Source organism: Pedobacter sp. (assembly GCF_041645105.1).
Lineage (GTDB): Bacteria > Bacteroidota > Bacteroidia > Sphingobacteriales > Sphingobacteriaceae > Pedobacter.
In genome coordinates this window covers 230,687-288,357 of sequence record NZ_JBAZQQ010000006.1, presented here as the reverse complement: position 1 = coordinate 288,357, position 57,671 = coordinate 230,687, and the positions used below count along the sequence as shown (strand labels likewise).

The 57,671-nt window shown below is 37.7% G+C and carries 39 protein-coding genes (2 of these 39 running past the window's edge); 14 read left to right on the top strand and 25 right to left on the bottom strand.

Annotated elements, in window-relative coordinates:
- From WC623_RS19595 to WC623_RS19575, 5 genes are all read left to right on the top strand, one after another.
- On the top strand, positions 1-300 hold the 3' end of the coding sequence (locus WC623_RS19595; protein ID WP_372854257.1) for a TetR/AcrR family transcriptional regulator. Its footprint begins 309 nt before the window's first position; only the last 300 of its 609 coding nucleotides appear in the window; its start codon lies off the left edge, out of view; it ends in the stop codon at positions 298-300.
- Between the two features lie 116 nt (positions 301-416).
- A complete protein-coding gene (locus WC623_RS19590; protein WP_372854255.1) occupies positions 417-1,022 on the top strand; it encodes a TetR/AcrR family transcriptional regulator in 606 nt (201 codons plus the stop codon).
- Between the two features lie 42 nt (positions 1,023-1,064).
- Positions 1,065-2,381, top strand: coding sequence for a TolC family protein (locus WC623_RS19585; RefSeq protein WP_372854253.1), 1,317 nt, complete (start codon positions 1,065-1,067; stop codon positions 2,379-2,381).
- Positions 2,381-3,448, top strand: a complete 1,068-nt coding sequence (locus tag WC623_RS19580; RefSeq protein ID WP_372854251.1) for an efflux RND transporter periplasmic adaptor subunit — start codon at positions 2,381-2,383, stop codon at positions 3,446-3,448. The genes WC623_RS19585 and WC623_RS19580 overlap by 1 nt, the downstream gene beginning before the upstream one ends.
- Positions 3,449-3,480: 32 nt before the next feature.
- Positions 3,481-6,672: an efflux RND transporter permease subunit gene (locus WC623_RS19575; protein WP_372854249.1), complete on the top strand. Its 3,192-nt coding sequence runs from the start codon at positions 3,481-3,483 to the stop codon at positions 6,670-6,672.
- A gap of 123 nt (positions 6,673-6,795) precedes the next feature.
- Here WC623_RS19575 and lpdA read toward each other — a convergent pair whose 3' ends face one another.
- Complete coding sequence (lpdA, locus tag WC623_RS19570; RefSeq protein WP_372854247.1) at positions 6,796-8,199, bottom strand: dihydrolipoyl dehydrogenase; 1,404 nt, start codon at positions 8,197-8,199, stop codon at positions 6,796-6,798.
- Positions 8,200-8,297: 98 nt separating this feature from the next.
- Here lpdA and WC623_RS19565 point away from each other — a divergent pair, with 98 nt between their 5' ends.
- Together WC623_RS19565 and WC623_RS19560 are read left to right on the top strand one after the other, a co-directional pair.
- Complete coding sequence (locus WC623_RS19565) at positions 8,298-10,175, top strand: CocE/NonD family hydrolase (RefSeq protein ID WP_372854245.1); 1,878 nt, start codon at positions 8,298-8,300, stop codon at positions 10,173-10,175.
- The gene (locus WC623_RS19560) at positions 10,175-11,848 is read left to right on the top strand and encodes a M1 family metallopeptidase (protein WP_372854243.1); all 1,674 of its coding nucleotides are present in this window, start codon (positions 10,175-10,177) and stop codon (positions 11,846-11,848) included. Before WC623_RS19565 ends, WC623_RS19560 begins: the two co-directional genes overlap by 1 nt.
- Here WC623_RS19560 and WC623_RS19555 read toward each other — a convergent pair.
- The 5 genes from WC623_RS19555 to WC623_RS19535 form a co-directional block, all read right to left on the bottom strand.
- On the bottom strand, positions 11,845-12,543 hold the full coding sequence (locus WC623_RS19555; protein WP_372854241.1) for a DUF2490 domain-containing protein: 699 nt from the start codon (positions 12,541-12,543) through the stop codon (positions 11,845-11,847). The genes WC623_RS19560 and WC623_RS19555 overlap by 4 nt on opposite strands.
- A gap of 100 nt (positions 12,544-12,643) precedes the next feature.
- Complete coding sequence (gene odhB, locus WC623_RS19550; protein ID WP_372854239.1) at positions 12,644-13,873, bottom strand: 2-oxoglutarate dehydrogenase complex dihydrolipoyllysine-residue succinyltransferase; 1,230 nt, start codon at positions 13,871-13,873, stop codon at positions 12,644-12,646.
- Between the two features lie 20 nt (positions 13,874-13,893).
- Positions 13,894-16,689, bottom strand: a complete 2,796-nt coding sequence (locus WC623_RS19545; protein WP_372854237.1) for a 2-oxoglutarate dehydrogenase E1 component — start codon at positions 16,687-16,689, stop codon at positions 13,894-13,896.
- A gap of 66 nt (positions 16,690-16,755) precedes the next feature.
- Positions 16,756-17,634, bottom strand: coding sequence for a MerR family transcriptional regulator (locus WC623_RS19540; protein ID WP_372854235.1), 879 nt, complete (start codon positions 17,632-17,634; stop codon positions 16,756-16,758).
- 90 nt (positions 17,635-17,724) lie between these two features.
- Positions 17,725-19,011: a DASH family cryptochrome gene (locus tag WC623_RS19535; RefSeq protein ID WP_372854233.1), complete on the bottom strand. Its 1,287-nt coding sequence runs from the start codon at positions 19,009-19,011 to the stop codon at positions 17,725-17,727.
- A 167-nt stretch (positions 19,012-19,178) separates the two neighbouring features.
- Here WC623_RS19535 and WC623_RS19530 point away from each other — a divergent pair, with 167 nt between their 5' ends.
- Positions 19,179-20,084, top strand: a complete 906-nt coding sequence (locus WC623_RS19530; RefSeq protein ID WP_372854231.1) for a TIGR01777 family oxidoreductase — start codon at positions 19,179-19,181, stop codon at positions 20,082-20,084.
- A 6-nt stretch (positions 20,085-20,090) separates the two neighbouring features.
- Here WC623_RS19530 and WC623_RS19525 read toward each other — a convergent pair whose 3' ends face one another.
- The 14 genes from WC623_RS19525 to WC623_RS19460 form a co-directional block, all read right to left on the bottom strand.
- Positions 20,091-20,990, bottom strand: a complete 900-nt coding sequence (locus tag WC623_RS19525; RefSeq protein ID WP_372854229.1) for an FKBP-type peptidyl-prolyl cis-trans isomerase — start codon at positions 20,988-20,990, stop codon at positions 20,091-20,093.
- Complete coding sequence (locus WC623_RS19520) at positions 20,987-21,478, bottom strand: FKBP-type peptidyl-prolyl cis-trans isomerase (protein ID WP_372854227.1); 492 nt, start codon at positions 21,476-21,478, stop codon at positions 20,987-20,989. The genes WC623_RS19525 and WC623_RS19520 overlap by 4 nt, the downstream gene beginning before the upstream one ends.
- A 237-nt stretch (positions 21,479-21,715) precedes the next feature.
- The gene (locus WC623_RS19515) at positions 21,716-23,506 is read right to left on the bottom strand and encodes an acyl-CoA dehydrogenase family protein (protein WP_372854225.1); all 1,791 of its coding nucleotides are present in this window, start codon (positions 23,504-23,506) and stop codon (positions 21,716-21,718) included.
- Between the two features lie 27 nt (positions 23,507-23,533).
- Positions 23,534-24,712 carry an acetyl-CoA C-acyltransferase gene (locus WC623_RS19510; RefSeq protein WP_372854223.1) on the bottom strand — a complete coding sequence of 393 codons (1,179 nt, stop codon included), beginning with the start codon at positions 24,710-24,712 and terminating at the stop codon, positions 23,534-23,536.
- A 23-nt stretch (positions 24,713-24,735) separates the two neighbouring features.
- Positions 24,736-27,096: a 3-hydroxyacyl-CoA dehydrogenase NAD-binding domain-containing protein gene (locus tag WC623_RS19505; protein WP_372854321.1), complete on the bottom strand. Its 2,361-nt coding sequence runs from the start codon at positions 27,094-27,096 to the stop codon at positions 24,736-24,738.
- The gene (locus WC623_RS19500; protein ID WP_372854221.1) at positions 27,077-27,535 is read right to left on the bottom strand and encodes a MarR family winged helix-turn-helix transcriptional regulator; all 459 of its coding nucleotides are present in this window, start codon (positions 27,533-27,535) and stop codon (positions 27,077-27,079) included. Before WC623_RS19500 ends, WC623_RS19505 begins: the two co-directional genes overlap by 20 nt.
- 131 nt (positions 27,536-27,666) lie before the next feature.
- On the bottom strand, positions 27,667-28,986 hold the full coding sequence (locus tag WC623_RS19495) for an OmpA family protein (protein ID WP_372854219.1): 1,320 nt from the start codon (positions 28,984-28,986) through the stop codon (positions 27,667-27,669).
- Positions 28,987-29,120: 134 nt separating this feature from the next.
- On the bottom strand, positions 29,121-30,833 hold the full coding sequence (gene ggt, locus WC623_RS19490) for a gamma-glutamyltransferase (protein ID WP_372854217.1): 1,713 nt from the start codon (positions 30,831-30,833) through the stop codon (positions 29,121-29,123).
- Positions 30,811-32,583, bottom strand: a complete 1,773-nt coding sequence (locus WC623_RS19485) for a long-chain fatty acid--CoA ligase (RefSeq protein WP_372854216.1) — start codon at positions 32,581-32,583, stop codon at positions 30,811-30,813. The genes ggt and WC623_RS19485 overlap by 23 nt, the downstream gene beginning before the upstream one ends.
- 280 nt (positions 32,584-32,863) lie before the next feature.
- On the bottom strand, positions 32,864-34,027 hold the full coding sequence (locus tag WC623_RS19480) for a thioredoxin-like domain-containing protein (protein ID WP_372854214.1): 1,164 nt from the start codon (positions 34,025-34,027) through the stop codon (positions 32,864-32,866).
- Between the two features lie 18 nt (positions 34,028-34,045).
- Positions 34,046-35,473 carry a RagB/SusD family nutrient uptake outer membrane protein gene (locus WC623_RS19475; RefSeq protein WP_372854212.1) on the bottom strand — a complete coding sequence of 476 codons (1,428 nt, stop codon included), beginning with the start codon at positions 35,471-35,473 and terminating at the stop codon, positions 34,046-34,048.
- Positions 35,474-35,495: 22 nt separating this feature from the next.
- The gene (locus tag WC623_RS19470) at positions 35,496-38,993 is read right to left on the bottom strand and encodes a SusC/RagA family TonB-linked outer membrane protein (protein WP_372854210.1); all 3,498 of its coding nucleotides are present in this window, start codon (positions 38,991-38,993) and stop codon (positions 35,496-35,498) included.
- A gap of 212 nt (positions 38,994-39,205) precedes the next feature.
- Positions 39,206-40,357, bottom strand: coding sequence for a FecR family protein (locus tag WC623_RS19465; protein WP_372854208.1), 1,152 nt, complete (start codon positions 40,355-40,357; stop codon positions 39,206-39,208).
- A gap of 92 nt (positions 40,358-40,449) precedes the next feature.
- Complete coding sequence (locus WC623_RS19460; protein ID WP_372854207.1) at positions 40,450-41,106, bottom strand: RNA polymerase sigma factor; 657 nt, start codon at positions 41,104-41,106, stop codon at positions 40,450-40,452.
- Between the two features lie 83 nt (positions 41,107-41,189).
- Here WC623_RS19460 and WC623_RS19455 point away from each other — a divergent pair, with 83 nt between their 5' ends.
- The gene (locus tag WC623_RS19455; protein ID WP_372854205.1) at positions 41,190-41,666 is read left to right on the top strand and encodes a hypothetical protein; all 477 of its coding nucleotides are present in this window, start codon (positions 41,190-41,192) and stop codon (positions 41,664-41,666) included.
- Positions 41,667-41,829: 163 nt separating this feature from the next.
- Here the strand turns inward: WC623_RS19455 and WC623_RS19450 are convergent, their stop codons facing one another.
- Positions 41,830-43,611, bottom strand: coding sequence for a M61 family metallopeptidase (locus tag WC623_RS19450; protein ID WP_372854203.1), 1,782 nt, complete (start codon positions 43,609-43,611; stop codon positions 41,830-41,832).
- Positions 43,612-43,878: 267 nt separating this feature from the next.
- Here WC623_RS19450 and WC623_RS19445 point away from each other — a divergent pair, with 267 nt between their 5' ends.
- The 4 genes from WC623_RS19445 (at position 43,879) to WC623_RS19430 (ending at position 50,353) form a co-directional block, all read left to right on the top strand.
- Positions 43,879-44,970 (top strand): efflux RND transporter periplasmic adaptor subunit, encoded by a 1,092-nt coding sequence (locus WC623_RS19445; protein ID WP_372854201.1) that lies wholly within the window; start codon positions 43,879-43,881, stop codon positions 44,968-44,970.
- On the top strand, positions 44,967-48,077 hold the full coding sequence (locus WC623_RS19440) for an efflux RND transporter permease subunit (RefSeq protein WP_372854199.1): 3,111 nt from the start codon (positions 44,967-44,969) through the stop codon (positions 48,075-48,077). Before WC623_RS19445 ends, WC623_RS19440 begins: the two co-directional genes overlap by 4 nt.
- Positions 48,078-48,142: 65 nt before the next feature.
- Positions 48,143-49,480, top strand: coding sequence for a TolC family protein (locus tag WC623_RS19435; protein WP_372854197.1), 1,338 nt, complete (start codon positions 48,143-48,145; stop codon positions 49,478-49,480).
- An 18-nt stretch (positions 49,481-49,498) separates the two neighbouring features.
- Positions 49,499-50,353, top strand: a complete 855-nt coding sequence (locus WC623_RS19430; RefSeq protein WP_372854195.1) for an N-acetylglucosamine kinase — start codon at positions 49,499-49,501, stop codon at positions 50,351-50,353.
- Between the two features lie 26 nt (positions 50,354-50,379).
- Here WC623_RS19430 and WC623_RS19425 read toward each other — a convergent pair whose 3' ends face one another.
- Positions 50,380-50,883: a GAF domain-containing protein gene (locus tag WC623_RS19425; protein ID WP_372854193.1), complete on the bottom strand. Its 504-nt coding sequence runs from the start codon at positions 50,881-50,883 to the stop codon at positions 50,380-50,382.
- A gap of 235 nt (positions 50,884-51,118) precedes the next feature.
- Entirely contained in the window at positions 51,119-51,295 is a 177-nt protein-coding gene (locus tag WC623_RS19420; protein ID WP_372854191.1) for a hypothetical protein, read from the bottom strand.
- Positions 51,296-51,398: 103 nt separating this feature from the next.
- Between WC623_RS19420 and WC623_RS19415 the strand changes: the two genes are divergently transcribed.
- The gene (locus WC623_RS19415) at positions 51,399-52,409 is read left to right on the top strand and encodes a type IX secretion system membrane protein PorP/SprF (RefSeq protein WP_372854189.1); all 1,011 of its coding nucleotides are present in this window, start codon (positions 51,399-51,401) and stop codon (positions 52,407-52,409) included.
- Between the two features lie 31 nt (positions 52,410-52,440).
- On the opposite strand, the gene WC623_RS19410 is transcribed toward WC623_RS19415, so the two are convergent.
- Both WC623_RS19410 and WC623_RS19405 read right to left on the bottom strand, forming a co-directional pair.
- Entirely contained in the window at positions 52,441-56,031 is a 3,591-nt protein-coding gene (locus WC623_RS19410; RefSeq protein ID WP_372854187.1) for a gliding motility-associated C-terminal domain-containing protein, read from the bottom strand.
- A gap of 148 nt (positions 56,032-56,179) precedes the next feature.
- A protein-coding gene (locus WC623_RS19405) for an OmpA family protein (RefSeq protein WP_372854185.1) crosses the window boundary here: on the bottom strand, positions 56,180-57,671 show its 3' portion. The gene runs 518 nt beyond the window's last position; the window shows 1,492 of its 2,010 coding nt (coding positions 519-2,010); its start codon lies beyond the right edge, outside the window — the gene reads right to left on this strand; it ends in the stop codon at positions 56,180-56,182.

Here is a 57,671-nt window from a genome sequence, read left to right as displayed (position 1 = left end):
ACTCAGGTTATCGGAACTGAATTACCGGATGATTTACATGAAAAGTTCAGCAAAGCCAGAGCTTTTGAAACTATTATCATCAGTTCTTTATTTAACCGCGGCATTGCAAGTGGTGAGCTGGAGATAGAAGATGTAAAACTAGCTACTGAGATTTTTATTGACGCCCTGTCAGGAATACATTTCAATATTACCGCCAAAGACAAGAACATTTTTCCTGAAAAAGAACAGTTTAAGCAAATATTCTTAAAGGAAAAAGTATTCGCTGACATCTTCCTCAAAGGCCTTAAGCCAAAATCCTGACGGAAAAGTCATGAAAATGTAAGTTTCTACTTGTTTTCGAACTAAAATTCGGTATATAAAATTATGGCCTTATTTTTGACCCTTCAAAAGAAAAAGTCAGAAAGTAAAAAAGTAGAATGGTAGAAACAGATAAAAAAAGAGATACAATCATTGAGGGCGCAATCAAACGTTTTATTCACTTTGGGATCAACAAAACCACTATGAATGAGATTGCTGAGGATCTTTCAGTATCCAAACCTTCCTTGTATTATTATTTCCCTGATAAAAATAGTTTAGTACTGGGAGTTATTGAGAAAATATTTGATGATTATTTTAAACTGGTAGAACAAGTACAACATGCAGATCCTCCTCTTGAAGAGTGCATGATAGGTTTTATAGAAATAAGACACCGCTTTTTCCAAAAATACTATATGATGCATTTATCAGGCAACACACCTGACCCATCACTCAATTCCGATATACTGAAAGAACGCTTCATGAAAATGAAATCAAGAAATGTACAATTACACGCAGACATCTTCCAGAAATCAATGGACAAAGGAGAAATCGCATCCGCAGATGCAAATAAAACTGCAGAATTATATATTGACAGTTTGACAGGAATCACGTCATTATGTATTATGCATGGTAATAAAGAGCTTTTCCCAAGCAAAAAAGAAATGAAAGACATCCTGGATAAGCAACTTAGCTTGTCAGCAATTTTTATTAAAGGTTTAAAATAACAACAAACTACATATATGAATTCAATAATTAAACAGATAAAAATGATACCAGTATTGTTACTGGGGTTATTTTTATCAAATACAGTGAGTGCTCAACAAAGGCTAACACTAAAAGAAGCGCTGAACTACGCTGTACAAAACAGTGTAAAGGTTCGTAAAGCAAAACTTGACATTGACGGAGGGAAATACAAAACAGAGGAAATAAGAGCTCAAGCTTTACCTCAAATTACAGGTAATGCAGGGTTAACCTATAACCCTATTATTGGGAAGCTTGTAGCAGATTTAGGAGATGGTACTGCAAAGTCTATTAAGTTAGGTCAAAACTGGAACTCATCTGCCGGAATCCAACTTTCTCAACAACTATTCAATCAAACAGTTTTTACAGGATTACAAGCTGCAAGATCAAGTGAAGAGTATTACAGGCTAACTTCTCAGTTAACAGAGGAACAAATTATTGAATTGGTGGCCAATAACTATTATCAGGTACTGGTAAACAGACAGCAATTGAATGTATTAGACACGAATATCAAAAATGTTAAAACTGTCGAAAAAATAATTGTTACTCAATATCAGAATGGATTAGCGAAAAAAATTGATGTAGACCGTATTAAAGTAAACCTGGCCAATTTACAGACTCAGCGAGATCAGACTTTAAATGCAATTACACAATTAGAAAATCAATTAAAATTCTCTATGGGCATGCCGGTAAGCACAGATATCAACTTACCTAAAACAGAGCTTACTGAAGTTACAAAATTACCTCAGTTCACAGACTCTATTTCATTAGATAATAGAACTGAAGTGAAAATTCTAGACACACAAGACAAATTGTATTGGCTACAACGTAAGGCTTACGTGTCTGAATATTATCCTTCTTTAGCCTTAACAGGAAACTATACCTATTCAAGTCAGAGTGGTGGATTTGACTTTTTAAAGTCTAACCCCAGCGCTATTGCTTTTGGTGCATCCTCAGTTGGCCTGACACTAAAAGTGCCTATTTTCAATGGTTTCTTAACTCGCTCTAAAATCAGACAGGCTGATGTTGACATCCAAAAAGCAAAAGAAGACAGAAGGGAATCAACAAATGCTTTGAATATGGCTTATGAAAATGCTAAAATTCAATTAAGAAACAGCTTAGCTACAATTAATGCACAAAAGCAAAATGCTGAGCTTGCTGATGAGATCTACAGAAGTACACAAAACAATTACAACAACGGTTTGGCAAACTTAACCGACCTGCTAGATACAGAAAATGCTTTAACTCAAGCCCAAAATAGTTACAACCAGGCATTATTAAACTATAAAATTGCCGAAATACAATTAATCAAATCAAACGGAAATATAAAATCACTACTATAATGAAAAGAGTAATAATTACAATTTTAGTAATCATCATAGCCTTTGCGGGAATTGCTTTTGTACTAAATAATAATAAAAAGAAAAACCAAGAAAAAACAGACTTTGTAGCGAAAGGAAATGGCGCAATTGCTGTTAACGTCGCAACAGTCTCTAAAACAGTACCAGAGTTAGATTTCAATGCAAATGGAACTTTTGCGCCAATTCAAGAGTTAAATTTCTTATCAGAAAATGCTGGTCGCGTAAAAGCAATTTACGTTAAAGAGGGCTCTAGAGTAACTAAGGGCCAAGTATTAGCCAAAATTGATGCTGAGATTATCAACACGGACAGAGAAACAGCTGAAGCTACTTATCAAAACGCGTTAAAAGACGAAGCCAGATATCAAAGTTCTTATGCTACTGGCGGTGTAACTCAACAACAATTAGATCAGGCTAAATTGGCTACTCAAAATGCTAAATTACACTTGCAGGCATCTAAAAGAAGATTAAGTGATGCAAACATTAAATCTCCAATTAATGGTATAGTAAACAAAAAGTATATTGAAGTTGGTGCATTTGTTACAGCACAAGGAACCCAATTATTCGAATTGGTTGATGTATCTAAATTGAAATTAAAAGTTAATGTAAACGAAAGCCAGGTTGCTAATTTAAAAGTTGGTGATAAAGTATCTATTCAGTCAACTGTTTTTGCAGATGATAAATTTACTGGTAAAGTTACTTTCATAGCTGCTAAAGCAGATGGCGCGTTAAACTTTCCTATAGAAATTGAAGTTGAAAACAACATTAAAAACTCTTTAAAAGCAGGAATGTACGGTACAGCTTTATTTGATTTCCCAAAACAAGCTGCCAGCATTTTAATTCCACGCACATCTTTTGTAGGTAGTGTCAGCAGCAATCAAGTTTTCGTATTAGACAAGGCCAGCAATACTGCAAAAATCAGGAAAGTAGTAAGTGGTAGAATTTTAGGTGAAACGGTAGAAATTTTAAGCGGGTTAACCGAAGGAGAAACAGTAATTACAAGTGGTCAAATCAACTTAGTAGACAACACTCCAGTAAGTATTGTGAAATAAAACATTCTTATAAAGAAGCAAAATACAATTAAATGAAAATAGCAGAAATATCCATTAAACGACCTTCATTGGTAATTGTAGTTTTTACTGCATTAACCCTATTAGGCTTATTAAGTTATTTCTCACTAGGCTACGAATTATTACCTAAGTTCTCTCCAAATGTGGTATCGGTATCTACCATTTACCCTGGAGCATCGCCAAGTGAGGTCGAAAATACGGTTACTAAAAAAGTTGAAGACGCTGTGTCTTCGATGGAAAATGTAAAGAAAATCAACTCTACCTCATTAGAGGGTGTATCTATTGTTACTATAACGCTAACCGCAAGTGCAAACGTAGATTTATCTTTAAATGATGCACAACGTAAAGTAAATGCCATCTTATCTGATTTGCCTGAAGACGTAAAAACACCTTCATTGAGTAAATTCTCATTAGATGACATGCCAATTATCACGATTGCAGCAACTGCAAAAATCTCTGATATTGACCTTTACGACATTATAGATCAGAAAATTGCCCCAGAACTTTCTCGTGTTCCAGGAGTAGCCCAGGTATCTATAATTGGTGGTTCAGAAAGAGAAGTTAAAGTAGGAATTGATGCTGCTAAATTAAAGGGCTACGGTTTAACAATTGTACAGGTTCAACAATTGGTTCAAGGTTCCAACTTAGATTTCCCTACAGGTAGTGTAAAAGCAAATGGACAGGATATTTTAGTTCGTTTGTCCGGTAAATTCAATAGTGTAGATGAATTAAGAAATTTAGTAGTAACAACTACTGACAACGGTACTCAAGTTAGAATTTCAGACTTTGCCGATGTTCAGGAAAGTTCTAAAGAAGCTGAAAAAATTGCTCGTATCGATAGATCTAACTCATTAACCTTAAGTATTGTTAAACAAAGTGACGCCAATGCAGTAAGTGTAAGTGAAGGCATTAAGGCTACCATTGCAAAAACAAACGCCGATTATGCGAAAGTTAATGCCTTAAATTTAAAGATTGTTAACGATAGTTCTGTTTACACTTTAGAGTCGGCAGATGCGGTAATCCACGATTTAATGATTGCCGTTGTGTTGGTAGCATTTGTAATGCTTTTCTTCTTACACAGCTTAAGAAATGCGGTGTTTGTCATGATTTCTATTCCGGTATCATTGATTGCTACTTTTATTGCTATTAGTCAATTTGGGTTTACGTTAAACTTAATGTCATTACTAGGCTTATCTTTAGTAGTAGGTATCTTGGTGGATGATGCAATCGTTGTATTAGAAAACATTCAACGTCACATGGAAATGGGTAAAAACAAATTTAGAGCATCTTTTGATGCCACTAAAGAAATTGGATTTACTGTAATTTCCATCACCTTTGTAATCGTAGTAGTATTCTTACCTATTTCTATGAGTACTGGTTTGGTATCAAATATTCTTCGCCAGTTTTGTATTGTAGTAATTATAGCCACATTAATGTCGTTAATTACCTCATTTACAATTGTACCATTGTTATTCTCTCGTTTTGGTAAATTAGAGCGTATAGAAGGTAAAAATGCATTTGGCAAATTCATATTATGGTTTGAAAAACAATTAGCCAAATTCACAGTTTGGATCACAAGCATTCTTAACTGGAGTTTAAACCACAAAGCAATTACCCTAATTGGTGTATTTATGCTCCTTTTAAGTTCATGTGGTTTATTTACAGGTAAATATATTGGGTTTGAATTTTTCCCTAAATCAGATAAAGGTGAGTTCTTGGTACAGATTGAATTACCTAAAGACGCCTCTTTAGAATTAACCAATCAATATGCACTACGTGCTGAAAACTACTTAAGTAAAAAAGCAGATATAGAGCAATTAATTACAACAGTTGGTCAATCAAGTGGAGATATGGGAAGCTCACAAGCAACTGCTTACAAAGCAGAAATCAATGTAAAATTGGTAGCACGTGAACTTCGACCTGGAACCAGTAGTGATATATTAGCGAAGACTTATTCCAGAGAGTTAACCAATGAATTGATTGGTGCAAATGTAAAAACGGTGAACATCTCCATTATGGGTACTGCAGAGAATGCAAACATCCAGCTGGTAGTAACGGGTCCAGAGTTAGATAGCGCCATGCATTATGCAGAACAAGCAAAAGCTATTTTAGCTGGAATACCGGGAGCAGCAGAGACTAAACTTTCTGTAGAAAAAGGCACACCCGAAATTAATGTAAAAGTTGATCGCGATAAAATGGCTTCATTGGGTTTAACCTTACAAACTGTGGGTTTAACTATGCAATATGCTTTTAGCGGTAACACAGATGCTAAATATCGCAAAGGTCAATACGAATACGACATTAATGTTCAATACCAAGATTTTGACAAGAAAAACATTGATGATGTTCGTAACTTAACATTCATCAATAATAAAGGTCAGCAGATAAAATTGATGCAATTTGCAGATATCAAGGAAGATTCTGGACCATCACAGTTAGAGCGTCTAAACAAAACTACTTCGGTAACTTTAAAAGCACAATCAATTGGCCGTCCGACAGGTAGTATAGTCGAAGATTTCCAGGCAGCGCTTGATAAACAAGAAAAAGACGGAAAACTACATCGTCCGCTTGGAGTAAGTTATACCTGGGCTGGTGATCAAGAAAACCAAAGTGAAGGATTCGGTACTTTAGGTATAGCTTTATTAGCGTCAATTATATTGGTATACTTCATTATGGTTGGTTTGTACGATAGTTTTGTTTACCCATTAGTGGTAATGTTCTCTATCCCATTGGCAGTAATTGGTGCATTTTTAGCGCTTGCTTTGACCAATAATAACTTAGGTATTTTTACCATTTTAGGTTTAATTATGTTAATCGGTTTGGTAGCCAAAAATGCAATTATACTTGTCGATTTTACCAATCAAATGAAAGCAGAAGGTAAATCAACTCGTGAAGCCTTAATTTTAGCTAACCACGCTCGTTTACGTCCTATCTTAATGACAACCATTGCCATGGTAATTGGTATGCTACCTATCGCACTGGCTGCAGGAGCTGGAGCCGAGTGGAAAAATGGCTTGGCCTGGGTTATTATTGGTGGTTTGATCAGTTCATTGTTCTTAACATTAATAATCGTGCCTGTAATGTATCAATGGTTTGATAACATCCTGCATTTCTTTAAAATGGATAAAAAGGGCAGACCAATTGATGAATTAATTGCTGAAAATTACGATCATAAAGACGTACATGAATATGATATGAAGCATTAATCATATTTACACGATAAAAAAAACGGTCATCAGAATAAACTGATGACCGTTTTTTTTTGTCTGAATCAGACACTAAATTCTTATATTCCTCAGGAATACAAACTTCTTTAGAAAGCTTAAAATTTAAATATGTATCGCTCTGTTTTCAGTAGCAGCCATTGCCGCTTCTTTTAGAGCTTCAGTATAAGTTGGGTGAGCATGACAAATTCTAGCGATATCTTCTGCAGAAGCACGGAATTCCATAGCAACCACTGCCTCAGCAATCATATCTGCTGCACGTGGACCAATCATGTGTACACCTAAAATCTCATCAGTCTTAGCATCAGCCAATACCTTTACAAACCCATCAGTATCCATACTTGCTTTAGCACGTCCACTTGCTTTGAATGGGAAAGAACCAGCTTTATATTGAACACCTTGTTCTTTCAACTGCTCTTCAGTATAACCTACCGAAGCAACTTCAGGCCAGGTATAAACTACACCTGGAATGAGGTTATAATTGATATGTGGTTTTTGTCCAGCAATCCTCTCAGCAACGTATACACCCTCATCTTCCGCTTTATGCGCAAGCATCGCTCCTTTTATCACATCACCAATGGCATAAACGCCTGGTACAGTAGTCTCAAGGTGATCATTTACAGGGATTTTATTTCCTCTTTCTTCAGTCTTGATGCCAATATTCTCTAAGCCCAATCCTTCAGTATAAGCAGTACGTCCAACTGCAACGATACAATAATCAGCATCAAAGCTTACTTCTTCGCCTTTTGCATTCGTAGCTGTAACAGTTACTTTTTTACCTTTAGTTGTAGCACCTGTTACTTTATGCCCCATAAAGAATTCCATACCCAACGACTTTTTCAATACTCGCTGTAATTCCTTACCTAGACCAGCATCCATAGTACCGATGATAGAAGGCATAAATTCGATTACAGAAACTTTAGTTCCTAAACGAGCGTAAACAGAACCCAATTCAAGACCAATTACACCACCACCAATTACAATCATTTGTTTTGGCACTTCAGTAATATTCAAAGCCTCAGTAGAAGTAATGATACGTTTTTTATCTACAGGTAAGAAAGGCAAAGCAGTCGGTTTTGAACCGGAAGCAATAATTACATTCTTTGCAGTTATCGTTTCCGATTTACCATCTTTGGTAATCTTAATCGTGTTTTTATCAACAAAAGAACCTACTCCTTCAAAAGAGTCGATCTTATTTTTTTTAAATAAATACTGAATTCCAGCTGTATTTTGAGCTACCACATCATTTTTACGCGCGATCATTTGTGGCATATCAACTTTCAAATCTTTTAAGTTGATACCATGTGTTTGAAAAGTATGTGCGGCATTATGAAAATGCTCCGAAGAATCCAACAAAGCCTTAGATGGAATACAACCTACATTTAAGCAGGTACCACCAAAAGTTTTATATTTTTCTATAACTGCCGTTTTTAAGCCTAATTGGGCGCATCTTATCGCTCCAACATAACCGCCCGGGCCCGAGCCAATTACAACTACATCGTATTGCATATTAAGGATTTTTTTTTTCGTAAAGTTAAGAAACCTAAAGCGAATATTAGTCTTTACCTTATCCAAATACTATATTTATACACTAAAAAAACTATTATATGTCTTATGTTAAATCCATATGGCTGGCAATTGTATTTCTTTTTACGGCTCCTAACCTATTTGCGCAACAAACAGACTCTGCATATGTCCGACAGAACTATACAAAAATAGAAAGACGCATTACTATGCGGGATGGTGTCAAGCTTTTTACTTCCATTTATACCCCGAAAGACAACAGTAAAAAGTACCCTTTTCTGGTTAATAGAACACCATATACTGTATCTCCATATGGAGAAGAAAATTATAAAACCAGTTTGGGTAATTTTCCGGCGGAAATGAGAGAGGGATTTATTTTTGTATATCAGGATGTAAGGGGAAAATGGATGAGTGAGGGTAATTTTGATGATATCAGACCACAGATAGCTAATAAAAGAAGTAAGAAGGACATTGATGAAAGTTCTGACACCTATGATACCATTGACTGGTTGATCAAAAACATAAAAAATAACAATGGGAAAGTTGGCATTTATGGAATCTCCTACCCAGGATTTTACAGTACCACCGCTTTACCTGGAGCTCATCTTGCATTAAAAGCAGTATCACCTCAAGCACCAGTTACAGATTGGTTTATTGGTGATGATTTTCATCACAACGGCGCTTTGTTTCTTACTGATGCTTTTAGCTTTATGAGTACCTTTGGAGTACCCAGGCCAAAACCTATTACACCAGATAAAGGTCCAAAAGGTTTTACATACCCTATTAAAGATCTTTACAGATTTCATCTGGAAACAGGTTCGGTTAAAAATCTCAAAGAAAAATATTTTGCAGACAGTATCCGCTTCTGGAACAATCTATTTGCTCATCCTAATCTTGATACATTCTGGAGGGCAAGAAGTATCGTACAACACCTGACCAATATAAAGCCTGCTGTGATGGTGGTAGGTGGTTTTTTTGACGCAGAAGATGCTTATGGAACTTTTGCTACTTACAAATCAATTGAGAAGCAAAATCCTGGAGCGAATAATATAATTGTAGCAGGTCCCTGGTATCATGGCGGATGGATCCGCAGCAAAGGCGACAGCTTCGGAGATATTAATTTTGGCCAATCTACCAGTACTTATTACCAGGAAAATCTGGAACTTCCTTTCTTTAAATATCATCTTAAAGGTGAAGGTACTTTTAATCCTGCTGAAGCTACCATATTTATAACCGGCAGTAATGAGTGGAAAAAATTCAATGCCTGGCCGCCCAAAGAAGCAGAATCTAAAACATTGTATTTACAACCCAATGGAAAACTCGGTTTTGATAAAATTCAACGAACAGATAGCTGGGACGAATATGTAAGTGACCCTAATAGTCCAGTTCCTTATCAGGATGGAATACAAACAAAAAGAACTCGTGAATATATGATCGATGATCAGCGTTTTACTGCCAGCAGACCTGATGTAAAAGTGTATCAGACAGATGTGCTAACTGAAGACATAACACTGGCAGGCCCGGTTATGGCAAATCTGATAGTTTCTACCACTGGTACAGATGCTGATTATGTAGTGAAATTGATTGACGTATATCCGGAAGATAGTCCATCCCCTTCTCCTAACACCCAAAATATCATTATGGCTGGCTACCAGATGCTGGTACGTGGAGAGATTATGAGGGGGAAATACCGAAATGGCTTTGAAAACCCTGAACCTTTCATTCCAGGAATGGTTACCAAAGTAAATTATGCCTTACCTGATGTAGCCCATACCTTTAAAAAAGGTCACAGGATTATGGTACAGGTGCAAAATTCATGGTTTCCACTGGCCGACAGAAATCCTCAGAAATTCATGAATATTTACGAAGCAGATCCATCTGATTTTCAAAAAGCCACACACCGTATATTTCATGATGTAAACAATGCTTCTGCATTAACCCTTACCGTATTAAAACCATAATGAGAAGCTTAGTTCATAGTCTGTTTCTGATCTTGATAACCAGTTCGGTATTTTCAAGCATAAATGGAAATGCCCAGTTATTAAAGGAAAAGAAATACTTTACGAGAGCAGACAGTCTCCGTGGCAATTTAACGCCCTTACGAACCTGTTATGATATCAATTATTACCATCTTAATGTTAAAGTAGATATAGATAGCAAGTCCATCATTGGCAGCAATGAATTCCAGTTTACTGCAACAGAGAACTTGAACAAGCTTCAATTCGATCTGTTTAATAATTTAATTGTGGAAAAAATAACATATAAAGGAGCCGAACTTCCATTTAAACGAGAGTTTAATGCTGTATTTATAACCTTTCCCCATGAAATCACAAAAGGTTCAATAGAGAGTTTTACAGTATTCTATTCCGGAAAACCTGTTATTGCGAAAAACCCACCCTGGGATGGTGGCTTTATCTTTTCAAAAGACAAATCTGGTAATCCCTGGGTATCGGTAGCCTGTCAGGGCTTAGGTGCAAGCAGCTGGTGGCCAAATAAAGACCACCAAAGTGATGAGGTTGATAGTATGATGATCAGCATCAGTGTACCTAAAGATCTTCAGGAGATTTCAAATGGAAAGCTGCGAAGTATAAAAAAAATAGACGAAAACTACACTCAATACAACTGGTTTGTAAACAACCCCATTAACAATTATAATGTCAGCCTATACATTGGTAAATATGCGCATTGGACAGATGAATATATTGGTGAAAAAGGAAAGTTAAATATAGATTACTGGTCCTTAAAAGAAGACAGTACCTTAGCCAGACCGCATTGGAATGCAGATGTTAAGCCTATGTTAAAGTCATTTGAGCATTGGTTTGGTCCTTATCCTTTTTATGAAGATGGATATAAACTTGTCCAGGCACCACATCTTGGCATGGAACACCAAAGCGCTATCGCTTATGGTAATAATTTTAAAATGGGATACAATGGAAGCGACCTTTCTGGCTCTGGCTGGGGACTAAAGTTTGATTTTATTACCATCCATGAAAGTGGCCACGAATGGTTCGGGAACAATATCACCAGTAAAGATGTAGCTGATATGTGGGTACATGAAGCATTCACCTGCTATTCTGAGACTTTATTTACAGAATCAATATCAGGAAAAGAGGCCGCCTCTTCTTATGTTATAGGGATAAGAAAAAACATCAACAATGACCGGCCTATTGTAGGAATCTACAACGTTAACCACGAAGGCTCAGGAGACATGTATTATAAAGGTGCAAATCTTATTCATATCATCAGACAACTTATCAATAATGATGAAAAATTCCGGAGCATACTACGTGGTCTGAACAAGACTTTTTACCATAGTACAGCTACAGGTCAGGAAGTTGAAGATTATATCAGCAAACATAGCGGATTAACTCTAAACAAAGTTTTTAATCAGTATCTACGTAAGACAAAAATCCCAACACTGGAATATCAAATCAAAAATGGCCTTCTTAAATACCGATGGATTGCTGATGTAAAAGACTTTGATATGCCAGTAAAAGTAACACTCAAGCCAGGTAGCTTTAGCTTTATTACACCATCTACCAATTGGAAAAGCATTATCATCGATAAATCAATTAGCAATAGATCATTTAAAACAGATCCGAACTTTTACATTAACATTAAACAAGCCATTTAAAACCTGGTATAGAATGCTAATTGGACTGCATGATTAATAGTGTTGTTCGAACGTCCTTTAAGATATTGATTTAGGTATCCTACTTCTATATCAAAACTTTTGTTAAATCGATATCCACCAGCACCATATGCACGATTTTGATCAAACAACTTCCCATTTAACTGGTCCTTGTTTTGAACGTTAAAAAACAATTCATTCTGCAAAGCTACAAAAGGGCCTTCTGTAAATGATTCTTGTTGATCAAGAACAGGGAGAATCACTCTAAAAAAATACCTGAACCTTTGAGAAAAAACATCTCCACCCACTGTCTCTATAAAACGTTGCTCCAATCGGAAACGATGTTGCGCATACACAGGATTAATTCTATGCGTATAAATATATTGTTCCCAGATGCGGTGTTCTATCAAGGTATTACTTACATCATTCTGTTTTAGATAAGTATTTGTCAGCAAATATCCTGTAGTAGCATTACTGTTCTTATTTATATAATAGGTTACTCCTGGCCTGAACAAAACATTCCTAATACCATCCCAATCATTTGCTGTCCTTAGCTGTACATCAAGATGTAATCCCCATTTATCATTAAATTTTGTTCCATTTAACAACATAAGCCATCCGGAGTTTTGATTTACATGCTGGGAAAAGCTATTCAGCATAAAAAGCGAAAAGAAAAATGTAAAGATTAAATGTTTCATATGTTTAGGATCGGGTCAAATGCCTAAAATAAAAAACTAATGTCAAAAAAAAGGCTCCAGATATACTCCGGAGCCTTTATATATTGAATATTTTACAATATTACACGCCTAAAAGCAATCTAGCCGGATCTTCCAATAATTGTTTAACCCTAACCAGGAAGCCTACAGACTCTCTTCCGTCAATGATTCTATGATCATAAGACAAGGCAACATACATCATCGGACGAATCACAACTTCACCTTTCTCAGCAATTGGACGCTCGATGATATTGTGCATACCTAAAATCGCCGATTGAGGAGCATTGATAATTGGAGTAGACATCATTGAACCAAAAACACCACCATTGGTGATTGTAAAGGTTCCCCCTGTCATTTCCTCGATTGTCAATTTGCTATCACGAGCTTTAGTTGCCAATTCAATTACAGTCTTTTCAATCTGAGCAAGGCTCATACTTTCCGCATTTCTGATAATTGGAACAACCAATCCTTTAGGTGCAGAAACAGCAATTGAAATATCAGCAAAATCATTGTAAACAACTGACTCACCATCAATACGTGCATTTACAGCAGGGAAATCCTTAAGGGCCTCGCACACAGCTTTAGTAAAGAAACTCATGAAGCCTAAGCCTACACCGAATTTCTCCTTAAACTGATCTTTATATTTACCACGTAAATCCATTATGGGCTTCATGTTTACTTCGTTAAAAGTAGTTAACATGGCCGTTTCATTTTTAACAGTAACCAAACGTTTAGCTACTGTCTTACGTAATGGAGACATTTTTTCTCTACGCTCGTTTCTTGAACCTGCAACAGGAGCGGCAACTGTTGATTTAGGAGCTTCAGCTTTAGCAGCCGGAGCAGCTGTTTTCTGAGCATTCACGGCATCTTCTTTTGTAATTCTGCCATCAACACCAGTTCCTTTGACACCAGTAGGGTCAACACCTTTTTCAGCAAGAATTTTACCTGCAGAAGGTGAAGGTGTACCAGTAGCATAGCTCTCTCCAGATTTTTCTGCTACAGGAGCAGCGGTTTTATCTGCAACAGCTGGTTTTTCAGCAGCAGGAGCAGCCTCTTCCTTAGCTTTTGGAGCGGCACCACCATCTTCAATTTTACAAACTACAGCACCTATCGCTAAAGTATCACCTTCAGCAGCTACTGTTTTTAAAGTTCCAGCTTGCTCAGCAGTAAGTTCAAATGTTGCTTTATCAGACTCTAGTTCTGCTATCACTTCATCCATTTCTACCACATCGCCATCATTTTTCACCCAACGTGATAAAACAACTTCAGTTATCGACTCGCCTACAGGCGGAACTTTTATTTCTATACTCATAACAGGTGTATTATATTTTTCTAATCTACATTAAATACTTTACTCACAGACTTATTCGCAATATTCTTTTCTTGCGCTGTAACAGCCATTTCAAATGCTTTGGCTAATATATATGCCTGTTGATCGGCGTGTTGCTTCGCAAATCCAGTAGCTGTACTGCTGCTCTCTTTTCTTGAAACCAATTCTATGTCACCAAAAATAGTTTTTCTCAATTTGCGCAACAAATATGGCCATGCCCCCATGTTTTCAGGCTCTTCCTGAACCCAAACGGCTTCTTTAGCATTTTTATATTTTTTGTATACAGCTTCCATTTGTTCAACAGGTAAAGGATACAATTGCTCTAAACGAACTATAGCTACATCCTTAATCTGATCTTTTTGTTGTTTCTCTAACAACTCATAATAAATCTTACCACTACAGAATAATACTCTCTTAACCGCTGCCGGTTTAACATTAGCATCATCAATAATCTCCTGGAATTTACCTTCAGTAAAATCAACTAGTGGTGATACACATTGTGGATGACGTAATAAACTCTTAGGTGTAAATACAACTAATGGTTTTCTAAAATCACGTTTAAATTGTCTGCGTAAAGAATGGAAGAAGTTTGCAGGAGTAGTGCAATTTGCAACCTGCATGTTATAGTCTGCGCAAAGCTCCATAAAACGCTCAATCCTTGCAGATGAGTGCTCAGGACCTTGTCCTTCATAACCATGAGGTAATAACATTACCAAGCCATTTTCACGTTGCCATTTTGTTTCTGCACTGGCAATATACTGATCAACTACAATTTGAGCTCCATTAAAGAAATCTCCGAACTGAGCTTCCCAGATTGTTAAGGCATTCGGATTGGCCATGGCATAACCATACTCAAAACCTAAAACACCATATTCTGATAAATGTGAATTGTAAATATCGAACGGAGCCTGTTGATCAGATAAATTAGCCAACGGGATATATTCTTCTTCCGAATCTTCTAACTTAATTACAGCATGGCGGTGTGAAAAAGTTCCACGTTCCACATCTTGTCCACTTAAACGAACTCTCTTACCTTCGGCAAGTAAAGTTCCATATGCAAGTTGCTCACCCATAGCCCAGTCAAAAACATGTGTAGTATTTGCCATCTTGCTACGCTCTTCAAAAAGTTTTTCAATTTTCTTAAAGAACTTCTTATTAGAAGGTAAGGTGCTGATTCTTTTTGCAATTTCCAGTAAAGTACTTTCTTTAACTGATGTTACTGGCGAGCTTTCAAAATCTTTCGGTGTAGCAATGCGCATATCTGCCCATGCACCACCAAACTTCACATCCTGATAAGTTGAGGTCAATGCTTTCGCTTCATTCAAACGTTCCTGCAAATAGCCACGGAATTCTTTTTCCATATCTTTTGCAAAACCTGCCTCAATAGAGCCTTCCTTAACCAATTGGTCTATATAAATGTCTCTTGAATTTGGGTGTTTCTCTATTGCTTTATATAATAAAGGTTGAGTGAATTTAGGTTCATCCGATTCATTGTGTCCAAACCTACGGTAACATAAAATATCAATAAATACGTCATTTCTGTATTTCTGACGATATTCCATAGCCAGGTTAATGGCATATACCAAAGCTTCTACATCATCCCCGTTCACATGAAACACTGGTGATAAAGTAACTTTAGCGATATCAGTACAATAAGTACTGGTTCTTGCATCTTTAAAGTTCGTTGTAAAACCAACCTGGTTATTAATAATCAGGTGAATGGTACCTCCGGTTTTATAACCATCAAGACCAGCCATTTGAATTACCTCGTAGACAATACCTTGTCCGGCAACAGAAGCATCACCATGGATCAGGATCGGTGCAATACGAGCATTATCACCACCATATTTAAAGTCGATCTTAGACCTGGTCATACCTTCAACCACTCCGTTTACTGTTTCCAGGTGCGAAGGATTAGGACAAAGACTCAAGTGAACATTCTTACCATCATTTGTAGTTACGTCCGTAGAGTAACCAAGGTGGTATTTTACGTCCCCTCCAAATGGAGATTCAGCACTATAGCCTTTACCTTCAAACTCAGCAAAAATCTCTTTATAAGATTTCTGCATGATATTGGCCAGAACATTTAAACGTCCTCTATGCGCCATACCAAGTACAAATTCTTCAATACCAAGCTCTGCACCTTTCTCAATTACTGAATCCAGAGCAGGGATCAGCGCTTCAGCACCTTCCAATGAAAATCTCTTCTGACCAAGGAATTTAGTTCCCAGGAAATTCTCAAAACTAACAGCCTCGTTCAGCTTCTTTAAAATACGAGTCTTCTCTTCAATAGAGAAGTCTTCCGTATTACGCGTGCTTTCCATTTTATCCTCTAACCAGGAAAGGACTTCAGGCGTACGTAAATATTTATATTCAACCCCGATCGAACTACAGTAAGTTTGCTTCAGGACAGTGATGATGTCACTTAATTTAGCTGCACCAATTCCAAGCTCCACACTTGCGTTAAAAACAGTATCAAGATCAGATTGAGCCAGACCAAAATTCTCAAGATCAAGTGTAGGTAAATGCTGACGTCTTTCTCTAACCGGGTTGGTATGTGTAAATAAATGACCCCGTTGGCGATAGCCATTGATCATGTTTAACACATTAACCTCCTTTAGGAAATGTTCCGGAGCTTCAGCACTAACAGGAGCTCCAGAAGCACCTTTTCCAAAGTCAAAGCCTTCAAAAAACTTCTGCCATCCAAATTCAACTGAGTTTGCATCTTCTTTATAAGATTGGTATAACGAGTCTACGTATTCGGCGTTTGCGCCGTTGAGATAAGATAAATTATCCATTATGGTTTAAATATGCTATAAGTGTTGCAAAATTAGGATTTTACCTCATAATAAAGGCAAGATTCTTTATAATTCTTCAAGAAAATCTACCATTTGACATACATTCTTCAAAGGGGTAAGCCGATCATTTACAAGAACATCAAATTCGGAGATCAAGCTTCCTGCAACAAGAACTGGAACATCTACATAATCCAATACTTTAGCAATGATTTTATTAATGTCTTTTCCTATATTTAATGAGGTTAAAACAACAAACATATAGTCGGGTTTATAAGAGTGGATAACCTTTTTAAGGTCTGGATAAGGGACTTCCCCCCCTAAATAAAGGGCATCATGCCCACAACTCTTAAGTAAATACCTCGCAAACAACAGACCTGTTTCATGCATCTCCCCTTCTGGTAAAAACAGCACAAAGCGTAATGGCTTTTCAATTTCAGGCTTTTTAACCTTATCAATCTCAACAATCATCCTATCTCTAATCAGATTAGCAGCAAAATGTTCCTGCGAGGGATCAATAGTTCCAGTTTGCCAAAGCATTCCTATTCGTTTCATAAAAGGGAATAAAACAATGTCCATCGTTTTAACCAAGCCCATTGTTTTAATGCAACCAGAAAGAATAGAAGAGAAAGCTTTTTCATTGTATTGCAATGTGGCTTTGGAAAGATTCAATACCTGAACAGCGTCATTATCCCATTTAGAATTGAGCTGTACCACCAGATCTATCATCTGTTGTTTACTTAGTTTGGAAATTCTGCTGATCTTATAGCCATTCTCATTCAATGCAACTATATTCAATAGCATTTTTAAGTCTTCCTCATCATAATACCTGATATTGGTAGGCGTCCGTTTTGGGGGAACAAGATTATACCTTGTTTCCCAAGCCCTGATGGTATGAGCTTTAATGCCTATAAGGGCCTCTATATCGCTGATCGAATATTTTTTCACCTTGATTATAACAACAAAACTTAAACAACTTTGTTTAAAATACAAATTTGTTTAACTTTTCATCAAAATCAAAATGTAGAGCTATTACTATCAAGCAAAAGAAGGTTGATCCGGAACTTCAACCTCTAAAATTTTAAATTGTTTATTTAAATCAACGCCATTTTTGGACTTGACATCTTTAGTCAGACCGGCAATACTTGCCCAATTACCCCAGTTACTGGCCGCAGCATAATCTATTAGCTTTTCTTCAAAATAAGCCGCACCACATGTCCAGTGAATTCTCTGTATGTGAATCAGATAAGTAGCTACAAGCTGTCGACCAATATGAGGAATAAATCCAGTTGTATTCAAATCAAACATGTACTTATCTACTACAGAATTCCCTGTTTTACCCAACTTCCAGTTATCCAACTCCTCACCCCCAACTGCTGCATAAAGAACTTCATTCTCCAATTTTTCTTCCTGAAAGAAAGCAATACCATGTTTTTTAAACATAAACCTAAAATAGTCTCTCCACAATAGCCCTAATAGAATTTGGTTAAAATGAATATTTGTTCCGAATTTACTTTCAGCTTCTTTAACTTGCCAGTAAACCATTCTAGGTGACAAACAACCTAAAGCCAACCAGGCCGACAACTGTGATGAAAACCCAGCTTTGTCTATATTGGTCTTGGCATTTTTCAGATAGATAGCTGAACCAACAGCAAATAATGACTTCAAGTGTTGTAATCCAGCCTCTTCTCCACCCTCAGGATAACCTTTAAAATTTTCATTGCCATTTAACACGAATCCTAATTCCTCTAAGGAAGGGACCTCACCCCATTCCTCATTCTCAACGAAAGCAATACTTTCAGGTGATGAAAAACAAGACTTTACAATGGCATCTCTTTCTGTTTTCTTTTTAAACTGAGAAAAGATATCTGGAATATCTTTTATAGGAAAAGGAAGGTCTTCTTTATTATAAAGCGTATGCCCAATAAAGTGTCTCAAATTAACTTTAAGAGTCCACAATAGGTCTTCTACATTGTCGGAAATAAGCGTCTCTTCTGGTGCAACTTCACGATGATGATATACTTCAGCAATATCAAAACGTTCAACCAATTCCTTTAAATGATCTTCAGGTCTTCCTTGAACAAAAAGAATATCTCCTCCCATTTTACGAAATGCAGTTCTTAATGATTTCAAACTACCTCTTAAAAACTCAGCTCTAAAAATACCGGTCTTAGCTGTGCCAAATCTGGTATCATCAAAATAACGAGGATCAAAAAAGTAAACTGGCAAAATACTGTCAGATTTAGCGATAGCTTCAACTAACATTTCATTATCATGCAAGCGGAGATCATTTCTAAACCAAACTAATATTTTTTTGTTTTTCATTATATATTACTGTCTCTTAATGACTACGAGGTTTGAAAAGTTTTTTGCGACAAACTCAAAATTATGGCATTTTTAATCTTAATACTAATATAACAGCCAATATTTACATAAGCAGAACAAAACCTTTACGATAAAAAGATAATTTAGAGAAATAAGGGGGCCAATACATGAATAAGAAGATTTTGATTACAGGTGCTACAGGAATGATTGGACGAAAATTAATCCATTCTTTACAAAAGGCTGGACATACTATCTCCATTCTCTCCCGAAACAAGGTAAATATTTATGGAGTAAAATCATATATCTGGGATGTTGATCAGGGCCATATTGACCCCAAATGTATGTCAGATACCGACACCATCATTCATCTGGCTGGAGAAAATATTGCGTCAAAAAAGTGGACAGAAAAGCGCAAACAACAAATTATTAATAGCAGAGTATTATCGACCCAGTTATTATACAAAACAATAAAAGAGAGCAATGCCAATATTAAGAATTTCCTATCTGCTTCGGCAGTGGGATATTATGGCGATTGCGGCGAGGAAATTCTGACAGAAGATTCTGCTGCAGGCTTTGGCTTTTTAGCAGAGTGTTGCAAACGTTGGGAAAATGCCGTCGATCAAGGCAAATCACTTAGCTTGAGGATAGTAAAATTCAGAATTGGCTTTATACTTGCCAAAGGAGAAGGAGCCTTGCCATCTTTAGAAAAACCGATAAAATTCTTTGCAGGGGCAGCTTTGGGAACAGGTAAACAATGGATACCATGGGTACATATTGACGACATTGTTTCTATGTTTATAAATGCAGTAGAAAACCCAAGATTCCATGGAGCCTACAATGCCTGTGCTCCATTTCCGGTCACTAATTTAACTCTAACAAAATCTATTGCTCATAAACTTCGTCGTCCGGTATGGCCTTTGAACGTACCAGAAACGATACTCAAGTTAATCCTGGGAGAAATGAGTGAGGTAATTTTCATCAGTACAAATACCTCAGCTCAAAAACTATTATCAACAGATTTTAAATTTCAGTTTACCCGTCTAGAGGATGCATTATCCGACATTTATGACTAATACATATCAGTTAGTAACACTAACAATCTCAATATCAAAATCAAGAATTGCGTTTGCTGGAATACTCACATTTCCGTTTCCATCTCTTTGAGCTGTCTGTCCATAACCTAAATCAGAAGGAATCAGAAGTCTTATTTTACCACCTACTCCAATTTTACCTGGAATAACTTCTGTCCATCCTTTAATTACACCATCAAGCAGAAACTCAACACCGTCAGTACTCGAATCAAATACAGACCCATCAAGTAATCTTCCGGTATACTTTACCTTTACTTTGGAAGTTGGCTTAACATCCCCTTTACCTGTACCTTCAGCAGAAATGATATAACGAACTCTGCTTGGATCTGTTACTGGATTTAAACCTTTTGCTGCAACAAACTTATCCAACAAATAATTATCCATTTCTACCCAGTTTTTCTGAGTAAGCAAGGCTAAATCGATTACGATAATCTCATTAGATTCTACTCCAAATGTTTTATTGCCATTTTTACCAAATGCCATACTTGAAGGTAAAATAACTCTTGCTGTTCCACCTTTTTGAAGTTTAGAAAGTGTAAGTCTAACAGCTGGAATATCCTTAAAACCAAATCTATCGGTATAACCTAAGAAATTACGTGGAATCTGGTAATCTGAATTCTTAAAAAATGAAGCACCACTAGCATGTTTAAAATCATAAGTATAGAATACAGAATCGGTTCTATCAACAGCTCCACCTGTCCCTTTATCAAGAATCTTATAATGATATCCCAATGTATCCACTCCCCCTGTTAGGTTATTATTTTTAATATACTCCGCTATCTGACGCTTATCTAAAGCGTCAATAGTTTCATACTCTTTTTCACATGAATTGAACAGCACTAAACAGCCTAACAAGGCAATAGTATATAATGATAAATTTTTAATCATTTGGGGTTTTTATTTACAGAAACTATTTCTAAGGTAATATCTAATATTGAATTTGGTGGTATTCTTGGTGAAGTAATCGCTCTTTGCTGATAAGCCAGTGTTGAAGGAATCAGTAACCTGATCAATCCTCCAGGTCTAATTAAGCTAACTCCAGTCTTCCATCCTTCGATGTATCCGGGAAGCATAAACTTAAACGTACTATCGACACTTCTACTCAACAAAACCGAGTCTTTTAAAATTTTTAAAGTATAATTACTATACACTGTATCTGTCTGAACAACTTGATTTCCTGCTCCTGATTTGATGATATTATAATACAAACCTGAACTGTGTTTAGTCGCCGTCACACTACTGTCCGCCATATACTTAACGATAATAGCGTCGTCAATCTCCAATTGCTTTACCCCATCATAGGGTACTTCTTTCTCGCAGGCAACAAAAGCTACTGCTATCATAAAAAAGCCCAACAAGCCAGTGGTTTTTAACATAATTCACAAAAATAGTCTTTTATTGCCGATGGCGCAATTTTTAACCAATTTTAACAATTTCCATATAGTCTTTCTTCTAAACTTGTAACAGTTTGCATCATTTAATTATGGGTAAAAGATCGATGAAGCAGCCCCCTCAATAATCTATTAGAGTAAAATATGATTCCATAAAAAACCCGTAATCAAATTGATTACGGGCCTTCCAGTTTTAATTATGAATCGTTTCTTTATAGAATATTAGTAACAATACTTATTAGCATTAATCAATTGCTGTGCCACTTTTTGCCTTGCATCTTTTACATTAAATGCCTCCATTTTGGTAAATCTTCTTAAACCTACCATCATCATCCTTTGCTCATCACCCTCCGCAAATGCCCATAGTGCTTCTTTACCCGCTTTCTGAACTGCATCTACTGCTTCAACAAAATAAATACGCATCATATTCAGTTGTCCCTCGCAAGCTTCCTCTCCACGCATACTTACCAACTTTTCCGTTCTTAACATAGCAGATTCAGCCACATACACATAACTCGCCATATCTGCAATATTCATCAATATCTCTTGCTCCTTTGATAAGCTCATCATTAACTTCTGGACAGCCGCCCCAGCAACCATAAGTGTTGCCTTTTTCAGGTTTTTAATGATCTTCTTTTCCGCCGCAAACAGCGTATCATCTTCCTCACCAAATTCCGGAATCGACATCAATTCCGCAGCAACAGCAGCTGCTGGCGTCATCAAATCAAGTTCCCCTTTCATCGCACGCTTCAACATCATATCCACCGTAAGCAGCCTATTGATTTCGTTTGTACCTTCAAAAATCCTGTTGATTCTTGCATCACGGTAAGCACGATCCATTGGCGCATCGGCTGAGAAGCCCATACCACCATAAATCTGTACACCTTCATCAACAACATAATCCAAAGCTTCAGAACCCCATACTTTCAAAATTGCACATTCGACAGCAAACTGCTCTGTTGATTTCAATTTAGCCTTGCCTTCATCCATCCCTCCTGCTACCAATGCATCAAATGCATCGTCAATATTCTGACCAGCTCGGTAGTTGGCAGATTCAACAGCATAGACCTTAGTCGCCATTTCCGCAAGCTTATACCTGATAGCCCCATACTTAGAAATTTGACGATCAAATTGAACCCGTTCATTCGAATAATTTACTGCAGTATCAATTACAGATTTCGATGCGCCAATAGCAGCAGCGGCTAACTTAATTCTACCAATATTTAGAATGTTAACGGCCATTTTAAAACCATTCTGACGATCAGAAAGCATATTCTCTACCGGCACATGGCAGTCATTAAAAAACACCTGCCTCGTTGAAGAACCCTTGATCCCCATTTTATGTTCTTCCGGATTCATCGTAATACCACCAAATCCACGCTCTACTATAAAAGCAGTCAGATTAGCATCATCATCAATCTTTGCAAACACAATAAAAATATCCGCAAATCCGCCGTTGGTAATCCACATTTTCTGACCATTGATCACATAATGTTTACCATCTTCAGACAATTTAGCTTTTGTCTTTCCGGAATTAGCGTCTGAACCTGAGTTTGGCTCGGTCAAACAATAAGCAGCTTTCCACTCCCCTGTCCCTAACTTAGGGATATATTTGCTTTTTTGCTCCTCAGTCCCGTAATATAAAATTGGTAAAGTTCCAATTCCAGTATGTGCCGATAGGGCCACAGCAAAAGAATGTCCTGCACCAATTACATCAGCAACCAACATTGAAGTATTAAAGTTCTTTCCAAATCCACCATACACTTCTGGAATGGAAACACCCAGAATCCCCAAGTCTCCTGCTTTGTCCATCAATGAAGGCATCAATCCTTCTTCTTGTGTATCTATACGGTCTAAATTAGGATATACTTCCGCTACCAGAAAGTCCCGGCAGGTCTGCGCAATCATTAATTGTTCTTCATCAAATTCCTCAGGAATAAATACATCCTGATAAGTGGTTTCTGTTATCAAAAACTCGCCACCTTTAATCGCTTTTTTATCTGTAGCTTCCATTTTTTTTGATTAAATCATTGTTCATTACTAAAGCATTTCAAAAATACCAGCGGCGCCCTGACCAGTTCCTACGCACATGGTGACCATTCCATATTTCTGATTCCTTCTTTTTAATTCATTAAATATTTGTACGGATAATTTAGCACCAGTACATCCAAGGGGGTGTCCAAGCGCAATTGCACCTCCATTTACATTTAACAGATCAGGGTTAAGATGAAGCTCCCTTACAATTGCCAAAGATTGGGAAGCAAAAGCTTCATTTAATTCGATCAGATCAATTTGATCAAGTGTCATACCTGCTTGTTTTAATGCCTTAGGTATTGCATATATAGGACCAATTCCCATAATTCTCGGGGGAACACCCGCAATGCCATAGCTTACCAAACGAGCAATAGGTTCAACTCCAAGTTCTTTCATTTTCTGCTCAGAAACGACAAGTACAAATGCTGCACCATCAGAAGTTTGTGAGGAGTTACCAGCTGTAACTACACCGTCAGCAGCAAATACAGGCTTTAATTTAGCAAGCTTTTCTATAGAAGTATCTGCTCTTGGACCTTCATCTGTATCCACAATATAACTACGGGTTTTCTTTTTCATATCCGCATCCAGGTAATTCTCATTTACTGTAATCGGCAATACACCCTCTTTTAAATGTCCATTTTTAATAGCCTCAACGGCTTTTTGATGTGAATGATAAGAGAATATGTCTTGATCTTCTCTGCTTACATTGTATTCCTTTGCAACGGCCTCTGCTGTCAAGCCCATTCCCCAATACCAATCCGGATTAGTTTTGGCCACATCAGCATTCGGAACAATCTTCCATCCTCCAAAAGGCATACCCGACATCACTTCTACACCACCAGCAATAATACAATCGGCCATTCCGCTTTTAATCTTCGCCACTGCTGTAGCAATGGTTTCCAATCCAGATGCACAATATCTGTTTACAGTAACCCCAGGTACCTTATCTGTATTTAATCCCATCAAAGAGATCATACGGGCAATATTCAATCCTTGCTCCGCCTCAGGAGTGGCATTACCTACAATTACATCATCAATCTGCTCAGTATCCAGGTTTGGCACAGAAGCCACCAGTCCCCTGATTACCTCCGCTGCCAGATCATCAGCCCTCGTGAAACGAAATACACCACGTGGAGCCTTGCCCACTGCCGTACGATATCCTGCTATAATATATGCTTCTTGCATGTCTTATCTTTTTTAAGCTAAAATTAATTCCTTAAAGGTTTACCCTTAGTAACAATACTCTGAATACGTTCCAAAGTCTTTCTTTCACCGCAAAGCGACAAGAACACCTCCCTTTCCAGATCAAGTAAATACTGCTCTGTAACTTCAGTTGGTGCAGAAAGATCACCACCACACATTACCCATCCCAGTTTTTCAGAAATCTTCTTATCATGTTCTGAAATATAATGTCCAGAGTACATCGTATTGGCACCAGCATATACAATACCCAGACCCTGTTTACCTAATACTTTAATGTCCTTACGTCTTACCGGCTGGGTATATCCTGCATCAGCAAGTTCAAGAGCTTTGGCCTTAGCATCAGCAATTAACCTACTTCTATTCATAGAAATAGCATATTTATCCTTTAGCAAATAACCCAATTCAAAAGCCTCAACAGCAGAGGTAGAAACCTTAGCCATTCCAATGGTTAGGAACCTATCCTTTAAAGCATTCTGAACAATCTGGTCATCACGATATTCATCAGAAGCACGAAGTGCAAACTCTTTCGTACCACCACCTCCAGGAATAACTCCAACACCGAACTCCACTAATCCCATATAAGTTTCTGCATTCAACTGAACATGATCCGCATGTAAACTGAACTCACAGCCACCACCCAACGTTAAGTTATGTGGAGCTACAACTACAGGAATCGAGGAGTACCTGATTCGCATAGAAGTGTTTTGGAACATTCTGATGGCCATATTTAATTCTTCCCACTCCTGTTCAACCGCCATCATAAAGATCATTCCTACATTAGCTCCCGCCGAAAAATTTGCCCCATCATTTCCTATCACTACTCCTCTATAATCCTTTTCGGCCATATCAATCGCTTTATTGATAGCTTGTAGGGTATCACCACCAATGGTATTCATTTTAGAATGAAACTCTACATTCAGAATCCCGTCCCCAAGGTCAATAATAGAAGCGCCAGAATTTTTCCAGATCACTTTATTTGCTCTCAGATTATCAAGAATGATAAATTCTTCCGCCCCCGGTACGACCTTATAGCTTTTAGAAGGGATATCGTAATATTTCCTAATTCCATCTTCAACTTTATAGAAAGATGTATTTCCAGCCTCAAGCATTTCATGAACCCAGGCAGCAGCCTCGTGTCCATATTTCTTCATTCCTTCAATAGATTCAGCAATACCTACGGCATCCCAAACCTCGAATGGACCAAGATCCCATCCAAAACCAGCACGCATGGCATCATCAATTCTATACAACTCATCAGAAATTTCAGGAATTCTGTCAGACACATATTCAAACAAACCAAAGAAAGAAGCTCTGAACAACTCTCCCGCTTTGTCCTTTCCAGCGGCAAACACTTTCATTCTATCTCTTACATTCTCGATAGGCTTGGTCAGATCCAGTGTTGCAGATTTCACTTTAACCTGCGGCCTATATTCCAGGGTCTTTAAGTCAAGTGCCAATATTTCTGTTTTGCCCTCTGCAGTTTTTGTCTTTTTATAAAAACCTTGTCCGGTTTTATCACCCAACCAATTGTTGGCTTCCATTTTTTCTACATAAGCAGGTAAATTAAATAAGTCATGAGCTTTGTCATCCGGACAATTGTCGTACAATCCTTTAGATACCTTAATCATGGTATCTAAACCTACCACATCTGTGGTACGGAAAGTGGCAGATTTTGGCCTACCCAATGCTGGCCCAGTAAATTTATCTACTTCCTCAACGGTAAGTTCCATTTTTTCTACCAGATGAAGTAAAGCCATAATTGAATACACTCCTACTCTATTAGCAATAAACGCCGGGGTATCTTTACAGAGCACGGTTGTTTTACCTAAGAATTTATCCCCATAATGCATCAGAAAATCCACCAGTTCAGACTTAGTATTAGGAGTAGGAATAATTTCCAATAATCTTAAATAACGAGGTGGGTTGAAAAAATGGGTTCCACAGAAGTTCGCTTTAAAATCTTCCGAGCGTCCTTCAGCCATCAAATGAATAGGTATTCCAGAAGTATTTGAAGTGATCAAGGTGCCAGCCTTACGATATTGCTCAACCTGTTCAAAAACTTTCTTCTTGATTTCAAGGTTTTCCACTACAACTTCTATGATCCAGTCGTAGGTTGCAATCTTTGCCATATCATCCTCAAAATTTCCGGTTGTAATTTTATTCAGAACTTTTTTCGAATATACCGGAGAAGGGTTTGTTTTTACTGCATTTTGCAAAGCTGTGTTTACAATAGTGTTTTTATCACCCTCTTTTGCTGGTATATCCAGCAAAAGTACTTCTACTCCTATGTTCGCAAAGTGACAGGCAATACGTGAGCCCATAATACCTGAGCCCAACACTACTACTTTATTTATCTTTTTGTTCATCATGTTCAACTGGAATTTTATATGCCAATGTAAGTTTGTTCAATTTCTGCAGGGTTATTAAAAGGTTATTTTTTTCAATAGTACTCAGGTTCTTTGCCAGGTACTCGTTAAAAGCAATCACAACTCCCTTAGCCATATGTCTTTTTTCATAACCAAGTTCCGTCAGAAAAACCTTTACTGAGCGCTTATCGCCAGTAGATGTTTCCCTGTATATTAACCCTGATTCCTCCATATTGTTTAACATCCTGGATAGGCTGGTTGCTTTCACACCCAGTAAACCAGCCAGCTGAGACACTGCCGTACCTTCTTTGCCAATATTAATCAGCACATAACCTATGGCTTGTGTGATCCCAAACCCTGAGGCAATTTGATTGTATGTATTAGATACATTCTGCCAAACCACCTTTAAAAAATAATCTATCGTTTCCTGCTGTTTCATCAATTACTATGCTTGCATAGCAAAGCTATAGAATTAAAAGGTATAATGCAAATAGATGTTAGAAAATAATAAGCATCAAAAAAGCCTTCCTGATTGAACAGAAAGGCTTTTAAAAATAGTGAGATATGAGACTAGAATAAAGTAAATTCTACCCTTCTATTTTGCTGACGACCAGCAGCCGTTTTATTGGTCGCAATAGGCTGATTCATTCCATAACCTGTAGCCTCAATTCTTGATGCATTTGCACCTTGAGAAACCAGATATGCTTTTACAGACTCTGCTCTATCTTTAGACAATCTCATGTTTAAAGCAGCTGATCCTGTATTATCAGTATGACCTGCTAATTTCAGACTAAAGTTTTTCTCCACTAATAATGCAGCTACGCGATTCAATGTCGCATAAGATTTAGCGCGGATGGTCGATTTACCAAGATCAAACTCTAGATTTTTAATTGCATCAGCCACTACTTTACGATCAGCTTCTGTAATAATTACCTTTTCAATTGGAGCCGGAACTTTTAAAGGACAACCTGAGCCATCAACAACAACACCAGCCGGAGTACCAGGACATTTATCCAATTTATCTGCCACACCATCACCATCACTATCTTTCAACAGATCATTCATTTCAGATCTTAGCTTAGCATTTTCTGCTTTTTGTGCATCCAAATCACTTTTCAATGCATTAGCAGTTTGCTTAGCCTGTAACGCTTCGTCATAAGTCAAAGCTACAGGGTTATGCCATGCCAGTTGTTTTCCAGTACCCAAAGCGAATTCTAAACCCCCATAAGCATAGTTATACTTGTCATTGCTACCACGGTAAAGTCCATCCAGGTTATCACCATCAACAAAATTTACAGTCCAGCCCAAATCCAAGTTCACTTTTTCAGCCAATTTAAATTTAGCACCTAAGCCCACTGGAATGATTAACTCTTTAATAGTTTTGCCTCCAGCATAATCTGCCAAGCCAGCACTACCTGTCGCCGTTTTCACCTTATAACCGGCAAGACCGGCACCACCAGAAGCATATAGTTGAACTGCACTTTCCTTATTAAACATACTGATGTTAAAAAGATTTACTACTGCATTTAAACTACCTGAATAAGACAGATCTGTTTCAAATGCACTCACTGGACTTACATTTGCGGTTCCACTTTTCCAGTTCTCTGAATTATCTCCCTTTAGTTTACCTCTGACTCCATCCAAACGCAAAGAGAAATACGGGGTAATTTGTTTTTTAATATATAAACCATATCCTAAATCAGATTTCCATTTAGAAAAGTCGTTCTTCCCACCAAGTGGAGATACTGGTGTAAGCACACCTGCGTTTACGCCAATAGACCAGGTCGACAATGCGTTAGACTCGGTCGTTTTATCCTGCGCCTGAACAGCATTTCCAAACAACAATGCCGAGAAAGCCAGGGGCAAGCATTTTAATAAATTTGTTTTCATAAGTTTCATAAGATGAGGAATAATTGTTATCTGAATTAAAGATTCATCTGTAACAATTCAATTCGCAGGCCAAACTACAAAACACCCATTTAGAAGCAATCAACTCATATTAAACTGTTTATAATTCAGTACAATTACCAACCAATACTTTTATCATCTCCTCTTTTATCTGCACCACCTTGATAATAACCCCATTTGGTTTTCAAAATAGCATCAACCCTGCCTATAGCACCGCGCTCTAAAACTGGATAGCCCTTACTTTTAAGTTTTATAACAGTCATACTATCCAGTGCCCCTTTTTCTACATAAATAGTATCAGGCAGCCATTGATGATGAAACTTTTTAGCATCTACAGCAGCTTGCATATTCTTATCAAACTCAATTACATTTATTACAGTTTGAAATACAGATGTAATGATAGTAGAACCACCCGGAGTACCCACAACCATAAACAATTCACCATTCTTTTCAATAATAGTAGGTGCCATAGAGCTCAACATACGCTTAGCAGGCATGATGGCATTGGCTTCACCGCCTACTAAACCATACATATTCGGCGAGCCAGGCTTTACTGAGAAGTCGTCCATTTCATTATTTAATAAAAATCCGGCACCCTTAACTACTACTGCAGAACCGTACGAACCATTTAGTGTAGTAGTTACAGAAACAGCATTCCCGGCCTTATCAACTATAGAAAAATGTGTCGTCTCTTCATGCTCTGCCACTTTAAATGTTCCCGCTTTAATAGCTGCACTGGGAGTCGCATGTGCCCAGTTAAAACCTGCCATTCTTCCTTTTATATAAGCATCATTCAAAAGCTGCTCCTGTGGCACATCATAAAAATCCGGATCTCCCAGATGTGTAGCACGATCTGCATATACTCTTCTCTCAGCTTCCACTATTAACTGTACAGTTGAGTCTGCATTCAAGCCCCATCGTTTTAAAGGATAAGGTTCCACAGACTTAAGCAGTTGAATCAAGGCAATACCACCGCTAGATGGTGGTGGCATAGTAATTATTTTAAAGCCCTTATAATCTCCGATTATCGGCTCACGCCAAACAGCTTTATAACTCTTTAAATCGTCCGCACTGAGAATCCCATTTCCACGTTTCATTTCAGCCAGTAAACTATCAGCAACCGAACCAGCATAAAAACCAGCCATACCTTTGTCCCTGATTTGTTCTAATGTATTCGCTAGTTCAGATTGCACCAATGCATCCCCTTCCACCCATTCACCTTCCTTTACCAATGCAGTGCCATTGGGATTATAAGTTATAAAACGTTCTTTTAACCCATTCAATTCCCTGGCCTGACGTGCTGTAATTTTAAAGCCATTTTTAGCCAGTGCAATAGCGGGTTCCAAAAGGTCCGCCCATTTCAATTTACCATATTTTTGATGTGCAGCTACCATTCCGGCCACAGAACCTGGCACTCCAGCTGCCAGATGTCCGAATAAACTTTTATCAACCAAAGGATTACCATCAGCGTCTAAGTACATATCTCTTGAAGCGCTGAAGCCAGCCTTCTCTCTAAAGTCCAGCGTAGTAACTTCTCCTTTTGCAGAACGATATACCAAAAAACCACCTCCACCAATATTCCCGGCATTAGGATAAACCACAGCCAAAGCAAACTGAACCGCTACGGCTGCATCAATTGCGTTACCACCTTTTTTTAAAATATTTATCCCAACCAGAGAAGCATCTTCACTCGCTGAGACAACCATTCCTTTACGATATTCATTGCCATTATTTTGCCCAAGTTGTCCACCAACACATCCAGCATTAGCAATCATAACCGACAATAGTATTGCTAAAGAAAAATCCTTAACCTTTATAGCTCTCTGCATCAAGATAGATTTTATCTATAAGCGCTGCATTTTTCTCCAGCACAACTTTTCTCTTCAGACTTAACTTTGGCGTTAGTTCACCTCCATCTATACTCCATTGTTTAGGCAATAGTGCAAATCGTTTCACCTGCTCCCATTTACCAAAATCTTTGCCACTTAATTCAACTATCTTATTAAACTTTTCTAAAACCTCCGCATTCATGATCATTTCCTCATCGGTAGTATACGTAATCCCTTTCTTCCCTGCCCATACTTTTAGTGCAACAAAGTTAGGAACGATCAAAGCCGCAGGGAATTTACGGTTCTCACCCAGCACCATCACTTGTTCTACCAATGGCGTTTCTTTAAATTTATTTTCTATGGTTTGTGGAGCTATATACTTTCCTCCAGCTGTTTTAAATATCTCTTTCTTACGATCAGTAATTTTTAAGAATCTACCCCCTAATATTTCACCTATATCACCTGTATGGAACCAGCCATCAGCATCGATTGTTTCTGCAGTAAGATCATCCCGTAAATAATATCCCTTCATAATTGCATGTCCACGCGCCAGCACTTCTCCATCCTCTGCAATTTTAATCTCCATGCCTTCTATTGCTGGTCCAACTGTTCCAAACATGGTATTATCAAAATGATTAACTGTAATTACCGGAGAGGTTTCTGTTAAGCCATAACCTTCAAAAACAGGCATTCCGGCAGCCCAGAAAATACGTGCCAAACGAGGATTTAAAGCTGCACCACCTGAAACAATAACAACTATATTTCCACCGAGTGCTTCCTGCCATTTTTTAAACACTAATTTACGAGCAATATCTAATTTAAAATTATACCACCAGCTATTGCTGATTTCATATTTTTCCGCAAGTGCTACCGACCAGAAGAAAATCCCTCTTTTAATTCCGGTAAGGGCCTTCCCTTTTTCCATAATTTTCTCATATACCTTTTCCAGCAAACGCGGAACAGTAGAGAATACGCTGGGTTGCACAAACTGTATATCTGCGACAATAGTCTCCATGCTTTCGGCATAGTAAACACCTACACCAGAATACATATACAAGTAAACCACCATTCGCTCAAAAATATGAGAGAGTGGTAAAAAGCTCAAACCTTTTTTGATACCGTCTGGCAGCAATACTGCAGAGTTTTCAAAGTTCTTTACTAGATTGTTGTGCGTTAGCATAACGCCTTTTGGAGTACCAGTAGTACCAGATGTATAAATCAAGGTTAAAATATCATCTGCCTTTACTTCTTTTCTATATCCATCAAGATCTACTTCCTGCTGAGTTTCACCAGCTTTTAGCAAAGCAGACCAATTTTCAGCCCCTGTTATTTCATCAAATGTGTAAATCTTTACCGGCGACTTCAATTCTTTATTTACCGATTCCAGTTTTTTATAAATAGCTTCATCTGCGGCAAAGACTACAGTAACCTCTGCGTTTTCAATAATAAACTTAATATCATGTTCTGCCAAGGTTGGATACAATGGTATTTGATAAGCACCTATTTGCATTATTGCAAAATCACTAATATTCCATTCAGGCCTATTGTGGGACATTACTGCCACCCTGGATGCCTTACCTATGCCTAAACTAATCAAGCCCTTGCTCAATAAATCAACCGTATCGCAAAATTTTTGGGTGCTATATCTCAGCCATTTGCCTTTTACTTTACCGCTGATAAATTCTTCTTTCGGAAATCTCTCTAAATTGTATTGAAGTAAATCGAATACTCTGGTTATAGTTGCAGCCATATGTGATCAGCTTTAATAAAAAATTTGGTTAGCGCTATACAGTGAATGATGTTTTATGCATCCCTTGCTTCTCAAACTTAAGTAAAAATAATTGAAAACAACTGATCAAACAGCCCCTTTTATTCTGTTATAGATTTATACTAAAACCAGTATTAATTACCAATAATAGGGGACACCTTAGTATCGATAGAGAAGGAAGTATTCCGCTAATAAAAAAAGCAAGAGAGGATTCCATTTTGGAACCCTCTCTATAAAGTTTATTTCTTCGTAAATATCACTCTTATTTTGTAAATTTTTCTTTCACCTGCTCAATTGTTATATTCTCAGCGATAACAATGCCTTTTTCATCCAGGAGAAACATAGCGGGAATCGCTTTGATTTTCCAGCTATTAGCAGTTTCACCATTATCCAGAAAACTTGGCCAAGGAAGATTTTCTTCGTATTCAGCTTTCAGCCAATCGTCTTCTTTTTTGTCGATTGAGATACTTACAATCTGAAGGCCTTTACTGTTCATTTCTTCATACAGCTTTTTCAAAGCAGGTATCGACTTGCGACAAGGGCCACACCAGGAAGCCCAGAAATCCACCAACGTATATTTCTGACCACTTGCTATTTTGCCGATATCAGCCTTAACTTTCCCATTAGTAACTGCATCAAATAAAGGTGCATTCTGTCCCAAAAATCCTTTTGGAAACAATTCTTCTTTTACAATCTGTCCGTAATAACTTTCCTTGGCCGCTTTAGAAAAAGATTCAAATACTGGTTTTTGATCGGGTGTAAAATAGCTGAAAGCATTCAACATTAGAAATGGTCCCCACCATGTATTCTTATTTGCTTCGACTACAGCAGAGGAAGTTTTACTTACTTTATCAAAGAATGCCTTTTCTTCAGATTCAAACTGTTTATAAGCAGAAGTTTTATAAAGTGAATCCAGTTTTACAGAATCTTTTTGCTCACGAGCTTTGCCGACCTGCTTCATAATTGCTTCTCCCCTTTTGTTATAGGCTTGATGATCTTGGTTTAACAGCTCTCTGTAGTGAACCTTTTTCTGGTATTCCAAATGAATCGGACTTCCGCTGATTTTCAGTTCATCCAGATCCACAAACTTATTACCATAGCGATCTGCAATTGTTGCTTTCGCATGAATAGAAATTTTTGTATTACCCACCATTACCTGGCATCCCCCGTAGTGCCCCTTTACGGTAATCTGAAACAATTTTGGGTCTTTTACAATTCCCTTAAAAGTAAAGCGACCTGCTTTAATAATTGTATTGGCTATTGGTTTTTCATCATTATGGGTGCCTGAAGGGATTAATGCTAATACTGTTCCGTCTGGCAATCCCGTAAAGGATCCATTAATCACGAAGCCTTGTGGAACTACGGCCTGTGTTATCAAAGCCCAGAGGAGCAGAAAAAAAGTGCCGGCAAATTTCATTGATTTCATATTTTAATTGAGTTAGTTTTACTTATCTACGTTTTGTTGGATAATCCCGTTGCCTGGATTTTTAATCGCTCCCATAGGGAAAGGCATGGTCCACATATGGGAATTTGGTGAAAGGCTGAGCGATTGTACCCCTTCAGTTTTAGTTAATGTGGTTGCATAATCCTTATCCTTGTTTAAGCGACGCATATCAGCAAACGGGACAATGCCATAGATCAAACAATTCGCTTTTGTTCTTTGGATGAGTTTTACAGCCTGTACAATACCCGTTGCCGAAGACGGCGCGTATTGAGCTGCGAAGATGCGCTTGACGCGCACTGCATCTAGACTAGATAATGCCCCCGGAATATTGTTCAAACGAGCCTGACATTCTGCCTTGATTAGGTAAACTTCGTTGGTTGTAAGTCCCGCATGATTAAAATAGCCAGTGGTGATGCTATAATAATAAGTATCCGTTCCTACTGTCCTTCTTCTCCATCTGGCAGCGAATGCTGCGTCTCCACTCTCAAATTTTGTCGCTCTATCCGTACGGATTGCAAACTCCCTTCCTGCATTTCTGGTGACGCCATGGCGGAAGTAATAGGTTTCTACAAAATCAAAGCCCATAGGCGATGTACTGAGTGCGTAAACCGGAGCTCCACTTCCATTTACCTGTTCAATATTATTTTTGTTCTGATCGTAAAATGCACGCCAGTCAAAAAGTTTATCATTATGTTTCAAGGCCTCATTGGCAGCGGTCAATGCCAGATCATATTTACCCATTGTAAGGTAAATTCGTGCTCTTAAAGCATATGCAGCACCCAGATTAGGATGTAATACAGTCGCACTGGTAACATTTAATGAAGGGATTGCTTCTTCAATGTCTTTCAACATAAAATCATAGATTTCTTTTATCGTGACCTGTTTGTGCGGTGCGTCTATATTCGCACTTAAAATAAGGGGTACGGCCCGTTTATCAGCGGCATTAGATTCCTCATAAGTGTCAGCATAGAAATTACTAAGTGTATAATATGCTATTGTACGGAGAATTTTCGCTTGCGCGATGAGTTCTGATTTTTGTGCAACAGTTGCCTCAGTCGTTTTGTTTACATTTTCAATCAACAGGTTACTGTTACTTATGGTTAAATACAAACTGTAATATGTGGTCTCATCTGCATTATTCAAATTAATTCTGTTGGCACTTTCATTCCAATTGTAATTTGCCCCTCCCAACTGATCATAATTCAAATTTGCTTGGGTCTCAAATCTATCGTTAAGCAGATAAACAGCCTGATTTATATTACTGGTTTGGTTGTCGTACTCATTACGCATAAAAGCCTCATAGTCCGCAAAAGTTGTAGGTATTTTATTTCCCGTGGGCAGCACGTCTATAAATTTCTTACAACCTCCCAGGCTTAAGCCCAATAATATTACCCAGGTGCCGATGGTTTTATAAAATATTGTTTTCATCTTCATAAAGATTAAGTAATCACTAGAAATTCAAGTATACACCCCATACATAATTCGGCCTTACATAGCCATTCAGCAAATATTTTGCATTTTGGCTTTTCGCAAGTGTAAATGCATCCTCCACATTAAATTGGAAACGTATTCCTTGCATACCAAATCTGTTACTGACGTTCGATGGCATCCTGTAAGCCAATGAAATGTTACGCAGGCGCAGGTTTGTAGCATCAATCACATTAACATCAGCATTCTTATAAATTGTTGCGCTTTGACTGTTAAATTCAGGATCTTCAGCAAAGACCGCACGTGGCACATTGGTTCGGGTTTCATCACCAGGCACTCTCCAACGATCATTGATCTCTTTGTTCCCCACCCCGATAGTACTGACATAACCAAAAAGGCCGTTGTAATTATTGCCCAACATTGGCAAAAAAGTGTTTCTCATTTTATGCCCTCCTTCGAAAGTAAGAAGAAAAGACAGTGTAAAACTCTTATAATCCAGCACGTTATTCAGAGAGCCACTAAATTTAGGAACAGTAGTTCCTGCGTAAACTATTGATTCTAAAGTACCAGGTGCGTAATTTACTTTTTCTCCTTTTTCATCATACACCTGCGGCAAACCGGTCTCACTTAGCCCTGCCCATTTATAAGCATATAATGCATTATATGGATTGCCTATGCGGGGGAAAGCTTCGGGATAATCCAACTGAAGGAAATATACAGGCGCTTCTATGTTTACATAAGTCACTCTATTTTTATTAAACGCATACTGTATGGCCAGATTCCAGTTTAGTTCCTTACTGCTTATCACATCTCCCGACAAAGAAAGTTCAATCCCTTTGTTTAGCATTTCCCCATTGTTAATTGAGTAGGTACTGTAACCAAAGCCTTCTGTAGGATTGCCCTGCGTATTTGCCAACAGATCTTTTCCGGTTCTACGATAATAATCCAAGGTTCCACTCACACGGTTAGTAAAGAGAGAAAAATCTATCCCCAGATTCGTTGTACTGGTTTTTTCCCAGGAAAGCAGTGGATTTGGCCTGCTGTTTACCCCACCAGACAGTCCCCCAACATTGTAGTTTTGATTATAATACGCAGTAAGAAAGGGAGCTCTGTTGGAATAGATGTTTCCGCCAATACCATGTGACACCCGCAATTTCAATTGATCTACCCATTCTGTTCTGAAAAATAATTCCTTATGGATATTCCATCCTGCACCAGCAGACCAGATAGGCGTATTCTGATATTTGGAACTAGTACCCCATAAATTAGACTGATCCCAACGAATACTTCCTGTAATCAAATACTTATCATCATAACCATAACCTGCATTTGCATAAAGAGAGATAAAACGGTTGACTTTCTGATAATGAACAAATTGATCTCTTTCCTCAAAGGAAGCAGAATTTAAAATGTTTCCAGGATAGCTGGAGAGCAGTACTGGGTTGATAAATGCATAGCTCAACACAATTGGATCGTAGTTATAAAGGTATTGCGAACGGGTGTCTCTTTGTGAATTACGGATTTCTGTACCAACAATTGCATTTATGCTATGCTTTTCACCAAATCTTTTGTCCACATTGAATTGCTGACGGAAATTAAAAGCTGTTTGCAACCGATCTTCATCGTAATTGATATGACCATACGGCAGATTAAATGTTGCCGGTCCAGAAGCATTTGAAGATGCAAAACTATTTACCCTGTTACGTACATAAAAAGAATTTTTATCGTACAGCAAATTAGACTTTTCTGTTGCATGTTCGTATTGGAATGTTGGGCTATAAGAAAGCCAATCTGTTATCTTCGCATTCAGTTTTATAAAAGTTCTACTGCTGAACCCTTTAGTTTTATTGATATTCCAGGCTTGTTCCTGCAAAGGAGTAATGTCCATGCTATAAAGTCCATTACTATTGATCTGACTTATGCTATTGGCAGATAAACGTGATGTAGCCGCGGAAGTGAAATAATTACCATCTGCAGTGATCAGACGGTCGTACGGTAAATACTGATACCCTGGTGAAAGCGTATTGTAGGATTGTCCTTTCTCTTCCTTGTAAGATATAAAGGCACTAAGATCCATACTCAGCCATTTATTAAGCTGCACTTTATCATTAAGATTAAGCCCCACTGATTCATCACCATTATATTTGTCTTCAAATTTATTGTTACGGTAAGTAACCGAGCTATAAAAAGAGTTCTTCTCTGTTGAATTTCCTGCACTAATATTATACTGCTGATAGAAGGGACTGCGTTTGCTATATTTTTCTACATCATTATAATACTGAAAACCGGCACCAGCGAGTTTATCCAATATAGCATTCAGATCTGATGTTGAAAGTGTACCTGCTATATTACGAAGCATAGCATTAATACCTTGGTTCTGGTAGGCTACATTTTCTAAAAGATTACTGGCATAAGCAGCTGCCCCAGCACCCTTTAAACTGGTATTACTTGCCGCCCATTCTTTTTCAAGCTCTATAATATCTGCTGCATTGGTTAAGTTTCCAGTGTAATAACGATAAGGCTGTATAGTTAATGTACTGGAAACATTAATCTGAGGCTTTCCTTTCCTGGCTTTTTTAGTGACAATAACTATTACGCCATTAGAAGCTCTTGCGCCATAAATAGACGCAGCCGCTGCATCTTTCAAAACAGTAATACTTTCGATGTCTTCCAAATTCAATCCTGGAATACCATCAGTTACATTGCCCGAAGCGTCATAATTTGTATTTTCTACAGGAAAGCCATCTATCACATACAAAGGAGCTGTGAAGCCCTGCATAGTAGATGTACCACGGATAAGCCCCTTATTATAACCTACAATACGACCTTCCAACAAAGATCCCATGCTACTTAATCGTTGTTGCTCTAACTTTTTAGCAGAAACAGTAGAAAATGATCCCGTTACGCGTTCTTTAGGCAAAGTCTGATAACCGGTAGAAACGGTAACTTCCTGCAATTCACCTGCAGCAACTTCCAGACTAATATCGCCCAGATCTTCTGAAGCTTTTATTTCTTTAGTCTGATAACCCAAGAAAGAAATAACCAAAATTGCATTCTGATCCGTGCCGGCGAGTACAAAACTGCCATTTTCAGCGGTCGATGTAACCCGTTTAGTTCCTTTTATTAATACTGTAGCGCCAATAAGTGGTTTTCCTGTTTCATCTAAAATCCGGCCTTTGATATCCACTGCCTGAAATCGGGCAATGATATCCTCTATAAAAGATCGTTCTTTTGTTCTAACCAGGACTGTTTTATTATTTATGCTAAATTCCAGTGGCTGGTTTTTAAAAATCTGGACCAGCACATCCTTTAATTCAGCATTTTTTGCCTGAATGCTCACTTTAGATGCATTCTTTAGCATAGAATTAGTAACTACAAAACTATAACCAGTCTGATCACTAATCTGATCAAAAATGGTTAATAACTCCGCGTTTTTAACAGACAATGAGATCTTTTGTGCGTAAGTTCCGGCATTGACCTGCATAATAACTAAGAATAAGAGCAAAGTGGTTAACTTCATAACTCTCCATATTTTATACTGCGCATACCATGAGCACAGCATTTGGGTGCAAATTTTGTACATTTGTTAAGGTCGGTTGTTAGCTGCGTGCCTTGTATTTTCGAGATTCGCGGCATCCAGCGATTAGTTGATATTTTTATCGAATTAGTTCATCCGTACTAAAGCCAGTTCGATTGCCGTCGGACTGGTTTTTTTTTATTTTCAGGTAGCATTTACTTCATTACCGTGACCCTCCTCCCTTCAATTTTAAATCTAACTGCATTTGAATAACTCAGCATTGTTAATACCTCACTGATATTTTTATATTTCGAGATATTTCCGTTGAATTTTTCATCAGATATTTCACCTTCATATTCCACTTCAATATTATACCATCTGCTCAATTCTGTCATAACCTGATCTATGCGTTTGTTATTGAACCTGAAATAGCCATTTTTCCAGGCCAAAACTTCTTTAACATTTGCAAGTATGATTTTGAGTTTATTATCATTCATTAATATTGATTGCTCTCCCGGCTTTAGAACATTTCCGTTATGGAACGGCCCCACATTTACCTGTATTGAGCCTTCAACTAAAGTTGTCAATGTTGTACCTTTATCCCTATAGCTATTGATATTAAAGTGTGTTCCTAAGACATGAACTTCCTGCCCTGCAGTTTTTACGACGAATGGTATTCTTTGTTTATTTCCCAAACCATCTTTAGAGTACGCCTTAGCAACCTCAAAGTACGCCTCACCTTGCAGCGTGATATTTCTGACAGATGAACTATTGGACATAGAAGAAAAGCTAAGACTTGTTGCAGAATTAAGCCAAACATTAGTACCGTCAGGAAGTTTAACTTGATATTGCCCCCCTTTAGGCGTCGAAATTGTTCCGGCATTAACTCCCTTAAGTTCACTTGTAATATTGGAACCATCATTATAGCTTATTTTAGAAGCGTCAATAACCAATCCTGTTTTAGCATCACTTAGAGATATTGTTTTTCCATTAGCCAATTTTAGTATAGCAGCATTTTTACCGGCAGGAACATCGTTTTTAGCTATAACTCTATTATTAGTATTTAACCCAGAATACTCTGATTTATAAAACCAAACACCTGCCCCGAACATAACTATAATAGAAGCAGCAACAGTAAGCCATTGCCATAACTTATGGTTAACAGATGATTCTTTATGAATTGAACCATAAATATGCTTCCAACTTTCCTGTCCAATCTGACTAAAATCAATTGATTTATCATCAATGGATCTTTTTATTGCAGCCTTTTCATAAATCCTTTCTACCAGATTACTTTCCTCCAGCGTGCAATTCCCTGACAGGTACCTGTCAATCAATTCTTCTGCGTTTTGTTTTGGATTTATCATTATTCTTTGATTATAATTATGACACTTCTCAACCTATGCAGGTGGTACTCGGTGATAAAATAAATCTTATAATCTTAAGAACCTGCTTATGTTTAATGTCGGTGACGTAGGATTTCCATAAGAATAATGGATGCTCCAGCATACTTATCCATTTTGATTTTAATAGCTTTTATCGAGTTCGATATTTGTTTTTTGACCGTATCTTCCGTTGTTCCTAATATGACTGCAATTTCTTTATTACTAAGAAAATCCTTTCTACTCATTTCAAATACTTGTTTCATCCGAGGGGGTAAAAGATTAATCTCTTCTTCGATTAAAGCGATCAGACTTCTATCGTCTATTTGTTTAATGAGCCTCTCATCTGATTCAGGCATTGCTTCAGCGAGCATAACTATAAAGTCATCACTGACTTTATTTTTCCTGATATAATTAATCACCCTATTTCTTGCCATCACATACAAATATGATTTTAAGTTTGTTTTAATTTCAGTTGAAGGGATTTTAGACCACAGCGCGATAAAAAGTTCCTGAATTACATCTTTAGCTTGGTCTTCATCATTAAGCATCTTATAGGCATGAAGAAAAAGTGGGTGCCAGTATCTTCTATAGACCTCAGCAAATGCAAGTTGATCATGCTCCTTTAACAAAGAAGTTAATTCCTGATCAGAAAAGCTATTATAGTCCACAATCATCAAGTTTTCCTCGATGTCAAAGTTACCGATTTTTAAATAAAACTTGCCAGATACCATATTGCCATACTTTTGTCATCATTCCGGCACAATACTTGCTAGGAGTTCCTCGATTAGAAAAATTAAATAAACACATTATGATTATGAAAAAATTACTCTTTACTTTAATTGCTGTTGCGGGCCTTTTTACAATGAATGCTACTAATGCTAATGCTCAAGATTACAAAAACGCAATTGGTGGACGTTTTGGAAGCTATAACGGAGTTACTTTTAAAACTGGCTTAAACAAAGGCGCTATGCTTGAGTTAATTGGTAACTTTAGAAGCTCTAGTGGTGTAAAGTACATGCAGTTGACTGGTCTTTATGAGGTTTACAACCCAATTAGCGGTGCACCTGGATTAAACTGGTACTATGGTGGTGGTGGTAGCATAGGGACTATGAAAGTTAAAGGGTTTGATAGCGATGTTTACTTAGGTTTAAATGGTGTTTTAGGTTTAGATTATAAATTTAATGGCGCACCAATTAACCTTTCGTTAGACTGGATTCCTACTTTAAGACTAACTCCTGATACTGACTTCTACAGTGGTGATATAGGTTTAGGTGTGCGTTTCACATTCTAAGCTTCTTTAAACATTACAAAAAAAGGCGACATTTTTACAAATGCCGCCTTTTTTTGTGATCAGCTCCCTGCTTAACCCTAAAAATTACCTTCTCTGAAGAGCATAGGAAAATTTTGTCCTTCTTCAGGACAAAAGGTTCCCGTGATGAGGAGAACGGTTATTTTTACATCCACTGTTTCCTTACTTTCTTTTGCAATTCACTGGCTTGCTCATCAATCTCTCCCACCAATTTTATACCATGGTAATTTTTAAGCGTTACCTTAATGTCTTTAAGCTGTCCATCTCTGGCAACCTTTATCACGACAACATCACCAACCTTTTTACTTGAAATAGCAGGCATTCTTTCAACTGCAGCTTCAATAGGTACACCGTCTATACTAATCAGTTCATCATTAGCATTTATTCCATCAACCCAGGCAGCAGAATTACGAAGTACTGCAGATACAAACATTCTTCCTTCTATTTTTTTAGAGGTTACCCCTAAATATGCGCTACTTTTACCTTCCAACTCATTTTTCACATTTATACCTGCATACCCAAAGTACTTAGCATACTCAGGCAAAGTAGTACCATTTACATATTTGGCCCAGAAATCAGTAAAATCCTGTCCGCTGATCTTCTCTACCATAGCCTTAAATTCTGCATCTGTAAAGCCTCTTTTTTGTGCTTTATTCTGATAATACATTGCATTCATTACATCATCAAGACTTTTTGTTCCTTTCGTAGCATTCGAAATTGCTAAATCCATCAATATACCTACAACTTCTCCTTTGGCATAATAAGAAACTGTCGTGTTGTTCGAGTTTTCATTTGGTCTGTACAACTTAATCCATGCATCATAACTAGCTTCCGCTACCGATTGAACTTGAGCTCCAGGAATATTAGATACATTGCTTACTGCAGTAACCAACTGATCTACAAATTCCTTCTCAGTAATAAAACCTGCACGTAGCATCAACTTATTCTCATAATAAGCGGTAAAGCCTTCTGCTACCCACAAACTAGTCGTATAGTTTTCATTATCGTAATCAAATGGCCCTAAAGCTATTGGACGCATTCTTTTGACATTCCAGAGGTGATAGTACTCATGAGCAACCAGATTTAAAAAACCTATGTAACCTTCCTTAGTATTATAAGCATTACGACTAGCTCCCAATACGGTAGAATTCAAGTGCTCTAGGCCACCGCCACCAGTTGTAAAATTGTGAACGATAAAAGTATAATGTTTGTTTGGGTTTTCACCATAAATTGCTGTTCCCTGCTCAACAATTTTAGCCATGTCAACCTTAAGCTTTTCTTTATCGTAATTACCTCCACCATACATAGCAACTTCATGTTTTACACCTGATGCAGTAAAGTAAAATATATCCTGATTACCTACTTCAATCGGACTATCGAATAGTACATCAAAATCCTCTGCAGCATAAGTAAACTTCTGACCAGCAATAGGTTCCAAACCGGTCGACACTTTAGTCCATCCTTTATAAGGATTAATCTTTACCGTACTTGGATTTTTCAACAATCCATCCGGGTACATGAATATACTTGTGCTGGAAAGAAAAGCATGTGTATCATCAATAAAAGAAGTACGGACAGAAACTTCAAATCCATATACTCTATACTTAATTTTTACAGTATTGGCTCTGGTTGTATATACCCTCCAGGCATTTTTTCTTACTTTTTCATGTTTTAGTGTTTTACCGTTGGCTGTTGCAGCAAACCCTTCTACACTTTTAGAGAATTCGCGTACCAGATAAGACCCTGGGGTCCAAACCGGCATTTTGACATCAACATAATCTTTGACCAGACCTGAAATGGTCATTTCTACTTCGGCATAATGTGCCTGCGGTTCTATAAAACTAATTTCGAACCCTATTTTTACCTGTGATTTGGCCGTCATACCTACTGCGAGTAATATTACTAATGCGATTAATGTTTTGTTCATATGAATAATAATTGCTAAACTGTGCCAAACTTAGAAAAATTTGCCCCTTAAAGCAAGGCAGTTTAGCTTTGGCATCCGACCTCAGGTCCTATGCTGATAAGAATTACATCCTGTAACACACTTAATACAAGCTATTCTTGTCATTTTAAATATTTTTGTACGTTACCATAAACAAAACTGTTTTCTTTTATCCTTAATTTAAGGAAAGGAAAAATATCTAACACAAATGTGACCGATTAACCTCGTTTGCAAAAAAGAACCACACAAATGAAAGTGAAGTACATTATTTATGTCCTTATAGGTATAGGACTATGTTATTTAATCTATTACAGAATCACTGCAAATAAGAAGATTGCAGAAAATGGAGCAAGCATGGGCGGTAAGGGCAAGGCTGGTTCCACAAAAGGTCTTCAAGTTGATGGTGTAGTTGTCAAGGAAATTGATTTCACCAATGACCTCGATATAACAGGCACACTTGAAGCTAATGAATCTGTTGAGCTCAGAAGTGAAGTATCCGGACTGATTACCAGTATCAATTTCAAAGAGGGCACGAATGTTACTAAAGGCAGTTTATTGGTAAAAATCAACGACAGAGATATACAAGCACAACTGCAGGAGGCCTTGACTAAACAAAGACTATCGGCTACCAATGAAAACCGCTCTAAACAACTTTTAGAAAAAGGCGCCATCAGTCAGGAAGAGTACGACACCTCACTGGCAGACCTGCAATCATTAAAAGCTCAAACACAACTCATACAGGCACAACTTGCTAAAACTGCTATTTATGCTCCTTTTAGTGGTAAGATTGGTTTACGTTCTGTTTCTGTGGGAGGATATTTAACGCCATCTACGCTTATTGCAAACTTATCGAGTATTAATCCTTTAAAAGTTAGTTTTTCAGTACCAGAAAAATATATTGGCCAGATAAAACTTAACTCTGAAATATCTTTTAACACAGATGGATTTAACAAGTCATTTATCGGAAAAGTATTCGCCATTGAACCAGGGATTAATACCCAGACGCGTACGCTACAAATTAAAGCATTGGTTCCGAATGCCAATAATGAATTACTACCGGGCTCTTTTGTTAGGATCAAACTTGGTTTGAATACGATTAAGAATGCTTTATTAATTCCTAACGAAGCCATTATTCCTGTTTTAAAGGGAAAAACAGTTTTCATCAGCAAAAATGGTAAAGCAGAACAGATACCAGTTGAATCAGGTACGCGTACTGCAGAACAAATCCTGATTACCTCCGGCTTAAGTGTGGGTGATACTGTATTAACTACTGGTGCTATGGCCTTAAGAAATGGCTCTCCTGTAAATGTTACGGTTGTTAATCATAATTCAAAACCATGAGTATTTCAACCACCAGCATAAAAAGGCCTGTCCTGGCCATTGTGATGAACCTGATGATCCTCCTGTTTGGGGTAATCGGGTATAACTTTTTAGGGGTAAGAGAATATCCAAATATTGATCCTACGGTAATTAACGTACGAACTTCTTATCCTGGAGCAAACTCTGACATTATTGAATCTCAGATTACTGAACCATTGGAAAAATCTATTAATGGTATTGACGGTATCAGGAACATCTCTTCTTCTAGTAATCAAGGCACCAGTAACATCACCATCGAATTTAATCTGGATAAGAATATTGATGATGCAGCAAATGATGTTCGTGATAAAGTATCAGAAGCAGCCAGAAGATTACCTAAAGATATTGACGGGAATCCTGTAGTAAGTAAGGCTGATGCCAACTCGGATGCTATTATCACCATGACCATACAGAGTGATAAACGTAATGTAATGCAACTGAGTGATTATGCTGAGAATGTTATTGCTGACAGATTACAGACTATTACAGGTGTTAGTAGTGTACAAATTCAAGGGCAAAGGAAATACGCTATGCGTATCCGAATATCTCCAGACAAGCTTGCAGCTTATGGTTTGACATCGCAGGATATTGTTGCTGCTTTAGATAAAGAGAACGTAGAATTACCGTCAGGAAAAATTACCGGTGCAAATACTGAGCTTATTGTAAAAACCTTAGGTAAGTTAACTGATGTAGAAGAATTCAATAACCTTATCCTGAAAAATGACACACACAATGTCGTAAAACTAAGAGATATTGGTTTTGTAGAACTTGGCTCCGAAAATGAAGAAACAGTTTTAAGGGAATCGGGAAAACCGATGGTTGCTGTTGCACTGATACCTCAACCTGGAGCAAATTACCTTGACATTTCTAAAGAGTTTGACAAACGCTTTATACAATTACAAAAGGATGTTCCTGAAGACATTAAACTGAATATATCTTTAGATAATACCAAATTCATTAAGGCTTCAGTAACAGAAGTTGCAGAAACGATTATTCTGTCGTTAATCCTGGTAATCTTAATCATTTATTTGTTTTTCAGGGATTGGGCCATTGCTATCCGACCACTTATTGATATTCCTGTATCATTGATATTTACCTTTTTCATCATGTATGTCTTCGGGTTTTCTATCAATGTATTGTCGCTTTTGGCAATTGTATTGGCCACAGGTCTGGTCGTGGATGATGGAATTGTAGTTACAGAAAATATCTTTAAGAAAGTTGAAGAGGGATACTCTCCATTTGAGGCTGCCATAAAGGGTTCAAATGAAATATTTTTTGCGGTAATTTCCATTTCTGTGACTCTTGCGGCAGTGTTTCTACCAGTTATATTTATGCAGGGCTTCGTAGGCCGGCTGTTTAGGGAGTTTGGGGTGGTAATTGGTGCAGCTGTATTGATATCCGCTTTTGTTTCTCTAACCCTTACACCGATGCTGAATGCTTACCTGATGAAAAAAACAGGGCATAAAAAATCCAGGTTCTACGAAGCTACTGAGCCGTATTTTGTAAGGCTTAATGAGGGTTATGCAGAGAAGTTAAATTATTTTTTAGATAGGAAATGGCTAGCCATTCCTATTATAGCTGTTTGTATGGGATTAATCGCATTATTCTGGACTATATTACCAAAAGAGACAGCTCCCTATGATGACCGTAGCGCCATAAACATGAACCTGACCACACCAGAAGGTTCTTCCTTTGCTTATACAGATAGGTTCATGATGAAAGTTCAACAGATGGTTAACGACTCTATTCCTGAAAAGCAAGTAAACATTACAATTACTTCTCCGGGTTTTGGAGGCGCAGGATCTACGAACAGTGGCTTTGTAAGAATGGGACTCGTTCCACCGGGTGACAGAGATAAAACCCAGGCTGAAGTCGCTGCTAAGCTGACTAAAATTACCAGAAAATATTCTGAAGGAAAAGTTACAGTTACGCAACAGCCTACAATTTCAGTTGGACGACGGGGCGGCTTACCTGTTAATTATATTATCCAGGCACAGAACTTTGAAAAGCTAAGAGAGAAAATTCCAATATTTATGGAAGAGGTGGCTAAAGACCCTACTTTTACAACTTCTGATGTAAACTTAAAATTCAACAAACCTGAAATTGACCTCACTATTGACAGAGATAAGGCAAAGAATCTTGGTGTAACAGTTTCGGATATTGGTACGGCATTACAATTAGGCTTAAGTGGTCAGCGTTTCTCCTATTTCTTTATGAATGGAAAACAGTACCAGGTTATCGGACAATTTGAGGTGGGCGATCGTAAAGACCCCTTAGATCTAAGTTCGGTGTATGTACGCAATAATAAAAACGAACTAATACAGCTAGACAACCTGGTTACTGCCAAAGAAGAAAGTAGTCCGCCACAACTATATCGAAACAATCGTTTTATTTCGGCTACAGTTTCGGCTGGGTTAGCTCCAGGCAAAAGTATTGGAGAAGGTATTGCCGCTATGGACAAAATCTCAGAAAAGATACTTGACGAATCTTTCTCTACCGATCTTGGCGGCGAATCGAGGGATTTTAAAGAAAGTTCATCAAATACACTTTTCGCATTCGGACTTGCATTACTATTGGTTTACTTAATACTTTCGGCTCAGTTTGAAAGTTTCATAGATCCCATTATTATAATATTAACAGTGCCAATGGCCGTTGCCGGAGCCTTTTTATCCCTTTGGATATTTGGACAAAGCTGGAACATTTTTAGTCAGATAGGAACCATTATGCTCATCGGCCTGGTAACCAAGAACGGCATTCTGATTGTTGAATTCGCCAATCAACTTAAAGAACAGGGTAAGAGTGTGCATGATGCCATTAGAGAGGCTTCAGTATCAAGGTTGAGGCCAATCCTGATGACCAGTCTTGCTATTGCCATCGGAGCACTTCCTATTGCATTAGCATTAGGCGCTGCAGCAAAGAGCAGGATGGGTATGGGAATTGTTATTGTAGGCGGAACTACATTTGCATTAATTCTAACCCTCTTTGTCATCCCGGCCATTTATTCATATTGGTCAAAAGAGCACAAACCTAACTCAGATTTACAAGATTCATTAAAAGCAGCATTAGAACATGAAACCATTAGAAGCTAACCTACAAACTATCAACAATGTAGCTTCTGATAGCTTCATCTCCACTGAAAAAAAAATAGAATTCGATGAAAAAGCTTAATTATATGCCAGGGAAACGTGGCACTGTATTATGCCTGCTGACGGTTTTGATATGGACAACACAACTGGCCTTTGCACAGCAAAAGCTGAGCCTGGAAGATGCAATTGGTATTGCACTAAACAACAACTACGATATTAAACTGGTAAACAACGACATTCAAGTCGCAAAGAACAATGTGAATCTTGGAAATGCGGGGATGTTACCCAGAGTTGACGGAAGCTTTTCTGATGGAGGTAGTAAACAAAACATTACCAGGACCCAAAGCAATGGCAACCAGCAAACACTAGATGGAGTAAGAAATACAAGTATGAATTACGGAGCTTCATTAGGCTGGACAATATTTGATGGTTTACAGATGTTTACTAATTATGAAAAACTTAAGGAGCTTCAAAAACTAGGTGAAGTTAATGCAAAAGCGACCATATTGACTACAGTAAGTAATGTAATAACTTCTTACTATACAGTATTGAAAGAGCAACAACTGGTAAATGCAAGAGACAGTGTGCTAGATATCTCTCAACTAAGATTACGCATAGCCAATAACAAATTAGCTATTGGAAGGGGCTCTAAACTAGATGTTCTTGCGGCTAAGGTAGATTACAATACAGATACCTCTGCTTATTTACAGGAGATCAATTTACTTAAAACAGCTAAAACTGCGTTGAATCAGGTGATGGCAAGAGATTTAAATACGGACTTTAAAGTTGACAATCAGATCAATATTGATGGCGCCTTGGACTATGCCGCTTTAAGTACACAAATGGCTCAATTAAACCCTGATTTACAAAATGCTTTTATCAATAGGAAAATAGCAGAGTTGAATTTAAAACAGATTAAAGGACAGCGATATCCGGTAGTATCAGTCAATAGCGGGTATGAGTTCCAGAAAAGTGCAAGTCCGACTGGCTTTAACACCCAACAGCGTGCCCAGGGTTTCACCTACGGTCTTACTGCGAGCTTAAATATCTTTAATGGTTTTTTGCAGCGTCAGAATGAGCGTAATGCAAAAATAGGCATCAGTTCCTCGGAATTAACCTTCGAAAAAACTAAACAGGAGATCAATGCACAATTATTATCTACCTATCAAAGCTATAGTACAAATCTCGACTTACTTAAAATTGAGAAAAGCAATGTTGATATCGCCAGACAAAATTTGGATATAACCTTAGAGAAATATCGGTTAGGCAGCATTTCTCCTTTAGAGCTTAGAGAAGCACAAAAAAACTCAATTGATGCAATAACACGCTATCTTGAAGCTCAATATCAGGCAAAACTTACAGAAATCAACCTAAAAGAAATCAGTGGCACTTTAAATATTCAATAAGATTACTATTTTTAGCAAATGATTCTAGTAGCAGACAGTGGTTCCACAAAAACCGATTGGATGGGTTACAGCCCAAATGAACAAATCAGTTTTAGTACACAAGGCATTAATCCTTATTTTCTTAATGCACATGATATATTCAAACTTTTTTCAAAGAAGAAAGACATTGCAAAGTATGCAAGTCTTGTAAAAGAGGTTTACTTTTTTGGAGCTGGTTGTTCTTCTCCAGATAAGATAGAAGTCATATCCAATGGGATTTCTTCTTTTTTCACCAATGCTTATGTAGCTGTAGAACATGACCTGATGGGTTCAGCTTATGCAACCTGTGGGGAAAAAGAAGGCTTAACTTGTATACTGGGCACGGGTTCAAATATATCTTATTATGACGGGAAAGATTTGCATCATGGTACTCATGGCTTAGGCTATGTATTAGGAGATGAAGGTTCTGGAACATGGTTCGGACGTAAGCTGGTTACCTCTTACTTATACCATCAAATGCCAGCGGAGTTAAGTGTAGCTTTTGGCAATGAATTCCAGATAGACAAAGAGACAGTAATTACCAATGTATATCAGAAAGCTGCTCCAAATACCTACCTGGCCTCAATAAGCCGTTTTATGATTAACCATAAGGATCATCCATTTATTGTGGATATACTTCGCGAAGGATTCCAGGAATTTGTGGATACCAATATCAAAGATTACAGCAACTATAAGAACCTGGATTGCCATTTCGTTGGTTCAATAGCTTTTTATTATCAGGATATCCTTAGAGAGGTATGCTCAAAGAACCATATTAAAGTGGGGCAAATTCTCCAAAAACCTATTGAGGGAATTTACAATTATATCTTACGTAAAGAGGGCATCACTGTTTAAGTGATGCCCTGTAATGTTATTGCTGTTTAGACAGCAATTTTTTTAACAATCCTCTTGTCCATTTGTCGCCCAATAATTGAGGCGATTAAATTGAGTTTATCTTGCTCTTTAGGAAGAAATTCCCTCTCTTCTTTACTTATGATGCAAATCGTTCCAACCTGGATACCATTATTGATCATGATAGGCACAGCTCTATAAAACTTCATACCCATTTCAGCTGCAATTATAGGGTTAGTTATCCATGATGGTACTTCGAGCTGACTTTCAATAAAATCAACCATATCATTGATCACTGCTAATGAACATACATTTGATTCTCTGTATGGTTCTAATAGACTTACTCTTTTAGGCCAAAGGTCTTCTCCGTCTACAAAATTGACTATAGCGATTTGCATTTTAAAGACATCAGCAGTATATGATGTCAAATCATCAAGAATTTTTGATGAGGATGTTCCTAAAACCTTATATCGGCTTTTATGATTAAGCCTTGACTTTTCGGCTGTAATAGCTCTGTTTATTCTATTTTCCAAATTCTGTATGACAATAGGTAGTTGTATACTAATAAACAATTACCATACCTATATTACATTTTCATTCAGTCGTTAGTTAAAAGAACCACAACAACTGCCTGATAAGCAAATACTAGGTCTTTTCATTCAATTTCTGACTTTTACCAGATAATTACATTTCGTCGATTAAATTTAAGATTCTGGGAATTAAAAATAAAACTGAGGATTTACGAGAAATGAGCGAGGCAAAATTTACTCAGTATTCTACTGGTTCATAATTAATAAAAGCCCATTCATTCTTTTTGTCTTTCTGATAGTAAACCTTGTAGCTTTTATTAGGCGGAATGGTAAAGTGAAAAGTTAGCTCCTTCTCGTTCTGATCTTTTGGAATAAAGCCAGGAAGTAAAGTATCCGCTATGAGTTTAATCTGCATTTCAGGGTACATATATTGCTATTTAATTAAAGATTTTATTTTAATTGCTTATTATACACAAATTTATCTTATAATTGAATATCTAAACCGCTATTTGATAAAAATGAAATCATTTTTTAACGCCTCGTTATTAGTTTTAATTAGCTCACTAAGCTTTGGCCAAGAGATGCCGCGGTCTACGCAATACATTTTTAACAGTTTACTGATTAATCCTGCTGTATCTGGGATTGATAATTATACTGACTTAAAACTTGGTCACAGAAATCAGTGGAAAGGTCTTGAGGGTGCTCCTGTTACTCAGTATATTTCTGTACATGCTCCGATTGGCGAAGACTTTGTCAGAGGCTCAGTAAACTCTTTTTCTGGCGCTGGCTACAACCCATTAAGCCGTAGTTATGTAAATTCATATACTTCAGCAGAGCCTCACCATGGGGTTGGTTTTTATGCCATTACAGATAAGGCGGCAAGAATCAGACAAACAAATGTAAATGCGACTTATGCTTATCATCTTGGACTTAGCCTAGATTTGAACCTATCAGTGGGAGTTTCTGCCGGAATATCCTCTACTAGTATAGATGTAGCCCATGTAACAGTAGATAACGCGGCGGATCCACTCTTAAGCGCCGACTACAACAACAGAATAAGACCGGACGTTGGAGGTGGAATTTGGCTTTACAGTCCGAGGTTCTTTTTAGGCGCATCAGCAAAGCAAATACTAGGCTATCGTTACCCGACTGCAAACAAGCACACCAACCTTTCAGCTTACCAGACTACTACATTTTATGGCACTGTGGGTTATAAATTTTTTGTGGATGAAGACATTGCCTTTATTCCATCTACATTACTTACCTATTGGTTAAGTGCACCAATGACTATGGATGCGAACCTTAAAATTGCTTACCAAGATAAATTCTGGATTGGTGGCAGTTTACGTAATAACGATTCCTTTTCTGCACTTGCTGGATTTAATATTGGCTCATTAGTCAACATCAGTTATTCTTATGATGTAACTACATCAGCGTTGAGATCTGTAAGCAATGGCACACATGAAATTGTATTGGGCATCCTGTTAAATAACAGGTATGATGTAAAATGTTCTACACGTCAGTTTTAATACCTTAACAATTTTTCCTTGTTGAAATTATTTACCGTAACAATGTAATGCTACCAGCTATAGGCTTGCAGTCCGATCTTAAGTCGATCCGGTAGTAATATGCACCGGCAGGAAGTTCAACACCTCTGAAACGTCCATCAAATGGTTTGTTATAGTGGCCTACAGATTCATACACCAATTGACCACTTCTGGCATAAATCTTTATATTAATGTCTGCTTGATCAGGTAAACCTGTAATTGACCAATAGTCATTCATACCGTCTCCATTTGGAGTCATGGTATTTTTAATTTCGAGGTTATCATTGGTAACTTCAATATGAACAGAAGTAAAATCACTATAACAGCTTCCCAACTTCCTGCGGATAAAATAATCCCCGGTTTTATTTACCTTAAAAACAAATATGCCATTTTTTGTTTCTAATAAAGGCAAAGCATCATCTAAAGGTAATGCATCATTTTCAGAAACATACATTTGGTACACCCCTTCTTCAGGAGCTATAACAGGCAACATGATTTCTGTCGCGTAACAAACACGCCTATTTTCTACCCTTGGTGTAGGCAATTTGATGGTAGGCGCATCTATTTCAAAAGTCTGGCTTAATACCGCTGTACATGAAGCCTGATCAGTCACTTCTAAATAATAAATACCCTTACCTGCAGTTGTATAATCTTTATTTGTACTCACTACATCGCCGGCACTGTTTTTCCATTGATAGGTGTATGTGGCAGAAGGATCGATTGAAGGTAAACCACCTGTTACTACAACCCCTGTTATTGTTCCACGTTCCAATGCACAAACATCCGGTGTAGCTGTACCACTTGTCTGGTTCACTATAATTAACGGAATCCTAATTATTTCAAAAGGACCGATAGACGGAGAAGTACATCCATTTGGATCCGTTATTCTTAAAGTATATTTTCCTTCCGGCAAACCGCTGATCAATTCAGAAGTACCTGTAAAAGGCACCCCTGCTTCATTCTCCCATTGGAACTTACCCGGTATTGGCTTAATATTATTAGGATAACTCAGCCTTATTGATCCATTATTATCTCCACATGATGCTCTTCCAATATTTATTAGCTGAGCAACATACTGAACAATTGCAGTAGGAAGAATTGTAAACGGTCTAGGAACTGCCGTACACAGCGTAGTTGTATTACTGGCATTTAACACATAGTTGCCTGAGGCAAGGTTAGGTATATCGAAAGGAACATAAGGATTACAAACTCCATCTGCTACAAAAGCCCCAGTAGCGGTAGTCAGTCTCCAGGAATTTCCTTCCTCAATAACGACATCTATAATTGCACCATTATTATTATTGCAAGTTGTATTTCTAGCTGTTCCATTCCTTATTTTCACAGATTCAGTAGTGCGTACAAAAGCAATATATGGAACAGCAGGTGAACAACTACCTCCGTCAGTCACTTCAAGTAAATAATATCCACCTGCTAAATCATCAAGATCAGCAGTTGTAGCACCAGGAATTAAGGTTCCTTTAACCCCTGTGATATTATTATAATTATACCATTTATAAGTTACAGTACCTTCTGTGTCAGCAACGGTAATCCCTCGGATAAGCCCATCAGACAGTCCACACCTAGCAGACCAGTTTGGCGAAGACGGTGGCACAATACGAGGTTTTTTTCTTCGCTCTATAAATGGGAAAGTATGAGTTTTAGGGCACCCGGCATCATCTGTAGCTGTAACCGTATAAGTCCCTTCAGGAAGTCTAACTGAGGGACCCCTCCCTACTAATGCACCAGCAGCATTCGTCCACTCATACTTGATTGTCCCCATTCCTCTATACACAGATGCCGTAAAAGTAAAATCATTTTCGCCACATTGAGGAGTTGGAGTTGTTACTACAAGTTCAGTCATAATCTGATCGGTAATATCAAAACGATGCTTTGATACATAACAACCGTCATTAATTCTCACTTCATAAGTACCTACATCTAAACCATCCTTTGATTGTGTACTTCCAATAAGACCTTCTGTTCCATCAGCTTCCAACTTATACCATTCAAAAGTAATTCCTTCTCGCTCTTCAGCAATGGTCACACTCCCTAGCCCATTACAGGTTACCGGAATTTTAATTCCTTCATTTGGTAAAAGTCCGGCCGTTGAAAACTGTGAAGTTATACCAGCACCCGGCATAGTTGCAGTCCCAGTTACCTGACCCGCTATCGGGCCATCGTAACGCCATCTACCGTCTGAGCCGGCTCTTACTGTTGCGAAATAAATCTTGCCCTGACATGACCCTGGGCAATCATCTGTATAAAACAACTCTATCTCAGAACCAGGATTAGCTTTTCCTGTAATATAATTAGGATTTATTTTCAACACCTGTATATAAGCCTGAGGAGCAGAAGTTACTTTGGCAATCCCTACCTCCGAATTACAATACATACTATTACGCATAATTTTCACTGTCCCTGTGGAGACACTTTCAATTCCAAAACGATTATACCCTATAAGGTTGGGGTCCGGATCGGCAGTTCCACCGATTGTTCCATTAGCACTTCCTTCCAGCCTGATTCCTGCTCCATTTCCCATAGACGTTTCTGTCCCTGCAGCTCCTACCCCAATACGGTTTCCATTAATTAAAAATATAGAATTAGTAATAATGATACCTGCGGTAATATGACCAGAAACAATGTTTTTACTAATATTAACAGTTGTATTTCCAGCATTCACCTTTATCCCTGTCATCTGTACAGCAGATGAACCAGAAAATAGAGGAAGTGTTTTATAACTTCTTGTTCCGGAAAAATCAGTTCCTATTTTATTATTAAAAATATTCAGGAGCATTGGTAAAGTAGTGTAGGACTGTCTTGTCAAATTAATATCCGTCCCATTCGCTGCGATCACATTACCATCACCAACAGCATCACCACCTATTGATAAAGCCGCAAAAGAAATATCACCATTTATACCAGAAACATTGGGTTCATGCGTATTACCATCATCGGTCACCCCAATTAAATTCCCCTGAATAGAAATCTGGTCCTGTTTATTAATGAGTTCAGCCCCACCCGAATTATTTCTAAGTAAGATACCATTTGTATTTCCACCTATAACGTTTCCCTTACCAGCAGCACCTATCTGAATCCGGTCAACCCTATAATCAATAATAATCCCTGAAATCTGGTTTGAAGGTTGTAAGCTATTAACTATTGCAAACTTCCTAAGATATAAGCCGTAAATTTCTACATCCGTTGTTTGCACATTAATAGTATTTCCATTTACATAAGGATTGGAGCCAATAATAAGACCAGAGAAACCACTATATAAAGGAAGTTCGGGTTCTATAATTACTTTTGCACCGGACACTCCTAACGGTGGTCCGCCTTGTGTAGTACCGTCTATTGTTACATTAGTTGTTACAACTGGTAATTGATTCCGTAATCGAATGATGTTGCTTCCTGCTCCGTTAGCAGGAAGATTAAAAGTTATGATATCTTTAGTTACTGTTCCATTGTTTGCAGCATCAAGAAGTGCCTGTCTCAATGTTCCCGGACCAGCATCACCATTATTAGTTACTGGAATAATATTTTGAGCAAAACCAGTGAAAGCACTGAGTAGTAAGAGCAAGAGAATCGCGTATTTAGAGTAGCGCATAATTAAAAATGAAATGCCAATTTACAATTTAATGTAATTATAACATAAATATTTTTAATAACGCAAGTAAAATCAGTCACAAAGCAGAAACCCCATATAAACTCTTAAGAAAAAGTCTATACGGGGCTCAGCAGATAATTACTACTACTTATTTTTTGGTAACCTTAAATTCAGTTCTTCTGTTTAACGCTCTTCCATCTGGATTATCTTTTCCATCTGCGAGCTCATTTGGTGCAATCGGTCTGCTTTCGCCATAACCTTTGCTGGTCATTCTATTACTAGCAATACCTTTTTCTATTAAATAATCAACGCAAGCTCTTGCTCTTCTATCCGAAAGATCTAAGTTATAAGCGTCAGTGCCTTTACTGTCAGTATGCGAACTTAATTCTATCTCGATCGTTGGGTTATCCACCATGATATCATATAGGTGATCTAGTTTTTCTTTAGAATCAGGTGTTAATTCCGCTTTATTAAACTCATACAAAACATCCTTAAGTACAATTGGCTTATCGATTTCGAAAGGAGTGAGACACAATTCCGGACTAAATAAAGTATCTCTTTGTGCCATCTGACCATAATTAAAGGTCAGTGTTTTACTAAAGTACTTATCCTTTTCTGCAGTTAGTTTAAAGTACCTGTTTGAGTTTACTTTAAAGCTATAGTTACCATTGTCATCTGTTTTCACTTTAAATTGCTGTACCGAATCAGCAAGTGTTACCGTTGCATCTTTAAGCGGAGTTAAAGCATTACAGTCTAATAATCTTCCTTTAATTACCAGGTTCTGTGTTCTAAGATGGAAGATCTCCAAACAGCAAGCCGACTCGCGGTCTGAACTAATTAAAGCTTCAGACTCATCCTTGTTTAATGGAGTGAAATAAAGATCATCTTTAGCCGAGTTAAAAGGAAACCCCATATTTCTCGGCTCAGACCAGGTCCCGAAATCGCCATCACTTTCAAAAAAATCAAATCCACCCATTCCTACTCTTCCGTTTGTACTAAAAAGTAATTTTTTAGTATTCCCATTATAGTAAGGAGCCTGATCATCTTCAGGAGTATTAATTACATTGCCCATATTCACTGCGGTACCTAATGACCCGTCCACACGAATAGCAGCATACCATAGGTCATACTTACCAGATCCACCTGGCCTATCCGAAGAAAAGATCAGGTAATTACCATCCTTTGTTACAAATGGCTGCATCGCATTAAATCCTTTCACATTAATCTGGCTTCCCAATTCAACAGGCTCAGACCATTCCTTTTCTCCAGTTGGAGTAGCATTTAACTGGTATATTTTCTTGTCACCATTTGTAGTCCAGCTCGTCAGATATGCAAACTTACCACTTGGATGAAAAGCTGGAGCCGCAGATTCTTTATCCTTCCCAACTACTGTGGTTTTGGTAACTGCAACATCTTTACCAAGTGGATCTCCTTTGGTTACATAAATAGCATTTATAAATGGGCTTTCTTTTCTGGTAACCTTAACATCATTACTAACCAATACTTCCTTTTTATTTCCAACAGAGATAGGCCTTGATGAAGTGAAATACAAATTACCTGCTTTTAAATTCGGCGTATAGTTAGAGCCCAGAGTGTTTATTCTATTATCCAATCTAGCCAAATTATACATTCTTGGGTAA

What these genes read in the sequence shown, in the direction of transcription:
- WC623_RS19590 (WP_372854255.1), top strand. Translation starts at nt 417, where the DNA reads ATGGTAGAAACAGATAAAAAAAGAGATACAATCATTGAGGGCGCAATC.
- WC623_RS19585 (WP_372854253.1), top strand. Translation starts at nt 1,065, where the DNA reads ATGATACCAGTATTGTTACTGGGGTTATTTTTATCAAATACAGTGAGT.
- WC623_RS19580 (WP_372854251.1), top strand. Translation starts at nt 2,381, where the DNA reads ATGAAAAGAGTAATAATTACAATTTTAGTAATCATCATAGCCTTTGCG.
- WC623_RS19575 (WP_372854249.1), top strand. Translation starts at nt 3,481, where the DNA reads ATGAAAATAGCAGAAATATCCATTAAACGACCTTCATTGGTAATTGTA.
- lpdA (WP_372854247.1), bottom strand. Translation starts at nt 8,199, where the DNA reads ATGCAATACGATGTAGTTGTAATTGGCTCGGGCCCGGGCGGTTATGTT.
- WC623_RS19565 (WP_372854245.1), top strand. Translation starts at nt 8,298, where the DNA reads ATGTCTTATGTTAAATCCATATGGCTGGCAATTGTATTTCTTTTTACG.
- WC623_RS19560 (WP_372854243.1), top strand. Translation starts at nt 10,175, where the DNA reads ATGAGAAGCTTAGTTCATAGTCTGTTTCTGATCTTGATAACCAGTTCG.
- WC623_RS19555 (WP_372854241.1), bottom strand. Translation starts at nt 12,543, where the DNA reads ATGAAACATTTAATCTTTACATTTTTCTTTTCGCTTTTTATGCTGAAT.
- odhB (WP_372854239.1), bottom strand. Translation starts at nt 13,873, where the DNA reads ATGAGTATAGAAATAAAAGTTCCGCCTGTAGGCGAGTCGATAACTGAA.
- WC623_RS19545 (WP_372854237.1), bottom strand. Translation starts at nt 16,689, where the DNA reads ATGGATAATTTATCTTATCTCAACGGCGCAAACGCCGAATACGTAGAC.
- WC623_RS19535 (WP_372854233.1), bottom strand. Translation starts at nt 19,011, where the DNA reads ATGAAAAACAAAAAAATATTAGTTTGGTTTAGAAATGATCTCCGCTTG.
- WC623_RS19530 (WP_372854231.1), top strand. Translation starts at nt 19,179, where the DNA reads ATGAATAAGAAGATTTTGATTACAGGTGCTACAGGAATGATTGGACGA.
- WC623_RS19525 (WP_372854229.1), bottom strand. Translation starts at nt 20,990, where the DNA reads ATGATTAAAAATTTATCATTATATACTATTGCCTTGTTAGGCTGTTTA.
- WC623_RS19520 (WP_372854227.1), bottom strand. Translation starts at nt 21,478, where the DNA reads ATGTTAAAAACCACTGGCTTGTTGGGCTTTTTTATGATAGCAGTAGCT.
- WC623_RS19515 (WP_372854225.1), bottom strand. Translation starts at nt 23,506, where the DNA reads ATGGAAGCTACAGATAAAAAAGCGATTAAAGGTGGCGAGTTTTTGATA.
- WC623_RS19510 (WP_372854223.1), bottom strand. Translation starts at nt 24,712, where the DNA reads ATGCAAGAAGCATATATTATAGCAGGATATCGTACGGCAGTGGGCAAG.
- WC623_RS19505 (WP_372854321.1), bottom strand. Translation starts at nt 27,096, where the DNA reads ATGAACAAAAAGATAAATAAAGTAGTAGTGTTGGGCTCAGGTATTATG.
- WC623_RS19500 (WP_372854221.1), bottom strand. Translation starts at nt 27,535, where the DNA reads ATGAAACAGCAGGAAACGATAGATTATTTTTTAAAGGTGGTTTGGCAG.
- WC623_RS19495 (WP_372854219.1), bottom strand. Translation starts at nt 28,986, where the DNA reads ATGAAAACAAATTTATTAAAATGCTTGCCCCTGGCTTTCTCGGCATTG.
- ggt (WP_372854217.1), bottom strand. Translation starts at nt 30,833, where the DNA reads ATGCAGAGAGCTATAAAGGTTAAGGATTTTTCTTTAGCAATACTATTG.
- WC623_RS19485 (WP_372854216.1), bottom strand. Translation starts at nt 32,583, where the DNA reads ATGGCTGCAACTATAACCAGAGTATTCGATTTACTTCAATACAATTTA.
- WC623_RS19480 (WP_372854214.1), bottom strand. Translation starts at nt 34,027, where the DNA reads ATGAAATCAATGAAATTTGCCGGCACTTTTTTTCTGCTCCTCTGGGCT.
- WC623_RS19475 (WP_372854212.1), bottom strand. Translation starts at nt 35,473, where the DNA reads ATGAAAACAATATTTTATAAAACCATCGGCACCTGGGTAATATTATTG.
- WC623_RS19470 (WP_372854210.1), bottom strand. Translation starts at nt 38,993, where the DNA reads ATGAAGTTAACCACTTTGCTCTTATTCTTAGTTATTATGCAGGTCAAT.
- WC623_RS19465 (WP_372854208.1), bottom strand. Translation starts at nt 40,357, where the DNA reads ATGATAAATCCAAAACAAAACGCAGAAGAATTGATTGACAGGTACCTG.
- WC623_RS19460 (WP_372854207.1), bottom strand. Translation starts at nt 41,106, where the DNA reads ATGGTATCTGGCAAGTTTTATTTAAAAATCGGTAACTTTGACATCGAG.
- WC623_RS19455 (WP_372854205.1), top strand. Translation starts at nt 41,190, where the DNA reads ATGAAAAAATTACTCTTTACTTTAATTGCTGTTGCGGGCCTTTTTACA.
- WC623_RS19450 (WP_372854203.1), bottom strand. Translation starts at nt 43,611, where the DNA reads ATGAACAAAACATTAATCGCATTAGTAATATTACTCGCAGTAGGTATG.
- WC623_RS19445 (WP_372854201.1), top strand. Translation starts at nt 43,879, where the DNA reads ATGAAAGTGAAGTACATTATTTATGTCCTTATAGGTATAGGACTATGT.
- WC623_RS19440 (WP_372854199.1), top strand. Translation starts at nt 44,967, where the DNA reads ATGAGTATTTCAACCACCAGCATAAAAAGGCCTGTCCTGGCCATTGTG.
- WC623_RS19435 (WP_372854197.1), top strand. Translation starts at nt 48,143, where the DNA reads ATGAAAAAGCTTAATTATATGCCAGGGAAACGTGGCACTGTATTATGC.
- WC623_RS19430 (WP_372854195.1), top strand. Translation starts at nt 49,499, where the DNA reads ATGATTCTAGTAGCAGACAGTGGTTCCACAAAAACCGATTGGATGGGT.
- WC623_RS19420 (WP_372854191.1), bottom strand. Translation starts at nt 51,295, where the DNA reads ATGCAGATTAAACTCATAGCGGATACTTTACTTCCTGGCTTTATTCCA.
- WC623_RS19415 (WP_372854189.1), top strand. Translation starts at nt 51,399, where the DNA reads ATGAAATCATTTTTTAACGCCTCGTTATTAGTTTTAATTAGCTCACTA.
- WC623_RS19410 (WP_372854187.1), bottom strand. Translation starts at nt 56,031, where the DNA reads ATGCGCTACTCTAAATACGCGATTCTCTTGCTCTTACTACTCAGTGCT.